Annotated in this window: 47 protein-coding genes and 3 pseudogenes (1 of these 50 running past the window's edge); 26 read left to right on the top strand and 24 right to left on the bottom strand. The window is 56.3% G+C overall.

Annotation, left to right across the window (positions count from 1 at the left end; all coding sequences use genetic code 11):
* Positions 1-967, bottom strand: the 5' portion of a protein-coding gene (locus tag HNO86_RS17535; RefSeq protein WP_175378194.1) for an L-dopachrome tautomerase-related protein. Its footprint begins 95 nt before the window's first position; only the first 967 of its 1,062 coding nucleotides appear in the window; its start codon is at positions 965-967; its stop codon lies off the left edge, out of view.
* Positions 964-1,404, bottom strand: coding sequence for a cupin domain-containing protein (locus HNO86_RS17530; RefSeq protein WP_150770816.1), 441 nt, complete (start codon positions 1,402-1,404; stop codon positions 964-966). Before HNO86_RS17530 ends, HNO86_RS17535 begins: the two co-directional genes overlap by 4 nt.
* Positions 1,405-1,707: 303 nt before the next feature.
* On the opposite strand from HNO86_RS17530, the gene HNO86_RS17525 reads away from it, so the two are divergent.
* The 4 genes from HNO86_RS17525 (at position 1,708) to HNO86_RS17510 (ending at position 9,174) form a co-directional block, all read left to right on the top strand.
* Positions 1,708-2,802, top strand: a complete 1,095-nt coding sequence (locus tag HNO86_RS17525) for a zinc-dependent alcohol dehydrogenase family protein (protein WP_256672671.1) — start codon at positions 1,708-1,710, stop codon at positions 2,800-2,802.
* A gap of 669 nt (positions 2,803-3,471) precedes the next feature.
* Positions 3,472-4,617 carry an efflux RND transporter periplasmic adaptor subunit gene (locus tag HNO86_RS17520; RefSeq protein WP_175378192.1) on the top strand — a complete coding sequence of 382 codons (1,146 nt, stop codon included), beginning with the start codon at positions 3,472-3,474 and terminating at the stop codon, positions 4,615-4,617.
* A complete protein-coding gene (locus tag HNO86_RS17515) occupies positions 4,614-7,799 on the top strand; it encodes an efflux RND transporter permease subunit (protein WP_175378191.1) in 3,186 nt (1,061 codons plus the stop codon). The genes HNO86_RS17520 and HNO86_RS17515 overlap by 4 nt, the downstream gene beginning before the upstream one ends.
* Positions 7,792-9,174, top strand: a complete 1,383-nt coding sequence (locus tag HNO86_RS17510; RefSeq protein ID WP_175378190.1) for an efflux transporter outer membrane subunit — start codon at positions 7,792-7,794, stop codon at positions 9,172-9,174. The genes HNO86_RS17515 and HNO86_RS17510 overlap by 8 nt, the downstream gene beginning before the upstream one ends.
* A gap of 147 nt (positions 9,175-9,321) precedes the next feature.
* On the opposite strand, the gene HNO86_RS17505 is transcribed toward HNO86_RS17510, so the two are convergent.
* The 6 genes from HNO86_RS17505 to HNO86_RS17480 all read right to left on the bottom strand — a co-directional run bounded on the left by HNO86_RS17505 (position 9,322) and on the right by HNO86_RS17480 (position 16,916).
* The gene (locus HNO86_RS17505; RefSeq protein WP_175378189.1) at positions 9,322-10,254 is read right to left on the bottom strand and encodes a cupin; all 933 of its coding nucleotides are present in this window, start codon (positions 10,252-10,254) and stop codon (positions 9,322-9,324) included.
* 89 nt (positions 10,255-10,343) lie between these two features.
* A complete protein-coding gene (locus HNO86_RS17500; RefSeq protein WP_175378188.1) occupies positions 10,344-11,660 on the bottom strand; it encodes an MFS transporter in 1,317 nt (438 codons plus the stop codon).
* A 120-nt stretch (positions 11,661-11,780) separates the two neighbouring features.
* Positions 11,781-12,602 carry an enoyl-CoA hydratase gene (locus tag HNO86_RS17495; RefSeq protein ID WP_175378187.1) on the bottom strand — a complete coding sequence of 274 codons (822 nt, stop codon included), beginning with the start codon at positions 12,600-12,602 and terminating at the stop codon, positions 11,781-11,783.
* The gene (locus HNO86_RS17490; RefSeq protein WP_175378186.1) at positions 12,599-14,038 is read right to left on the bottom strand and encodes an aldehyde dehydrogenase family protein; all 1,440 of its coding nucleotides are present in this window, start codon (positions 14,036-14,038) and stop codon (positions 12,599-12,601) included. Before HNO86_RS17490 ends, HNO86_RS17495 begins: the two co-directional genes overlap by 4 nt.
* Entirely contained in the window at positions 14,035-14,829 is a 795-nt protein-coding gene (locus HNO86_RS17485; RefSeq protein ID WP_175378185.1) for an enoyl-CoA hydratase/isomerase family protein, read from the bottom strand. The genes HNO86_RS17490 and HNO86_RS17485 overlap by 4 nt, the downstream gene beginning before the upstream one ends.
* Positions 14,826-16,916 (bottom strand): acetate--CoA ligase family protein, encoded by a 2,091-nt coding sequence (locus tag HNO86_RS17480; protein ID WP_175378184.1) that lies wholly within the window; start codon positions 16,914-16,916, stop codon positions 14,826-14,828. Before HNO86_RS17480 ends, HNO86_RS17485 begins: the two co-directional genes overlap by 4 nt.
* A 162-nt stretch (positions 16,917-17,078) precedes the next feature.
* On the opposite strand from HNO86_RS17480, the gene HNO86_RS17475 reads away from it, so the two are divergent.
* Entirely contained in the window at positions 17,079-17,975 is an 897-nt protein-coding gene (locus HNO86_RS17475) for a LysR family transcriptional regulator (RefSeq protein WP_175378183.1), read from the top strand.
* Between the two features lie 386 nt (positions 17,976-18,361).
* Entirely contained in the window at positions 18,362-18,733 is a 372-nt protein-coding gene (locus HNO86_RS17470; protein WP_175378182.1) for a hypothetical protein, read from the top strand.
* 249 nt (positions 18,734-18,982) lie between these two features.
* On the opposite strand, the gene HNO86_RS17465 is transcribed toward HNO86_RS17470, so the two are convergent.
* Positions 18,983-19,432, bottom strand: a complete 450-nt coding sequence (locus HNO86_RS17465; protein ID WP_175378181.1) for an antitoxin Xre/MbcA/ParS toxin-binding domain-containing protein — start codon at positions 19,430-19,432, stop codon at positions 18,983-18,985.
* Positions 19,433-19,614: 182 nt separating this feature from the next.
* Positions 19,615-19,869: a helix-turn-helix domain-containing protein gene (locus tag HNO86_RS17460; protein WP_175378237.1), complete on the bottom strand. Its 255-nt coding sequence runs from the start codon at positions 19,867-19,869 to the stop codon at positions 19,615-19,617.
* Positions 19,870-19,981: 112 nt separating this feature from the next.
* Between HNO86_RS17460 and HNO86_RS17455 the strand changes: the two genes are divergently transcribed.
* Both HNO86_RS17455 and HNO86_RS17450 read left to right on the top strand, forming a co-directional pair.
* Positions 19,982-20,563 (top strand): hypothetical protein, encoded by a 582-nt coding sequence (locus tag HNO86_RS17455; protein ID WP_175378180.1) that lies wholly within the window; start codon positions 19,982-19,984, stop codon positions 20,561-20,563.
* Positions 20,560-21,945 (top strand): DEAD/DEAH box helicase, encoded by a 1,386-nt coding sequence (locus HNO86_RS17450; protein ID WP_175378179.1) that lies wholly within the window; start codon positions 20,560-20,562, stop codon positions 21,943-21,945. Before HNO86_RS17455 ends, HNO86_RS17450 begins: the two co-directional genes overlap by 4 nt.
* A 547-nt stretch (positions 21,946-22,492) precedes the next feature.
* Here the strand turns inward: HNO86_RS17450 and HNO86_RS17445 are convergent.
* A complete protein-coding gene (locus HNO86_RS17445) occupies positions 22,493-22,924 on the bottom strand; it encodes a hypothetical protein (protein WP_256672668.1) in 432 nt (143 codons plus the stop codon).
* A 329-nt stretch (positions 22,925-23,253) separates the two neighbouring features.
* On the opposite strand from HNO86_RS17445, the pseudogene HNO86_RS17440 reads away from it, so the two are divergent.
* A pseudogene (locus tag HNO86_RS17440) lies at positions 23,254-23,379 on the top strand (plasmid replication region); the annotation flags it as partial.
* Between the two features lie 179 nt (positions 23,380-23,558).
* Positions 23,559-23,960, top strand: coding sequence for a tyrosine-type recombinase/integrase (locus HNO86_RS17435; RefSeq protein ID WP_372242540.1), 402 nt, complete (start codon positions 23,559-23,561; stop codon positions 23,958-23,960).
* Between the two features lie 32 nt (positions 23,961-23,992).
* Here HNO86_RS17435 and HNO86_RS17430 read toward each other — a convergent pair whose 3' ends face one another.
* Entirely contained in the window at positions 23,993-24,358 is a 366-nt protein-coding gene (locus tag HNO86_RS17430) for a histone-like nucleoid-structuring protein, MvaT/MvaU family (protein ID WP_175378177.1), read from the bottom strand.
* Positions 24,359-25,003: 645 nt separating this feature from the next.
* Here HNO86_RS17430 and HNO86_RS17425 point away from each other — a divergent pair.
* The 4 genes from HNO86_RS17425 (at position 25,004) to HNO86_RS17410 (ending at position 27,436) form a co-directional block, all read left to right on the top strand.
* Positions 25,004-25,612, top strand: coding sequence for a M15 family metallopeptidase (locus tag HNO86_RS17425; RefSeq protein ID WP_175378176.1), 609 nt, complete (start codon positions 25,004-25,006; stop codon positions 25,610-25,612).
* Between the two features lie 91 nt (positions 25,613-25,703).
* Complete coding sequence (locus HNO86_RS17420) at positions 25,704-26,474, top strand: N-acetylmuramidase domain-containing protein (protein WP_175378175.1); 771 nt, start codon at positions 25,704-25,706, stop codon at positions 26,472-26,474.
* 96 nt (positions 26,475-26,570) lie between these two features.
* On the top strand, positions 26,571-27,053 hold the full coding sequence (locus HNO86_RS17415; protein WP_175378174.1) for a hypothetical protein: 483 nt from the start codon (positions 26,571-26,573) through the stop codon (positions 27,051-27,053).
* A 23-nt stretch (positions 27,054-27,076) separates the two neighbouring features.
* Complete coding sequence (locus tag HNO86_RS17410; protein WP_175378173.1) at positions 27,077-27,436, top strand: hypothetical protein; 360 nt, start codon at positions 27,077-27,079, stop codon at positions 27,434-27,436.
* Positions 27,437-27,545: 109 nt separating this feature from the next.
* Here HNO86_RS17410 and HNO86_RS17405 read toward each other — a convergent pair whose 3' ends face one another.
* Entirely contained in the window at positions 27,546-30,878 is a 3,333-nt protein-coding gene (locus tag HNO86_RS17405; RefSeq protein WP_175378172.1) for a patatin-like phospholipase family protein, read from the bottom strand.
* A 630-nt stretch (positions 30,879-31,508) separates the two neighbouring features.
* Between HNO86_RS17405 and HNO86_RS17400 the strand changes: the two genes are divergently transcribed.
* From HNO86_RS17400 to HNO86_RS17375, 6 genes are all read left to right on the top strand, one after another.
* Entirely contained in the window at positions 31,509-33,320 is a 1,812-nt protein-coding gene (locus tag HNO86_RS17400; RefSeq protein ID WP_175378171.1) for a triacylglycerol lipase, read from the top strand.
* Positions 33,321-33,447: 127 nt separating this feature from the next.
* Positions 33,448-34,746, top strand: coding sequence for an alpha/beta hydrolase (locus HNO86_RS17395; protein ID WP_175378170.1), 1,299 nt, complete (start codon positions 33,448-33,450; stop codon positions 34,744-34,746).
* 265 nt (positions 34,747-35,011) lie between these two features.
* The gene (locus HNO86_RS17390; protein ID WP_175378169.1) at positions 35,012-35,215 is read left to right on the top strand and encodes a YbdD/YjiX family protein; all 204 of its coding nucleotides are present in this window, start codon (positions 35,012-35,014) and stop codon (positions 35,213-35,215) included.
* 206 nt (positions 35,216-35,421) lie between these two features.
* Positions 35,422-36,834, top strand: coding sequence for a GTP pyrophosphokinase family protein (locus tag HNO86_RS17385; protein ID WP_372242539.1), 1,413 nt, complete (start codon positions 35,422-35,424; stop codon positions 36,832-36,834).
* 234 nt (positions 36,835-37,068) lie between these two features.
* Entirely contained in the window at positions 37,069-38,157 is a 1,089-nt protein-coding gene (locus tag HNO86_RS17380) for an efflux RND transporter permease subunit (protein WP_175378168.1), read from the top strand.
* Between the two features lie 441 nt (positions 38,158-38,598).
* Complete coding sequence (locus HNO86_RS17375; RefSeq protein WP_175378167.1) at positions 38,599-41,505, top strand: P-loop NTPase fold protein; 2,907 nt, start codon at positions 38,599-38,601, stop codon at positions 41,503-41,505.
* A 361-nt stretch (positions 41,506-41,866) separates the two neighbouring features.
* Here HNO86_RS17375 and HNO86_RS17370 read toward each other — a convergent pair whose 3' ends face one another.
* The 6 genes and pseudogenes from HNO86_RS17370 to HNO86_RS17345 form a co-directional block, all read right to left on the bottom strand.
* Positions 41,867-42,355, bottom strand: coding sequence for a GNAT family N-acetyltransferase (locus HNO86_RS17370; RefSeq protein WP_175378166.1), 489 nt, complete (start codon positions 42,353-42,355; stop codon positions 41,867-41,869).
* Between the two features lie 68 nt (positions 42,356-42,423).
* A complete protein-coding gene (locus HNO86_RS17365; protein WP_175378165.1) occupies positions 42,424-43,971 on the bottom strand; it encodes an IS66 family transposase in 1,548 nt (515 codons plus the stop codon).
* A 61-nt stretch (positions 43,972-44,032) separates the two neighbouring features.
* Positions 44,033-44,368, bottom strand: coding sequence for an IS66 family insertion sequence element accessory protein TnpB (tnpB, locus tag HNO86_RS30285; RefSeq protein WP_175378164.1), 336 nt, complete (start codon positions 44,366-44,368; stop codon positions 44,033-44,035).
* Entirely contained in the window at positions 44,365-44,691 is a 327-nt protein-coding gene (locus tag HNO86_RS17355) for a transposase (RefSeq protein WP_175378163.1), read from the bottom strand. The genes tnpB and HNO86_RS17355 overlap by 4 nt, the downstream gene beginning before the upstream one ends.
* 468 nt (positions 44,692-45,159) lie before the next feature.
* Positions 45,160-45,470: pseudogene (locus HNO86_RS17350) on the bottom strand (transposase domain-containing protein); the annotation flags it as partial.
* Between the two features lie 297 nt (positions 45,471-45,767).
* Entirely contained in the window at positions 45,768-46,301 is a 534-nt protein-coding gene (locus tag HNO86_RS17345) for a GNAT family N-acetyltransferase (RefSeq protein WP_175378162.1), read from the bottom strand.
* Positions 46,302-46,722: 421 nt separating this feature from the next.
* On the opposite strand from HNO86_RS17345, the gene HNO86_RS17340 reads away from it, so the two are divergent.
* Positions 46,723-47,580, top strand: coding sequence for a DNA-binding protein (locus HNO86_RS17340; RefSeq protein WP_175378161.1), 858 nt, complete (start codon positions 46,723-46,725; stop codon positions 47,578-47,580).
* A 190-nt stretch (positions 47,581-47,770) separates the two neighbouring features.
* Here the strand turns inward: HNO86_RS17340 and HNO86_RS17335 are convergent.
* Positions 47,771-48,082 (bottom strand): annotated as a pseudogene (locus HNO86_RS17335) (LysR family transcriptional regulator); the annotation flags it as partial.
* Between the two features lie 84 nt (positions 48,083-48,166).
* Here HNO86_RS17335 and HNO86_RS17330 point away from each other — a divergent pair.
* On the top strand, positions 48,167-49,090 hold the full coding sequence (locus HNO86_RS17330; RefSeq protein WP_175378160.1) for a carbon-nitrogen hydrolase family protein: 924 nt from the start codon (positions 48,167-48,169) through the stop codon (positions 49,088-49,090).
* Between the two features lie 62 nt (positions 49,091-49,152).
* Here the strand turns inward: HNO86_RS17330 and HNO86_RS17325 are convergent, their stop codons facing one another.
* The 3 genes from HNO86_RS17325 to HNO86_RS17315 form a co-directional block, all read right to left on the bottom strand.
* The gene (locus HNO86_RS17325; protein ID WP_175378159.1) at positions 49,153-49,626 is read right to left on the bottom strand and encodes an LEA type 2 family protein; all 474 of its coding nucleotides are present in this window, start codon (positions 49,624-49,626) and stop codon (positions 49,153-49,155) included.
* A 60-nt stretch (positions 49,627-49,686) separates the two neighbouring features.
* On the bottom strand, positions 49,687-51,153 hold the full coding sequence (locus tag HNO86_RS17320; protein ID WP_175378158.1) for a nucleobase:cation symporter-2 family protein: 1,467 nt from the start codon (positions 51,151-51,153) through the stop codon (positions 49,687-49,689).
* Positions 51,154-51,316: 163 nt separating this feature from the next.
* The gene (locus HNO86_RS17315; protein ID WP_175378157.1) at positions 51,317-52,210 is read right to left on the bottom strand and encodes a LysR family transcriptional regulator; all 894 of its coding nucleotides are present in this window, start codon (positions 52,208-52,210) and stop codon (positions 51,317-51,319) included.
* A gap of 100 nt (positions 52,211-52,310) precedes the next feature.
* Here HNO86_RS17315 and HNO86_RS17310 point away from each other — a divergent pair, with 100 nt between their 5' ends.
* Both HNO86_RS17310 and speB read left to right on the top strand, forming a co-directional pair.
* The gene (locus HNO86_RS17310) at positions 52,311-53,405 is read left to right on the top strand and encodes a polyamine ABC transporter substrate-binding protein (RefSeq protein ID WP_175378156.1); all 1,095 of its coding nucleotides are present in this window, start codon (positions 52,311-52,313) and stop codon (positions 53,403-53,405) included.
* Between the two features lie 28 nt (positions 53,406-53,433).
* Positions 53,434-54,393: an agmatinase gene (gene speB, locus HNO86_RS17305; RefSeq protein WP_175378155.1), complete on the top strand. Its 960-nt coding sequence runs from the start codon at positions 53,434-53,436 to the stop codon at positions 54,391-54,393.
* A gap of 106 nt (positions 54,394-54,499) precedes the next feature.
* Here speB and HNO86_RS17300 read toward each other — a convergent pair whose 3' ends face one another.
* Positions 54,500-55,552 (bottom strand): aldo/keto reductase, encoded by a 1,053-nt coding sequence (locus tag HNO86_RS17300; RefSeq protein WP_175378154.1) that lies wholly within the window; start codon positions 55,550-55,552, stop codon positions 54,500-54,502.
* Between the two features lie 125 nt (positions 55,553-55,677).
* Here HNO86_RS17300 and zapE point away from each other — a divergent pair, with 125 nt between their 5' ends.
* Complete coding sequence (zapE, locus tag HNO86_RS17295) at positions 55,678-56,796, top strand: cell division protein ZapE (protein ID WP_175378153.1); 1,119 nt, start codon at positions 55,678-55,680, stop codon at positions 56,794-56,796.
* Between the two features lie 26 nt (positions 56,797-56,822).
* Positions 56,823-57,404: a DinB family protein gene (locus HNO86_RS17290; RefSeq protein WP_175378152.1), complete on the top strand. Its 582-nt coding sequence runs from the start codon at positions 56,823-56,825 to the stop codon at positions 57,402-57,404.
* The last annotated feature ends 267 nt before the right edge of the window (positions 57,405-57,671 follow it).

Here is a 57,671-nt window from a genome sequence, read left to right as displayed (position 1 = left end):
GGTGGCGGTGCAACTGGTTGGCCGTGATGTACAACCATTTGCCTTGTGCATCGAGTTCGACACCATCCGGCCAGCCGAGCAACCGGTCATCCTGGGCCAGGATGCGGTAGCCGGCCGGCGATGCCAGTCCGATGGCGTTGTTCGCGATGTCGGTCACGTACACGTTGCCCTCGGCATCGACATCAAAACCGTCGCAGTGCGGCTTTTCGCACCAAAATTCCACCGCTTCACTCAACGCTGTAGCGTCGCTGGGTTGGGCGAGACTTTCGGTGCTGATCCGATAGACTTTGCGCGCCGACATCGAGCCGAAATAAACCCATCGGCCCAAGGGGTCGATCGCAATGGGGTTGAGGCCGTAGCGATACGCAATGACTTCACCTTCGGGCGTACGCAACGCCAGCGGCTTACCCGCAACCAACAGCGGCACATCACCCGGCATCAGTCCTGGGTAGCATTCCAGCGAGCGCCACGAAAGACCGGTTTGCAGGTCGACCACGACAATAGCCGGGTAGTCGCTGGCGCCACTGGGATTCATCGTCATGTCAGCGATATAGATACGCTGGCGCCGCCAATCGATGACGAAATCCTGAGTGAAGGAGCTGGGGCGCAGGACGTTCTGCGGCAGCACAATCATTCGATGCAGGCTTTGCGTTCGATCATTCCAGGCGATGAGGCGAGGCTGTTGTTGCTGTGGCTTGCCCATGTCGAGTATCCAGACGATTCCCTCGGGGTCGGTGCGGATACCGATCACGGCGGACACGCCGCGCCCATCGTCGCCGGGTTTGCTGGCCCAGGCCTCATTGGGGTAAGCCGAGTGCTCGCCGTTCTGCGCCACTGCCCGTACCGAGATATCGGGCGCGATAATGGCCGATACCGACACCAGCACTCGCCCGTCAGGCATCACTGTGGGGTTGCCCGGACGCTCGACCGGGAAGGTTGCGAAAATCTCCAGTGCTTGGCTGTTCATGGCTTGGCCTGCACGAACGATTCGGCGGTGCCGCTCGAAGGATCGACAAAAATGATGTCGCTTGGATCACGTCGCGGGGTGTCGACTGACACCATGAATAGCGGGTGTTCGAGGATCTTCGGCATTCCGTGAACAGTGAACTTCTTGAAGAACAGCATTTCGCCCGGACCCACTTCGAACTCTTCGCGGTCACCCATGAAAAACGTCGCACGCCCTGACAGCACAATCAGGTATTCGTCACAGGTGGCGTGGTAATGCGCGGGGGTCGGGTGATAGACCCGGAAGACACGGGCGCTGGCTTCATCTTCATCAGTCAGGCGTGTGTCGACCAGTAGCGTTTCGGCTGTTTCGGGGAACGTCTTGACGATCTCGTCGAGATTGAACGAGGCGTGGGGGGCGGCCTCGACCAGTTTTTTCCGTGTGCTTGCTTCGGTCATCTTGAAACCCTCATTCAGGCGCCTTTCGAGGGACGCTGTGATGTTGTCTGTGGTTTCAGAGTAAGCACTGGATGAGCAGCAGAGAACGCAGTGGCCGTGCACAAGATTTGAGAATTCAAATAACAATTCGACTTGCTCGCGTGTCCGTCGGGATGGCGTGCTTCTGCGAATTCAATTCCAAACAGCTACGCCCGGCGGTGCATTTCTGGCACAAACGGCCTGCGGCATAGTGATGAGCACTCACTATCGAGTCCAGCTGTGCCGGAGACAAAGATGCAAGTCAGAGCTGCTGTTCTGAGACACATGAATGCGGCCCCGCCCTATGCGCAGAGCAAGCCGATCACGATCGAAACCATCGAGCTGGCGCCGCCAGGGCCGGGCGAAGTGCTGGTGCGAATCCGCGCCGCCGGCCTGTGCCATTCCGACTTGTCGGTGATCAATGGCGACCGGCCTCGCCCTATGCCCATGGCGCTCGGTCATGAGGCGGCAGGCGTGGTGGAAGCCCTGGGAGATGGGGTCAGCGACCTTGAGCCTGGAGACCATGTGGTCATGGTGTTCATGCCCAGTTGCGGTCATTGCCTGCCATGCGCCGAGGGCCGCCCGGCGCTCTGCGAGCCTGGGGCAAAAGCCAACGCCGCCGGGACGCTGATCAACGGCTCGGTGCGTTTGAGCTCGCCTGCCGGCCACATCCATCACCATCTGGGCGTCTCCGCGTTTGCCGAGTACGCCGTGATGTCACGCAACTCCGTGGTCAAGATCGACCGCGAGTTGCCCTTCGTTGAAGCGGCACTGTTTGGCTGTGCGGTGTTGACCGGTGTGGGTGCAGTAGTCAACACCGCGCAATTGCGCGTGGGTTCGACCGCCGTGGTGATCGGCCTTGGCGGCGTAGGTCTTGCTTCGGTGTTGGGTGCACGGGCTGCCGGGGCCAGCAAGATCATTGCTGTCGATCTGTCACCGGAAAAGCTCGCCTTGGCCAAGGAAGTCGGCGCCACCGCCGTGGTCAACGGTGGTGATCCGGACGCCGTTGAACAGGTGCTGGCGCTGACCGGTGGCGGCGCTGACTATGTGTTCGAAATGGCCGGTTCGATCCGTGCTCTGGAAAATGCGATGAAGATGACCAGGCGCGGTGGCATGACGGTAACCGCCGGTCTGCCACCACCGGGTTCGGCGCTGCCGGTCAACGTCGTTCAGTTAGTGGGCGAGGAGCGCACGCTCAAAGGCAGCTACATCGGCACTTGTGTACCGCTGCGCGACATCCCGCGGTTCATCGAGCTCTATCGTGACGGCCGCCTGCCGGTGGATCGACTGTTAAGTGGCAGGCTCAAGCTGGACGATATCAACGAAGGTTTTGACCACCTGCATGATGGCAGCGCGGTGCGTCAGGTTATTGAGTTTTGAGGAGCGACAGCAACGCTGATACAAACTTCCTTTCAACGTTTGCAATCAAATGCCTCTGCCACGGAAGTATTGATTGCTGAGTGTCCAGGAGATGGCTGCCAGGCCATCTCCTTTTTAAGACTGCAATAGTTCAGACGCTTGTAAAGACACCTTTCGCACTATTTCAATAATGAATGATTGACCGGTGAATACACTTCGCAGGTTGTTTTCGCGCGGACGATCGAATGCCTGTACTCCCCATTCCAGAGCGCTTGTTCTTGTCTTTTGGTCAATATTCTTTTTGCATTTCGGCGGTTTATCTTCACGTGGTGCTCACGGAAAATCTTTTTCATTCAAACACTACCGAGAACACCTGAAATGAACTTGTTGAAAAATACTCTTGCTCTACTCACTACCGTGGTTGCTCTCTCCGTGTCCCTGGCGGTTCATGCTGAAGAGTCAGGTGCTTTTGTTGAACGTAATAAAACGCAAAGCGAGCACACCGCTAAAAGTTAATCGAAGCGCTCTTTGATGTTTAATTTTTAATCGCTGAAATTTTAGTTCAGTCAATTCGTTGGCCATTGAATGGAGCTCATTCAATGGCCAACTGCGGAGCATGCAAAAGTGAAATCGTCTACAACGGGGAAAGCGAGGATATCGTTCCCACTACAATCGGCATTTGCAAAAGGTTTGGCGGTGTCGGCGTCAGGCCTGGCGCTGGCAGTCGCTCTGAGCGGCTGCGGTCCGAATCAAACCAGCAACGCACCGATTGCCCCCAGTGTTACCGTCAGCAAGCCCGTCAAATCCGTGGTCACCGATTGGGACAGTTTTACCGGTCGCTTTGAGGCCACCGATTCGGTCGACGTGCGTTCGCGGGTCAGCGGTTATCTGGAGAAGGTTGCGTTCCAGGACGGCGCCATCGTCAAGAAGGGTGATTTGCTGTTCGTGATCGATTCGCGGTCGTTCCAGGCTGCGGTGGTCCAGGCGCAAGGCAAACTGGCCCAAGTGCGCTCGCAACTGGCGCTGGCGGAACAGGAGTTTGCCAGGGCTAACGTCCTGATCGAATCCAAAACCATCGCCCGCAGCCTCTATGATCAACGCCTGCAAGCGCGTCAGGCCGCGCAAGCCGAGGTCTTGAGCGCTGAAGGTGCGTTGAGCAATGCCAAGCTTGACCTGGAGTTCACCCGGATCACCGCCCCCATGAGCGGGCGGATCAGTCGCAAACTGATCAGCGAGGGCAATCTGGTCAACGGCGGCAACAGCAGCGCGACGTTGCTGACCACCATCGTGTCGCTGGACCCGATCGACATCTACTTCGATATCGATGAACAGAGCTACCTCAAATACCGTCGCCAGACAAATCCCGCCGCCAACCAGAGCCAGGTACGGATTGCCTTGCCGGGTGAAACCAAACCGAGCATGACCGGGCGCATGGATTTCATCGACAACCGCCTTGACCCGTCGACCGGGACCCTGCGCCAGCGTGCCCGGGTCAGCAATCAGGACCTGCAGTTGAGTCCTGGGCAATTTGGACGCGTGCAGTTCTCCAGCCAGGCGCCTTACCCAGCACTGTTGCTCCCGGACACCGCGATCAGCGTCGACGCGACGCGCAAAGTCGTCTATGTGCTCAACCCGCAGAACAAGGTCGAAATTCGACCCGTCACCCTCGGTAAATTGCATGATGGATTGCGCGAAATCTCCAGCGGTTTGCAGGAGCAGGATCGGGTGATCGTTGATGGCCTGCAGCGTGTGCGCGCCGGTGATACCGCGACAGCACAGGACCGTGCGTTAGTTCAGACCGCGAAAGCGACGACCCTCGAGGAGGCCCGGTTATGAACTTGGGACGCACATCCATCGAGCAACCGGTGCTGGCGATTGTGCTTTCAATCGTCCTGATGATCATCGGTGGCCTGGCCTATCTCGTCTTGCCGACCTCCGAGTACCCGGACATCGCACCGCCGACCGTGGTGGTGACCGCGACATATCCCGGCGCTTCGGCGCAGACCGTCGCCGAGACGCTGGCGATTCCCATTGAGCAAGAGGTCAACGGTGTTGAAGACATGCTCTACATGTACAGCCAGGCGACGTCCGATGGCAGTTTGAACCTGACGGTGACCTTCAAGAGCGGCACCGATGTCGACAAGGCTCAGGTGTTGGTGCAAAACCGTGTGGCGCTGGCCACGCCGCGTTTGCCGGAGCCGGTGCAACGCAGCGGCGTAACGGTGCGCAAGTCCTCTCCGACACAGCTGTCGACGATCTTCATCTCCTCACCCAAGGGCACTTACGACCAGCTCTATGTCTCGAACTTTGCGATCCGTAGCGTTGCCGACGTGCTCAAACGGATCGACGGCGTCGGTGATATCAACCCATTGGGGGCGCGCGAATACTCGATGCGTATCTGGCTCGATCCTGAACGCGTGGCAGCCTTCAACCTGACTCCCGCCGACATCATTGCCGCCGTGCGTTCGCAGAACACTCAGGTAGCCGGCGGTGTGATCGCCCAGCCACCGGTGGCGTCGCAGGCATTCCAGCCCAACCTGATTTTCGAAGGCCGACTGAAGGAGCCTGCCGACTTCGACAACATCGTCATCAAGTCGGGAACGGCCGGGCGCCTGGTGCGCCTCAAGGACGTGGCGCGAACGGAGATCGCCGGGTTGGCCTACGTCAACAACACCTATTACTTGCGCAACCCGGCCATCGGCCTGCAAGTGCTGCAACGGCCGGGCGCCAATGCCCTGGCGACGATGAAAGTGGTCGAAGAAACCATGCAGAAAATCGGCAAGGACTTCCCTGAAGGCATCGAATACAGCATCGGCTACAACCCGACAGCGTTTATTGCCGACAGCATCGGTGAGCTGGGCAAGACCATCTATGAGGCGGTGATTCTCGTGGTGTTGGTGATCATGGTTTTCCTGCAGGGCTGGCGGCCGTCGATCATTCCGATCCTGGCGATCCCCGTGTCGTTGGTGGGTACTTTCGCGGTCATGGCGCTGCTCGGCTACTCGATCAACAACCTGACTCTGTTCGGTTTAGTGTTGGCGGTGGGAATCGTGGTCGACAACGCTATTGTGGTGGTGGAAAACGTCGAGCGCCATTTGGCCGATGGCAAGAGTGCGCTGCAAGCGACCATCGTGACCATGCAGGAAATCGGCGGCGCCTTGATCGCGATTACGCTGGTGCTGTGTGCGGTGTTCGTTCCAACGGCATTCATTCCAGGGATTTCCGGTGAGTTTTTCCGCCAGTTCGGGATCACCATTGCGGTGGCCACGGCGATCTCGCTATTCAACTCGTTGACGTTGTCGCCAGCGCTGGCGGCGATGATTCTGCGTCGACATGAGCCCCACCAGGCTACTCTCGCCCCGAAAGTCGGCCTGTTCGGCCTGCTCAAGCGTGCGGCGGATGGTTTCAACGGCGGTTTCCTGAAACTCTCTTCACGCTATGCCGGCAGTGTGCGCGGACTGGTGGCCAAAACACCGTTGATGCTGGCGGTCTACGCGGTGCTGATTGCGGCCACCGCTTATTTGCTGGTGTCGACCCCCAAGGGCTTCATTCCTATTCAGGATCGCGGTTACCTGGTGGTCATCGTCCAGCTGCCCGACGGTGCGTCGCTAGAGCGGACCAACGAGATCTCGCGACAGATCGAAGCGATTGCCCTCGAGGTGCCGGGCGTGGACCGCGTGCCGACGTTTTCCGGATTCTCGATGGTGACCGGTACCAGTTCATCAAACTCGGCCGGTCTGGCGCCGGTGTTCCAGCCGTGGTCCAAGCGCAAGCTGCACGGGCTGACGTCGGACAAGATTGCCGAAGACTTGCGTGAACGATTGAAAGTGGTCAGCGGTGCAACGGTGATTGTCGCTACGCCACCGCCTGTTCAAGGGTTGGGCAGCACCGGCGGCTTTTCCATGCGTTTGCAGGACACCGCAGGGCTGGGCACCGAAGCCTTGGCCAAAGCCACTGACGACCTGATCGCGGCCGCGAATTCGACCCAAGGTATGACGGGTGTCTATTCACCGTTTTCGGCCAGGACACCGCAGGTGTTCGTCGAACTGGATCGTGAGCGCGCCGAAATGCTGGGCGTGCCCAGCAGCCAGATCAATCAGGCGATCGAGACCTACTTTGGCTCTTCCTACATCAACGACTTCAATCTCGTCGGTCGTACGTATCGAGTGACTGCGCAAGCGGATCTGCCTTACCGCGTCACGCCGCAAGACCTCGCCCGGGTCAAGGTGCGCAACGATGCCGGGCAAATGGTGCCGATTGCCAGCGTCACCCGCCTGCATGAGGCGCTGGGTGTGGAGCGATTCCCGCGTTACAACCTGTTCCCGACCGCCGAAATTAACGGCGACACCTTGCCGGGGCTGGGTTCTGAGTTCGGGATCAGGACCATGGAACGTTTGGCGAAGGAAACGCTGCCGGCCGGCATCACCTATCAGTGGACCGACCTCAGTTACCAGCAGACCACGGCTGGCAACATGGGGCTGTTGGTGTTCCCGTTGTGTGTGATCTTTGTCTACCTGGTGCTGGCTGCGCAGTACGGCAGCTGGAGCCTGCCGCTGGCGATCCTGCTGATTGTGCCGATGTGCCTGCTGGCGGCTGCCGGTGGTGTGCGGCTGATGGGGCTGGATATCAATATTCTCACCCAGATCGGCTTTATCGTCCTGGTGGGGCTGGCGGCGAAGAACGCGATCTTGATCGTCGAAGTCGCGCGCCAGCAAGAGAAGGAGGGGCAGGGCATTGTCGAAGCGGTGGTTGAGGCCTGTCGTCTGCGCTTGCGGCCGATCCTGATGACTTCGCTGGCCTTCGTCCTTGGTGTGTTGCCGTTGGTGATGTCCGAGGGGGCCGGTTCGGAGATGCGTCAGGCCGTGGGGGCAGCGGTGTTCTTCGGGATGATCGGCGTCACGTTGTTCGGCCTTTTGTTCACGCCGGTGTTCTATGTACTGATCCGTCGTCTGGCCGGTGGCGAGCGTCAGGTACTTGCTCAATCCATTCATTCTGAACAGGGTGCGGCTCATGAATAACTCTCTTCGCGTTTCAGGCCTCGTGCTGGGCGCCGCGCTACTGAGTGCGTGTGTGTCTCCGGTCATGCCGCCCCGGTCCGAAGTGCCGGTCGAACGTTTCGTCAATGCTCCAGCGGCCCAGTCCGCAAGCGTGACCGATCATTGGTGGACGCTGTATCAGGACCCGTTGCTCAACCGTTTGGTGGAGCGCGCCGTGGCGGAAAACCTTGATTTGCAGATTGCCCTTGCGCGTATCGATGCCGGGCGTGCGTTACGCAACATTGCAGGGGCCTCGGGCAGTCCGCAGGTCGACCTGGGGGCCAGTGCGGCGCGTCAGCGGATATCCGCTGACCAGGCCGGTTTCACCGATGCGCTGATCACCGAGCCGACCTCGATCGGTTTGAGTGCGGCTTGGGAAATTGATCTGTTCGGTCGCATCCGCGAAGGCGTGCGTGCCGCGAATGCCGACCTCGACGCTACCGAAGAAGAGGCGCGGGGTGTGCGGGTAGCGCTGATTTCGGAAGTGGTCCAGGCCTATGCAGAGGCCCGCGGCCTGGAGGAGCGTTTGACGATCGTCAGGCAAAGTGCAGCCAGCCAGGCCGAGACCTTGCAATTGACCGAGCAGTTGTACACGGCCGGCGACAGCCCGGAAGCGGACGTGCTGCGCGCCCGCGCTCAATCGGACTCCACCGCCGCCCAGGTGCCTGCGTTGCAACTGAACTGGCAGCGCTCACTGCATCGCTTGTCGGTGCTGCTGGCCCAGCCGGCCGAGACGTTGTATCAACAGTTCAAGGACAGCCCGGCGAACGTCTCGACTGTGTCGTTACCGGGCGCCGGTACGCCGGCGGATCTGTTGCGTCGTCGCCCTGATGTTCGTGCCGCTGAAGCTCGATTGATTGCGGCTTATGCGCGGGTCGGCGTGGCCAAGGCGGATCTGATGCCGCGCTTGAGTCTGTCGACCGCCTTGGGGTCGCTAATTGACGGTGTAGGCGCTGCTGATTTGGCCGGTTCAACGTTCTGGCTGGCCGGTGTGAACGCCAGCGTGCCGGTGCTCGATGGTGGTCGACGACGCAATGTGGTTGATTTTCGCGATGCCGAGGCGCGGCAGGCGATGTTGAGTTATCGACGCACCGTGTTGACGGCCGTTTCCGAGGTGGAATCAGCCTTGGCGGCTGCTCAACGCAATGCTCAACGGCAGGCCCTTCTGGCGAGTGCAGCCAGTCAGGCCAGCTCTGCTGCCGAGCAGATTCAACGCGCCTGGCAAGCAGGCGAGACGCCTTTTCTGGATGTGCTGCAGGCGCAAAGGGTTCAACTGGCGGCGCAGAATGCGCTGTCCCAGGTCAAGACTGCGCAATGGCAGAATCAGGCGGCCTTGGTGAATGCATTGGGTGGTTAACCCAGCCGGAGGGGCCTTCAGAGAGTCTGTGGTCTTGCTCGCGGAAAGAGCGGTCAGCCAGAAATGGTTGAGTGATCTATCAGTTTCGCGAGCAAGCCCGCTTTCACATGTCATGCACCGCAGATATCGCAGCGAAGACAGCCTGTTTCAGCTGAAGCGAATATCCAGTGAACGCAGATGCGTCTGCAAACCCGCATCTTGAATCGGGATCAGAAACGCTTCCTGATCCGACTCGTTGAAATGGGCGTGCCAGTATCCCGGTGGCGTCACAAATGCCAGCCCCGGAGCCCAATCCACCCGAACCGGGTTGCGAATTTGCCCATCGACATCCAGTTCCGTCCCTACCAGGGTGTAGCAGCCTGTCGGGCAATCGATAATGAAATCCAGGGCAATGGACTGGTGCCGGTGAGGTTTCTGGATCGAGCCGGCAGGCAGAATTCCATACATGGCCCAGAGCACGTGGGTCACGGTTCTGGTTTGCGGGAAATTGCTATTGCCCAGCAAGATGCTGATGCGGCTGCGGTCTTGCGCGCGCGGATCATTGGCGGCTTCACGCAGCTTCGCGTTGGCTGTCTGCGCGGGATAAAGCGTGGGAGCGAAGCGATCGGTTCTGCGGGTCACGCCGAGATAGCGCAACAGGGGTTCGTCATGAACGTAGTAGAGCCGGGCGTCTTCGGTCGCGCTGAAGCGGGCCTCCAGAAGACCCGGCAGCGCAATGAAGCAGCCCTTGGACCACTCAATGCTGTGCTCGCCCTGGATGACGTCTCCTGCGCCGGCAATCACGTAAAACACCTGTGAGGTGGCGTTGGGCTCAAGCGTCAGGCTATCGCCCGCATTGAGGCGGATGAAGTTCGCGCACAACCCCGGCCCGGTCGCGTGACCTTCACAGCCTAGGGCGTCGCTCAAGTCCAGCGGTATGACCCGAGAGGGCCCGCTGTCACAGAGTGACGCTGGAAAATTGTGGTAGGGAATTCGGGAAATGAGGTTGGCGCTGATCGGATTGGCCGCCTTGCTGTACTCGAAGTATTCGGCTTGCAGTTGATTGGCCGGTACTGCATCGATATTCATTGGGTTGTTCATGGTGCTCACTTCAGTCTCTGGTCCTTTGACGCAGCTTCTGCCGGGTTGTCGCCAGAAGCTGTGATGGGGTCTACAACAGGAAAGTCTGACTAGCGATTGACCATCCTGGCGGGCACGAACACCAGGATGATCATGGCCGACACGAACACGCAGCCGGCGACGATGACCAGGCCGGTGGTCATTGATTGCGTCAGGTCCTTCAGGACACCGAGCAGTGCCGGGCCGGCAAAGCTGGCCAGATTGCCCGTGGAGTTGATCAGGGCAATACCGGCGGCTGCCCCGGCGCCACCCAGGAACGAGGTCGGCAGTGCCCAGAACATCGGCAGGGACGTGATGATCCCCGCCGTCGCAATGATCAGGCCGGTAATTGCCAGCCAGGGTGTCAACGGGAAAAAGGCGCAAATCAGGAACCCTGGCACTGCCACCAACAGTGGAATGACCGCATGCCAACGACGCTCACGGTGGCGATCGGAGCTTTTGCCCGCCAGGTACATGCCCAGCAGTGCCGCCAGGTAAGGCACCGCCGAAATCACCCCGATCATTCTTGGATCGGTAATGCCGGAATTGCTGATGATGCTGGGCTGCCAGAAGCCGATGGTGCTGGTGCCCATGACCAGCAGGAACAAAATGGAGCACATCAGCCATACCCGCCCGCCGAGCAGTCCCTGACGAACCGAACTGTGGGTTTTGGCGCGGTTGTCCTGGCTGATTTCTTCGGCAACGATGGCTCGCTGCTCGTTGCTCAGCCAGTGAGCGTCGTCAACTTTGTCGGTGAGAAAGAACATCACCACCAGCCCGAGAATCAGTGCCGGTGCCGCTTCAATGATGAACAGCCATTGCCAGCCCGCCAGGCCGTGGACCATGTTCATCGTGTGCAGGATATAGCCCGACACCAGCCCGCTGAGGATGCCGGACACCGGGTTGCCGGCCATCAGCAGCGCGACCATCTTGCCCCGGCGGTGGGCGGGAAACCAGAGGGTGAGGTAGAGCACGATGCCAGGGAAGAAACCTGCTTCGGCGATGCCCAGGAAAAAGCGCGCGATATAGAACTGCATGGGCGTCTGCACTAGCGCGGTGGCCGCGGAGATCAGCGACCAGGTGATCATGATCCGCGCGATCCAGCGTCGCGCGCCAACGCGATGCAGGATCAGATTGCTCGGTACTTCGGCAAAGAAATAGCCAATGAAAAACACGCCGGCACCTAGGCCGTAGACCGCGTTGCTGAAAGACAAATCGTTGAGCATGGTCAGCTTGGCGAAGCCGACGTTGATCCTGTCGAGGTAGCTGACGACGTAGCAGAGGAACAACAGCGGCATGAACCGCCACATGATTTTCTTGAACGTCGATTCGGCGAGGGCAGGGGCCTGCACGCCGATGTGCTGTTCTGCGGTATTGAGAATAGTCATCGCTGACTCCTTGTTATTTTTATGGAGTGCTCGTGATTTCAATGCCCTGTGATCCCCAGCGAAACGTCGAAGCGACTGTACGCCGGGGATTGTGGCAGTTCTGAAGGTGGTCTGGCGCAATCAGTGGCCGTTGAAACGTGCCGGTCGCCGCTCCATGAAATGCGCCACACCTTCCTTGAAGTCATCGCTCTGGATACTCAGGAACATCTCCCGATTGGCCTGGGTGATGGACTCGGTGAGTGTCTGGAAGGGTGATTCGCCCAACTGTTGCTTGATGATCCTTATCGAACGCGGCGAGACATTCAGGGCCAGGTCTTCGGCGTATTTCAGGGTCTGGTCCAACAGGGAATCCGGTGCGAACAGGCGTTCGACCAGTCCCATGCTCAACGCTTCCTGCGCTGAAACCTTGCGTGATGAGAGCAGCAGGTCAGCGGCGTGCCCAGGCCCGACAACACGCGGCAGCAGCCAGGCAATGCCGTGCTCGGCAATCAATCCACGTTTGGCGAAGGCCGTGGAAAACACCGCGGTTTCACTGGCGAAACGCATGTCGCTGTACAGCGCCAATACCAAACCCAAGCCTGCGGCAGCGCCATTGATCGCGCTGATAACGGGTTTGCGCATACCCGGGAAATACGAATAGCGGCTTTGATAGTCGCTGCGACGATTCATGTCGTAGGCGCGCATCCAGCTCATTTCGCTGATGTCGTCCGGTGGCAGCACCTCAAGTTCATCGATGTCCATGCCGGCGCAGAACGCACGGCCGTTGCCGGTCAGCACGATGACGCGCACGCTGTCATCGCGATCCAGCTGGGCAAAGGCTTCGCGCAGTTCGGCCTCCATGACTTTGGTCAATGCATTCATCTTTTCCGGGCGCATCAGCGTCACGACGGCAACGTGCTCTTGAGCACCAAATCGGCTGAGTTCGATCTGCGTGAAGTTCATGATTTCTCCTGGGTTCTGGCAACTGGCATTTGAATGGAGCGGACCTCGACGAATTCCTCGATGCCAAAGGTCCCGCCTTCACGACCGAGGCCGGAATCACCGAAGCCACCAAACGGCGCCGCCGGGTTATAGGGCGCGCCATTGACGTCGACCTGACCGGCACGCAATTGAACAGCGAGGCTCAGGGCGTGATCGAGGTCACCGGCCCACACTGCACCGGCCAGGCCATACGCTGTGCCGTTGGCAATTTCGATGGCCTGTTGTTCGGTTTCATAGGTGATGACACTGAGCACCGGGCCGAACACTTCCTGTTGCGCCAGCGTCGATTGAGGCGGAACTCGTCCGAAAATGGTCGGCGCGATGTAGTAACCCGTCACCGGCACCGGTGCCTGGCTGCCGCCGGCAATCAAGTCAAAACCCTGGGATTGGCTATCGGCAATCACGGCATGCACACGGTCGCGATGCACCGCAGACACCAATGGCCCCATGCGCGTGGCCGAATCCATGGGGTCGCCCAGTGTCAGGCGCGTCACGGCGTCAGCCAGCAAGGCGCGGTAGGTGTCATACAGCTCGACAGGGACCAGCAGGCGAGTCAGCGAATTGCATGATTGACCCGAGTTGAGGAAACACGAGCCGATCACCTGGCGGACGACGTTCTCGGCCGGGGCATCGGCTGTCGCGATGCAGGCTGATTTGCCGCCCAGCTCCAGGGCAACGCGTTTAAGGGCCTGGCCTGCCGAGGCGGCGATGCGCCGGCCCACGGCGGTGGAACCGGTAAACGACAACAAGGCGACATCGGGATGATCAACCAACGCCTGTCCGGTCGCCGCATCGCCCACGACAATGTTCAGCACACCGTTAGGCAGGCCGGCGGCCAGCGCGGCTTCGCCCAGCGCCCGCGCTGTGCAAGGAGCCAGCTCCGAGGGCTTGAGCACCACGGTGCAACCAGCGATCAAAGCGGCGGCCACTTTGCCGGTGATCTGGTGCAATGGGTAGTTCCACGGCGTGATTGCGCCGACCACGCCCACCGGGACATGGGTGATGGTGGAGTTGCCGATCCGGGCTTCCGCCAGGCAATCGACCGCCAGATCAGCCGTCGCCCGCCAGGCCAGAATGGGGGCCTGCACCTGTATGCGCTGTGACAGTTTGAGCGGCATGCCGACCTCGGCGGCGATGCCCCGCGCAAGGGTATCAACGTGTTCTTCCAGTTGATTGGCGATCTCGCGTACGAAGTCGGCTCGTGTGCTCACCGGCAGAGCTGACCATGATGCCAAAGCGTTTTTTGCGGCCTCAACGGCCAGGTCGATTTCTGCGCGGGTGCCGTGGGCGACGTGCCCCAGTTCGGCTTCACTCGCGGAGTCGAAGACGCGGGTGCGGTCGGCGGATTGTGCCGGCGTCCAGCGTCCGTCGATTAGGTGATGTTGATAGGCAGTCATGGCGTATTTCCTTTGCGTGCACGGGCGTCGAGAAACGCGCTCATCAAGGTCTGTGGTTCATCGCTGGCATAACATTCGAGCTGGGCTCGGATGCCGGCGGTGCAAGCGTCGTCGAAGCCGGATTGCGTCAGCGCCCGGAAACGTTGTTTGGACAGGCGAATGGCGGTCGTGGGCAACTGCGCCATTGAATGGGCTCGGGCGAGGGCGGCACCCAGTACGTCTGAAGCATGCAGTTCGGTCACCAGCCCGATTTCATAGGCGCGCTGCCCGTTGATGAGTTCGCCGGACAACGACAGTTGTGTGTTATGGGTCAGGCCTACATGCAACGAGAGCAAATAGGAACCGACGATGCTCGCCAAGCCTGCTTTCACTTCAGGTTGACCAATGCGGGCGTCTGGTGAGGCTATCCGCCAGTCGCCACACAGCGCCAATTGCATGCCAGCGCCGGCGGCGACGCCGTTGATGGCGACCACACAGGGCTTGTCCAGATCGCGGACGGCCTGGTACATGGCGCGTTGCGCGCTCAGCCAGGGAGCAATCTGCTTCCAGTCGACGGTGCTGGCTTCTTCCAGGTCCTGGCCGGCGCAAAAGGCCCGGTCGCCGGCACCGGTCAGAACCACCGCTTTGACAGCCGGGTCTTCATTGAGCTGGGCCAGCGCGGCGATCAGCGCGCTGCGCAGGTGTTGATTCACCGCATTCAAGTTGGCCGGGCGATTGAGCGTCACCAGTGCCACCTGATCCTTGACGTCAATCAGGACGCTGCGCTGGTGATCGAGATGACGGATGCTCATGGTGCCTCCTTGTATTGGATAACCGCGTCGACAGCGACCACGCCTTCGGCCATGACCATGACCGGGTTGATGTCGACGCTCAGCAAGTTCGTCTGGTGTTGCAGGGCAAAATCACCCAACGCCACCGCTGCCCGGGCGAGGCCATGGGCGTCGAGTGGTGGTTGGCCGCGTGCGCCCTTGAGCACCGGGGCAATACGTAGCCGTTCGATCGCTTGCATTGCTTGCGCTGTAGTGAAAGGGGCGAGTAACGACACGGTGTCCTTGCGAATCTCGACCAGGGTTCCGCCTTCACCGATGACCACCAACGGGCCGAACAACGGATCGACGACGACACCGAGCATGAATTCATGCAGGCCTTTGACCGAGCGCGCGACGATCAGCCGACCGTGAGGCACACCCAGTGAGTCCAGGGCGCCCAGGCAGCGCTGCGCCGCGTCATGCACCGCTTGCGGATCGCCGAGGTTGAGGTGGACCAGGCCGTGCTCGCTCTTGTGTGGCACCTGCGCCGCACAACCCTTGACGACGATGCGTCCGCCGAACTCAGTGGCGATCCGCGCCGCACTGTCGGCTTCATGGCAAACACGGTGCTCGACGACCGGGACCCCGGCGTCTGCCAACAGGGCCAGGCTGTCTGCCTCATCTAGCAAGCCGGCGTATGCACTAACGGTGGATGCCTTGGCAGCAGGTAATTCTGAACCTTGCCATTGGCAATGCCGGGCGTACTGACGAAGCGCCGATACCGCTTCGCTTTCGTTGCGAAAGGCTGGAATGCCGGCCTGCTGGAAGTGCGCCCGGACATCCGCTTGCGGCGCCGTCATCACCACCGGTTTGCCGGTGTGATGCATGAATCGCGCGGTGGTTTGAGCCAACCCCGGCACGTCGTAGCCTGGGCCGGCCACGGGGATGCCGATGAGAAACATGTCGGCTTCAGGGTCCTGTCCCAACACATCGAGAACGGCAGGAAACATGCCGCCGTTGCCGAGCAGGGCGGCGGTGAGGTCCAGCGGATTGGCGGCGCTGGCAAAGTCGGGGATCAAACCTTTCAAGCGCTCCAGGGTTGTGGGTGCCAGCTCGGTCAATGGCAGCCCGACACGTTCGGCGGCATCGGCGCACAGCACACCCACGGCGCCGCTGTGGCTCATGACCACGGTGCGGCCAGTGCCCGGAGCGAAACCACTGAGGTACAGCGGCGCTGCGTTGACCAGTTGGTGAATATCGTGGGCACGCCAGATGCCATGTTTGTCGAGAAACGCATCGAGGGCGCCATCCGCGCCGACCATGGCCCCGGTGTGCGACGCGGCAGCGGCAGCGCCCTTGTGACTCACGCCACCTTTGAGCAGCACGATGCGGCAGCCGTTTTGCCGGGCAATGGCTGCCGCCTCGGCAAGCAGCTGAGGATTCGAAACGGATTCCACGTAGACCAGAATCAGTCGAACCTGCGGGTCGTCCATCAGTATTCGCGTCAGCTCCGACACGCCCAGATCCGCGTCGTTGCCGGTCGCTGCCAGGTAGCGAACGCCATAACCCTGTTCACGCAACATCGCATAGGGCATGACGCTTGCCGCACCGCTCTGGCTGACAATGGCAATAGGGCCATCCGCAGGTGTCACTTCCATGAACATGGTGCTGAAGTTCAACACCGCGCCGTTGGCAAAGTTGGCAAACCCTTGGGCATTGGGACCAATGAGCCGCATGCCGTGGCGACGGGCGAAGTCCATCAGTTCATTCTGCAACTGACGGCCGCTATCGCCGGTCTCGGCAAAGCCCGAGGCCATGACCACGGCGGTTTTTACACCCGACAGGGCGCATGCCTTGATCGCTTCCACCGCCGCCTGTCCCGAGACCGCAATGATGGCGGCGTCGGGAACGATGTCCAACGCATCCAGGTTCGGATAGCAACGCAAGCCCTGAACCGATTCGCGCTTGGGATTGATCGGCAGGATCGAGCCGGAATAACCAAACTTGAGCATGTAGTGAATGGGGCGTCCGCCGACTTTGTTCGGATCTTCGGATGCGCCAATGACGGCAACGCTGGACGGGTCGAAAAGCGATAACGCTGTCGGACTAATTTTATTGTTATGGGCCATGATGGCTCTCGGTGGCTTCAGGTCTGATGCGAGTCTAGGGAGCGACCAGGCCATCCGGAAGTGTCATGAAGGCGATATCAGATACATCAAAAAGTGATGGCTTGAAGCCTGGCTGTCGTTTATGTTCCGACCATTGGAAGAGAGCGACGCGGACAAGCCGAGATGAATTTGAAACAGCTACAAAGCGTGCTGCTGATGGACGAACTCGGGTCTATTTCCCGAACGGCGGTCGCCCTGGGCACGGCTCAATCACTGGTTAGTCGGCAACTGGCGCAACTGGAGGCGGAGTGGGGGGATCAGATATTCGAGCGTACCGGGCGTGGCCTGGTTGTCTCTGATTTTGGACGGCTCGTACTGCCGGAGATTCGCTTGCTGCTTTCCCAGGCCGAGCGCCTGGAAACCCTGGTTAGGGAATCCTCCGGGGTACCGGCTGGGACAGTCCACATCGGTATCTTGCCGTCGATGTCGCGAAGGTTGCTGCCGATGCTGTTCACTAAGCTGCAAACCCATGCCCCTGGGGTACGCCTGCATGTGGTCGAAGGCTTCAGTGGTGACCTCGATGAACAACTGGCAGCCGGTACCCTGGACCTGATTGTTGTGAACCGGTACGGCATCTCCAACGCTCGGGACGAAGAAACATTGGGGGTCGTTGATACGTACCTGGTGGGTAAGGCCGCAACCCTGGGCGGGCTTGGGCAGTCAATCGAGTTCGCTGTGTTGCCGGAGTATCCGTTGATCCTGCCCTCGCGCCCCAACGGGTTGCGAACCACCCTGGATCAGTTGGCTCGCAAACAGCAACTGTCGCTGAACGTGGCGATCGAAGTCGATACGCTCAATGCAATGAAAGACGTGGCGGCAGCTGGCGGGGCCTTCACTATCCTGCCTTTTCTGGCGGTACAGGATGATGTCGAGCGCGGGCTGCTGGATGCAGTGCGAATCGATAAGCCGCAGATCAAACGCACGATTGCCCTGGCGTTCACCCACCAGCATCCACTGTCCAGGGCCGCCAGGGTCGTCGGCGGATATGTGCGTGAATTGTCGAAAGTGCTTCTCGAGTAGACCAGAGGTCACCAAGCCTGTCTCAAAGCCGCCATTAAGTAGTTCATATGGTTGCTGGACCCTGGCCGGTCTTTGCAAAGGGAAGTTGAAATCCGCATGGGCAGTTGCGACCAGGCGCATCCCTGTTCATCGCGCAAATCCTTAACTGCTTGTGCTTGCCACAATTTTTTCTTCAGCTTCCTCAGAAAATCTTGATTCCAGGCATTTTTCCTAATTTTTTCTTGAGTGGCTGGCTTCCCATTGGCTCGATCGGTTTCGGCTGATCATTTCAACTTTGCGTGCTGGTCGAGTACCAAGGCTCAGCCAGAACTCGACAGCTGACATTCCTTGTGGCTAGCCAGCTTTCGCTGGGCATTGTCTTTCGTTTGACTCAACGCCTCTCCCACATGGCAGAAGAAAATGCATTTACGCAGGGCCTGTCCGTTACTCGCATGGGCTTTTCGGAAAATGACTTGGACGCGGTCATGGCCAAGTGTAAACAATGGACACTGAAGCCAAAAAAAGGGGAAACGCCGCTGGGAGTCGCGATGTTCAAAGCTGCTTCCGCTCGTTCTGTTCAACACGAAGGCCAGAGGGCGTTTTTTGTCTTTGATACTGCCATCAAGCAGAACAGAGCACACGGCGACGTTGTTGCGACAAAGTTCTTTGGTGACTTTGCCCGGCTATCTCAGATCGATCGCCTCTCGAGAACTGTGATGCAGGTTTTACTGACCCGGGAAAAGAAGCTCCTGCGCGAAGATGCTGTCCAAGCTCGATAAGTTGTCTGGAACTGAAATCGAGCGTCATCCAAGTTTGCCAATAGGTGTGAAGTTTTATGCGTTAGACAAAACGCTCGATTTCTATTAGGTCACTTTCCAACCAAGCGCTATGTTCTGCAGGCTGGCCGGATGGAAGTACAGGTATGTAAGCAGGATATAGGTGCACTTGGCTCTATTTTTTGCTCTTCAACTGAAGATTGGTGAGGATGCTGAGTACAGCCGTTTCCTAGCGCCGTTTAAACGTCTGGATCAAAAGGCAATGCCTTCAGAGATCTGAATTAGCAGTTCCTCGACCTGACGGAAACCTGAAGTGGATGAGAGCATTGCGACCGGGGTTTTACCTGAAAAACGACTCTTGGGTTTAGAGAGCCAAGAGCGCGCTTTGTCATTACTCCCGAATAGAGTTTCCGTCATCGCCACGATATAGGCATGTCTGAATAGGCGATCACTCTCATCCACGGTCAGTTTCTGATCAAGCGCCAACCTGGAATTGAGTGTTTTTAGCGCTATAATTTGGTCGCGTTGTCCATGAGAAATTCTGCCAAGCTCGCAGAATAGCGTGATCCGATTTGCTGTAAAGCCTGCATCGATCAGCTCATGGATATCCGAATCTGACGCATCGATGGGAATTTCCAGAAGCACTGACAAACGGTCCCGGAAAGAACGATAAACATCTTCGTGCAGTGCTTCGGCAAACATGGCGTACCTTCATGGTTGGATCTTTGCCATTTAGTATCAAGCACATCTATATCGCGAGAAAGCGCATAGATTGTTCGATCGATTCCTCATGGATCATTTCGAACTGTAGGGGCAGGGAACAGTTCTGTCACTAGGGACAATCCATCGGATACGAAAGCCGATTGGGTCGCCTGCTGGTTGGCTCAGTCGCGTGCCTCCAAATCAGAAGCCAAGTCGTGAAGAGACAATGCTGCAGGCAAGAGAAATTGCGGCTCGCATTCCATTACGGTGGCTATGCGATATAGCTTTTCCACTGTGATGTTCACCTCACCGCGCTCAATCCGTCCCATGTAGCTGCGATCGACACCGCAAGAAAGCGCCAAGGCATCTTGGGAAAATCCTTTGGCCTTCCTTTGTGTCCGTATTCTCTCGCCCAATACCTTCGCAAGCTGATGCATAACCGCCTCGGTTCCCACTGAGGCGGCACTATCGTGCGTTTGCGGATGAATCAACCACGGATTATAATCCGCATTTTTGTTCGTTCCGCGAATTTTCCTCCCAGGTGCCTGCATGAAACCCGATTCATTCATCCTCGACAGGCGGATTTACGACCTGTTTCAGCAGGGACATCTACGCCAGTTTACGACCCAGGATCTACGTGACGCCTACGCTACTCACCTGACGGGTATGAGCTTTAACAGCAGCGACTTGCGGCGGTATGTCTATGAACAAATCCGACGCATGCTGCGTACTGGGTGGGTCATTCAGGATGAAAAACGACAAAAGCGGGGTCAGATCTATCATTGGCAGAGTATTCCGGCGAACCTGCACGTGGAACTCATCGAAAATGGGTACGAGAGCAGTGCTAAACAAGTGAGTAAGCCGCCCCATCTGCCTTTACAAGCCATTGATCCAGAGCGGCCAGCACTTGGTGTGATCGAACACTTGGAGTCGATACACAAAGAGATTCGGCTCGACTTTCTTTCTTCCATGGGAGAGGCGGAGCGCTATAAGCAATTGCTCGACGAAATGCCGCATCTGAAAGATCAAGTTGAAGCTGAGTATTTGGAGGCACGCGATCGCAGCTCTCGTCTTCTGGGACATCTACGCGCGGTCGAAAAGACGCTTAAATCAGTCATGTCAACACGATGAAAGCATCGCCGAGAAAATGGCAGAGCCAATGCATAAAAATTGCGCTTGAGCACTACAGAACCACACCGCACTTCTTCTGCCAGGCCACGCCCGGAGCGGGGAAAACTCGAATGGCCGCAGAGTTGGCTCGACAACTGTTGGAGCAGGGAAAAATTGATCTCGTACTCTGCTTTGCACCCTCATGCCAAGTCGTCGACGGCTTTCGCTCGACCTTCACAGCGGTATTGGGTAGGCGCCTAGATGGACTTATCGGTGCCGTTGGAGCCGCAAGTACCTATCAAGCTATGGAACACCAGGATGACTCCTTCTGGAAGCTTTTCGATGACTACCGCGTGTTCGCGGTGTTCGACGAGATCCATCACTGCTCCGGATACGATCCGCTTTTGAGCAACGCTTGGGGACAACAGATTCTATTGAAAATGCAGGACCGTGCCGCCTTTACATTGGCTCTATCGGGTACACCGTGGCGTTCCGATGACAGAGGCATTGCTCTGGCTCGTTACTCCAACCCGGAAGGTCGGTTGATTTGCGACTATTGCTACGGCCTTAAAGAAGCCATTTCCGATGGGGTTTGTAGGTCACCTCGCATCGTTCTGCTTGATAACCAGATGCTGAGGCTCAAAGAAGATTCTGCGAACGACAGTACCGTCAAGCATTTTCCCAGTATCGCTAGGTTACTGCGTGAGTCTCCTGTCTCGTACGAGGATCTGATTTGTCATGAGGACGCGCTCAACCAGTTGCTCAATTTGGGGAGCAAAAAACTCGATGAAATGCGACTGCTTAAACCGAATGCCGCGGGATTGGTTGTTGCCACGAATATTGAGCATGCTCACCAAGTCGCCATGGCACTCAAGGACAAGGGCGAAAGCTTCCAGGTCGTAACCACCAGAACTCCGGATGCGCAACAGGTTATTAACGGGTTCAAAAACAGCGACTGCCGTTGGATTGTTGCGGTGGGCATGATCAGCGAGGGGACTGATATTCCTCGGCTTCAGGTTTGCTGCTATCTCAGTCGAATTCGTACTGAATTGCATTACCGTCAGGTGCTGGGAAGAGTTCTTCGACGTATGGGCGAGATTGACGATCAGGCTTGGTTGTTCGTATTGGCGGAGCCGACACTGAAGCGGTTCTCTCAGCGTATCGCCGATGACCTGCCGGAAGATTTGGCTGTTGTGATCAACGTAAGTGCACCCGCACCTGAGCATTGTTTAATCGAAGGCGAGAGGGAGTGCTCTTCGAACACCCTCACTGGCAACGCGGTAAGTTCACCACCTACCGCTAAAGAGCATAAATTGATTCCGCAGGTCGATTTTTCCTCTGCATCGAATTTTCAAATAAGCTTTTCGAAAAATTATCGCCAGCAACTGCTGGCCGTTTTTTGATGTAAGTCTTATCCATTACGAGGCCATGTTAACTCGCTCCAGTTGAGCGAACGGTCTGCCTCCGTTGAAAGCTATGGTCCATCTTTCCGCTGAATCAGCTATCTGCTGCTCTTCTTTTACACGGATGGAGGAGGGAAGTAGGTGCTTGTGACCAGTGCGACAGAAAGGCGTTTCTCGTCAAGCGCGTGAGGGGATGGTAATGAAAGGTAGGCGGAAGGCTAAAACATCGAAATGGGCCATGAAGGTTCAATTTGAAACAGAGGCCCAGCGGAGACTGTCTGCTAGATCCGAAAAAGCGTCGAAGCGTTTTCTTGATCTCGCTCTGCAGTTGGGTTCAGCGCACGAGCCGATAGGCAGACTCGCCGGGCCGCCAAGCCCCCCAAGTCCTTAGTGATCACCAAGCATGGGAAAGCGGCTTGCACCTAATTGCGCCTAAAGGAAGAAAGAGAAGGGTAGGAGGGAATGCTAAATGAGAAAAACTCCTCGCCCCAGAAATGTCACGTTCCGGGACGGATGGCAATCGGCTATGGCGACAATCCCATATAGTCTATCCATGAGTAATTCCTGACACCTCATCCAAGGCTGCGAGCACTAGCTTGCTGGCATCGAATAAAAGAATGTCCTGCGGTCGACACCCTCCAATGTATGGATTGCTAGAAGCGAACCAAAATGCGATTCCCCACCCATGTTTCTTCGTTCTTAGCACATCGAGTATTGCCTTCAGGTGAAGTACCGGCCCGTGCCCAATGCCGACCTCGAATACATAGGTTGGAAATAAGGAGTAGCCTGCGTGCTCAATTGAAAAAATGTGTCCTCCAGCTTCCAACTCAGCTAAAACCGTTGTCAGCGCCATATCAGATACGCCAAGCCGATTACAGATTTGGTCCTGAGGAAGAAAATCACCACTGTCGAGGATGGTTTTCTTTGCCTGTTCGAGCATTTGCAGCTCACGAAGTGAGGTATCGCGATGCTCAGACATTGTAAGATCCCGGGAGCAAAAAAATACGATCCACCTTTTGATATATTCGGTCAACACCGGGTCCAGATTTGCACTGATGTTTGCCCGTCATAAAAAGTGGGAAAGGGTCCCAGGTATCAGTCGGATTGGGATACAGACGATCAACTGCAAATCTTTTGCGGTGCGCCCGACGGAAATTGCATGAATTCTGTCCTGAGGCGACCAAAAATCCACGTGTTCTGTTTTTTGGATTTTAGACCGCTGAAAAAATGGGCAAATAGCCCAAAATTTCTGTCAGTGCGGGGGGCGTTCTCATTTCTAATGACACCGCTCTCATTTCTAATGATCACCTAGGGCGGGGCAGCCCGGCGCGGGTTGGCGGCCTCCTCGATCTATGGTGGGCGCGCTTGGCGCAGCGCCTCGGCGGTGAGAGTCGTTTGCCGGAACTGCCCAGTGACGTCTCGCAAGCCTTTCTTCGCTGTGGAGAGTGGTTCATCCGAGCAGGTTTGAATGAACCTGTCGTGTGTGAGCGCTTCTGTATTTTCAGTGAAAATGGTCATAAAACGACCGATGTTATCGAGCCGCTACACCCGTTGACCCAATGTGTCGACTGCGGATCGAGCACAATACGCTACGCAGTGGAAATCAGTTGGATGTGTTTCTGAGCAGCAGCAAAACTGATCGAGAAAATCGAGGGCAAGTGGTCGTGTTGCCGGCATTGAAGCGTTTGTGTCCGGTGCAAGCCTACGAGGACTGGCTGTCGATCAGCGAACTGCTGGAGGGGCCGGTATTTCGTCCCATCAACCAGTGGGGGGAAATCAGTCCCCAAGGCCTCAAGCCCGATGGCGTGACCTATGTGCTGCGCGAGGCGTTTGCTTGCAGCAGTCTGGATGGCGCTCCCTATACCGGACATTCATTGCGCCGTGGATTTGCGACCTGGGCGAACAATGACCACTGGAGCACCAAGCAACTGATGGACTATGTAGGCTGGCGGAACGTGAAGTCGGCCATGCGATACATTGACACCACCGCTCCGTTTGGAAAATTGCGCCGGTAGCCGCTCAGAGGTCTTTTGCACTCAACCCAAAGTCACTTGGTCAGCCAAGACTCAACGGTTTCGGAGCTGTGTTGTGATTTCCATTTTTTCAACGTTTTGTGATTGCCACCTTTGGTTTCGACGACTTCGCCGGTGTGAGGATTCTTGTAAACCTTCACTTGGCGAGGCTTACGGGTGCGAGCTTTGGAATTGACTGAAGGGGTGTGGCTGCTCGCTTGCGGATCTAACAGGTCGATCACCCTAGGTAGGCTGTAGCCGTACTCGGCCAGCAGTGCACGCAGCTTGGTCTCGAACTCGATTTCTTTTTTGAGGCCAACATCACCTTTCAGGACCTCGAGAGCTTGGAGCTGTTCGGCTAAATGCTTTTCGAGCTGACGAAATTCTGCGAGTTTTGACATGTTAATTCTTTATGCAGTTAGTCGCCTAACAATACACCAAAAAACACAATTTGAATTTAGGGGCGGGAGCTCAGTGCATGCGAGTACGGGTTCGCGGCTCTGATTGACACCGCCCACATCGATCGATCGTCTAGTGAAATTATCCGAGCGATACAGAAAGCATTCGCTCTAGAAAACACTCAAGTCTGCTACTAGCTACTAATAGTTCGAGAGTTCGGAATGCGGAGAAATGAGCTTTCATCGTTTCACTCCTTGTTGACCGACCGTCTGTATTCGGCTTGCTGGACTAGATTAGGGCTCTCGTTTTGAAGGCCAAGCAATCCATCAGGCAAACCAGCCAACACCTGTACGACAAGATCGAGTAATCCGAGAGGTTCAAAACAGGCAAAGCTTGGTCCAAGAAATAAAGGGAATAGCGAAATCTTCTAGCCGAGACTTTGAAATTGCTCACAACTCGCTCTTGACTACTTCGTGTGTTGTCTTGGAACTGTAGCGGGAGGTCGAGATTTATATTCTTCAAAATTCCCCCAACACGCTACCCCATTCTCTCACGAGTAACGCGATACAAAAAAGTCACAACGCCCTCTTCGGAAGTGCCGGCTTTAGTGGCCTTACCCTAGCCATCCTGATGGAGGAGTCAAGTAGATGGATATTGAGAAGATGATCTCGGCCGTGCAAAAAGCACTGTCGATTGACGCTGACGGTCGCGCCGGGCCTCAAACCTGGGGCGCGATTTACCAACGTATTGTGGGTCCACTGAAGGATAATGAAGATGACGATGGTCCGACAGTAGTGGATCTACGCAGCGAGGCGATAATCGCCACCTTGTTGCCGGAAGTGCGCCCATACGCCCGCGAGTTGCTATTGAGAGCTGCGGCTGCGGAGATTCGCATCAAGATCATCAGCGGTCTTCGCACCTACGAGGAGCAGAATCGTTTATTTGCCCAAGGAAGAACAATACCCGACAAGCCGATCGTCACCAATGCTCAAGGCGGCCAGTCCAACCACAATTTCGGCATTGCGTTTGACATCGGTGTGTTTGAGGGCAGCAAGTACCTAGGCGATTCACCGAAATACAAGGCAGTAGGCGTGCTCGGTATGGAGCTCGGCCTAGAATGGGGCGGAAATTGGAAAAGCATCGTCGACCAGCCTCATTTCCAGTTACGCCCGATCTGGGCCCACGGCATGAACGAAAGGAGCATGTTAGCGGAGCTTCGCAGGCGTAAGGCAGCAGGCCAGGATGTCTATGTCTGAGTCGCAGTTAATGCACGCGCACGAATTACTTGCCCTGTGCCAAGTTCGATTACATGGCGCACCTCGACAGATGGTGCAATAGGAGGCTGGCATGAACTTTCAAGGCAAAGGCAGTCCATTGAGCGACGAAGGCATGGACGAGGTATGCGACACGCTAAGCGTATCCGAGTCAGAAGTGTGGGCGGTGCTGACGGTCGAGACGCGTGGCTTTGGTTTTCTTTCGGACCGGCGTCCGCAGATTCTCTTCGAACGGCACGTCTTCCATCGGCTGACCAAAGGTATATATGACAGCGGCAATGCCGATATCAGCAGATCCAAGGCGGGAGGTTACATTGGCGGTGCCGGCGAGTATGGAAGACTGGAAAAGGCCATGCAGTTGGACAAGACCGCAGCACTGCAGAGTGCGTCCTGGGGTATAGGTCAGGTCATGGGTTTCAACTTCAAAGTGGCTGGCTTCGCCTCGACCGACAAGCTGGTCGCGGGCATGGTCAAGGACGAGAATTCGCAGTTGCAGGCCATGGCGAATTTCATCAAGGGTAACAACTTGGCCGGTGCGCTACAGCGCAACAATTGGGTTTCCTTTGCTCGGGGCTACAATGGTGCGGAATTCAAACGTAATGAATACGACACCCGCCTTGCGGCTGCTCATGCGAAGTTCAAGGTGACATTGCCCGACCTCAGCCTGCGTACTGCCCAGGCAGCACTGCAATACTTGGGTATGGAGCCCGGCCCGATCGACGGCATTCGCGGTCGTCGCACTTTCTCGGCGCTGCTTCATTTCCAAGAAGCGGAGGGTCTTGCCGAAACCGGCCTATTAGACCAGGACACTTTGGAGCGGTTGGTGGCGAAGGTGTTTTCTTAAGCAGAGTGAAGTTTGCGTAGCGAAACGAGTTTGTCAGCAGCAAACAACTGAGTGGCCTCTTGGGCGGCAGTTATTCCTTGCATGGGGAGAAAGTCAATGCGGACATATTTGCAAGCGAAATCTCTTCGCGGTATGGCGATCGTGCTTGTGCTTGCGGTAGAGGCGTGCACTACGCAGCTTGCTCCGCTGTACGATCAAGCCCTGGTGGAGGGGCTGACGTCAGTCAATGCAAAGACTATGGAATTGATGGCTTCGGCAGTCGGCGGAACGACTAAAGAAACATTCGCCAACAGAGAAAATCAATACAACCACGTCATTGGCTGTCTCGATGCACTTGCGCTACAAGCCGCTGCACGTCCTGCGCCGACAAACAGTTTGGCTACTACGAGTAGTACGTCGGGCGAAAGTCAGATCACTACAAGCTCCACCGCACTTAAGGAGATTTCGAAGACGGTTTCACGGATGCGTGAGGTAGACAAAAAGCAGGGAGTTACCGGCGTTGAGGTTCAGGCATTCAAAGGACAGGTGCTGACCTACATGGACCAGGCATTGACCTACGAATCTGCACTTGAGCGCTAGCGTGATTGCATCAGGAGAAGAAAATGGCAGCTATAGACGTAGAGCAGTTGGTCACGGACATCAAGGCCGCAGCCAATCTAATCATCAATCAGGACATCGCCACAGTTAAAGGCTTTTCGGAGCGCCAGTTGAAAGCGATCGGAGTGCAGGCCAAGCTGGTGGCAGACGGAATAGTAACGGGTGAGATAACTGAAGAGACGAGGGAGTTCTTCCTCGAAGGCATCGAGAATATGACAACCAATTTTCTCGAGACGCTCAAGGGCTTGTTCCAAATAACCATTGAGAAACTCTGGAATGCAGTCGTAAGCGTGGTATGGAGCGCGATCAATGGCGCAGTTGGTGTCACGGCAGGTTTAGTACTCCCAGTACCGACGAAGGTTTAGCCACGGCGAGACTATTCAGAGTTTTCATTGAGCGCGATTCGTGAGCCTTGGCAATGAGCACCAGAGCGGGTGCTGCGTTGGCGCTAGCGGATCGTATTGCGATTCCCTCTCATTGTGAAAACCCCTCGGCCGCGGCCGTTGGTGGTACCCAAACTTCGACGGTGCCAGGAAACTTCTCGAATCGCTCGTTCAGTTGCACCACGTTCCAGCTCGACTCTGACTGCAAGGCCAGCACGGGAAGCGCATAGGCGCAGGCTTCAGCATCGTCTCGGTGATAGATGACCGTGGGCTTGCCATACGGCGTCGGTGCGCTGCGGCCTTGTCTGCGGGCTGTGTCCGATACGTCTTCGATGGGCGGCACCGAAGCGCCCGCCGCTCGCCAAAGTGATCGCAGGGCACGAACATTGTCACGACCGTCCGGGCTATAGATTTGGATGAAGACCGTAATACCCTTGCAGACTAGGATATTCTCAGTGGCTGGGTACACGGCTACAGGTTGGTCGAATGAGAGAAAATAAGTCCAAGGCCACACGCCCGCTGCGATGGCGGAAGATACGGGGGCGGACATCACCATAAATGGTCGGTCCGGGGTTTTCTGCTTGAGGGTTGTAGCTGCGACCTGCTGGTTTTCGTTATCGAGTTCATCAGTATCGCAGTAGGTTTCTGTCTTGCGTTCATTTTTGCGCTCATTCATGCGCGTCATGGCCGCAGGTTCTTCGCGCGCCCAATATCCGTCGTTCTGAGTGACGCGCGAGGCGGTAGGCTTGGGCGGGCACTGGAATGACTTGATCAGCGTGTTGCATACCGCCAATTTGTCGCTCATGCGCGCGCACAGGCCGTAGGTCATGCGCAACATGTCCAGAGCCTCCGGGTTATTCAGAAACAGATCCTGCTGGTCATGGGCGCGCAACGTCTGCCAGGTGGTCAACAACTGCGCAGCCATGCGCCCCACCGAATCGTTAAGTTGCCCGTCATTCATGCTCACCGGAAGTGTGCCGTAAGTGTCGTACAGGGGTTTGAGCACCTGATCGCTGCCGGCGCTGCTGTCCCCCTGAGCGTTCTCGAACGCGACCCAAAGTCCCGAAGCCGAGCTGACGATCACGCCCAAGCCCAGCCCCGCTGCCGTCGCTGATTTCACTGGAATGCGCAGTGGTCTTCGCGATTTTTCGTCAGTGGTTTCGCTGTCCGCAGGCATGGCGGGCGCGCCAGTGACATTCGCTGCCGAGGTATCGCCGGAGGACGTTTTCGCCCGGGCATCAACCCAGCCGTTACTTTGAACGGCCGCGATCAGTGAACGCAGCCTGTTTTCATCCAGCCCCCGGCCCAGATGACAGCCCAGCGAGAAATAGCTCTCCCATTGGGCCTCGTCAAAAAACTGATCTGCTGTGGATTCCTGAGGAAAGTCCTCGTAATCGCGACTGTAGTTATAAATATCTTCAGGCAGGCCGGGTGTCAGGTTCGGTTTTACCAGTACCAACACTCCCGGCAGGTTTTTGTCTGGGTAGTTGATCCGGGCTAATGCTAGGCAGGCTGTTTTAGACGGCGAAGCCAGATCGTCGAGAGACCCGAACAGTGCGTCACTGCCTTGCGGCGGCTTGATGAATCGGATGTCCACATTCATGTCTATGCGGGCACGGCGAATCAGGTTTTCCAAGTCCTGGAACTTATAGCTCGGATCAGCGCCGCAATCGGCCATTACTATTAGTTCGCAGCGCGCTTCAAGCAGCGGATAGGCCGCCGTGTTTTCCGAGTGGCCTCCATCGCTCAGGTACTGAGTGTTGCTGGCGGTTCCCGCAAATTTCGCCAGCAGTTCGGAATAAAGACCCTTGTACTTCGGAACCAGGATAGAGGACCACTGCGGGTCCTTGTTGCCAGTACGCCACCAATAGCCCAGGCGCACACCCAAGGTAGTCAATACAGACGCAATGCCAGGCCGCGTGAGGCTGCCCATGCCGGGCGCTGCGGCAGCACCGGAGACCGCCATCCAGGTACCCAGCGTGCTAAGGGTACCTGCCTTGAATTGCCGCCATTGCTGACCCTGAACCTTGTAGTACCCGGGACCGACCAGTGACATCAAGTCTCCCTGCCGATCAATGTTGTAAAGTCCTTCGCGCTGGTACGTCTGGTTGATACAGACATTTATGATATGAACAGGCCCACCGTTCACATGCGGTTTGTAGTCCTTCAGTGGCACATCATCATTGTCGTGGACTTGGGTGACCTTCGAGCCCTGCTTGCGCTGCAGGTTCGCTGCGCCCAGATAGGCACGAGACAGGCGTGAGCGATAAAAATTATGCAGCGACGAGCGATTGAGAAACTCAAGATTACGTCCGGAGAGTGAAATCCATCCCAATGAAATGATTGCAGGAACGGTGAGTGCCCAGGCGGCTCCGACAAAGTCCACACGATTCCAGTCAGAATCCCAGACTCGTAAGGTCGCAAAGGCGTGGACCAGGCTGGTCCAGAAAATAGCTAGCACCAGCAGCCCGAACCTTCCTGCCAGGTCCAGCAGACCAGGTAACCGCTGCCGCAAGAACTCTGAAGAACTGCCATTTTGCTGGAGCATGGGAAGCGCCAGACGGAGCACCGACAAGATGGAAGTGAAAAGTGCTCCGAGCGCAAACAGGTGTGCCGGTTGCTTGGCCAGGCGCCAGGCAACCCAATCGACACTCCCTAGAAGGACCAACGCTATACTTGTTTGCACGGCAAGCGCCAGCTGACGGGTGACCTTGTGGGAGGCGTTATCTACCTCGACATGATCGCGCCCGCGTGTTGGCATGTACCAATAGCAGGTCGCCGCCCCGATCGCCCAGAGTATGGGAGCTGGCAATGCCAGCCACAGCGTGGGCCACTTTGAGACCCAATCCCAAAGTTGCATGGGTGTGAACCCAAAGGGTAGGGACGGGTTTGTCTTGATCAACTGATCCATCCCGTACCAGACCAGGATATCGATGAAACCCAAGGCACACGCCAGCAATACCGCAAGGAAGCCCAGTTCCAAGTGAACACCTGCCAGGTTGCGCAGGAAGGTGACGACCCCGAACAGGCGGTCCTGACTGCCGCGCGGCGTCAGGTAGCGGCTGTTTGCGCGTAGCCAGCTTCTATGATGTGAGGTGGCGCCATGGGCGCCGAGTTCATCCTGCAACGCTTCTGCAGACGGCTTGCTCTGAGCCAACCTGCCTACCATTGAGCCGATATACCCGCCTCCGGAAACAGTGGACATCAAGTCAAAGCGCGAGAAGGCTTCGGCCTTGGCCAACGCCGAAATGAGTCCATAACAGAAAATTGAACTCCTGATCCCACCCCCCGATAACGCCAGGCCCCAGCGTTGTTCTTGGTCCAGCGGACGATCGTCTTCCGGAAGTGCTTTCCGGCGGTCTTCGATCAGACGATCGAGAACATCAGGCTGCGACTTGGTGGTACTGGTCTCAGTATTAGTCATGAGCCACCTCAAGCAGGTGTTTAGTTGCTGATTAACTCCAGCTACTACTTGGAGGCGCCTCTATGTATCTGTTTATAGCGCAACATCGCCACTTCGCCATCAAGCCACTGCCTGTTCTAGATTCGGAAGTTGTGGAGAATCCATTTACGTTGACGATGCAAGCTCGACCTAGCCAGCATTCAAGCACTACGCGCTGGCCAAGCAAAGGCCATAGCATATAACACAAGGTAATCAACCTTATGACTAAAAATAACAACCGGCTGATCATTATTCTCCGTTGTTAACTCTGCGATAGGCTCTGTCATAGAGTAAATTTTTGATCTTGAGGTAACGGTGGTTGCCGACCGTGGATTCAACTGGTGGCTACCCATGGCAGGAAGCGCGAAATACGATTAGTCATAGGGTCTAGTGCAATTTGACATTCCTCGACCCTCAGCCATGCTATTAGCACAGTGCCATTGCGGAGAGAGGCCGCCATGCAGTCGCTGACCCCTCTGATCAGTCAATCGACCCATCTCTCCGAGTGTCCCACAGACACGGTCTTAGACAGTCCAGTTAAATCGATATGCCATCCTTTATTGGCGCCCCAACACAGAAATCGTTCGATTCAATGATCTAGAGGCATCTGAAATGGTTTTGATAACTGGCCTCGCTACTTGGATCAAAATTACTTCGCTTCTGGGTGTACTCTTAATGGCTCTTTTGGCGACGCTGCATATTCTGGCTAGTTCGCAAAAGACACAGGTGAACCTAGAACACAGTGAGGGGCACAAGAGATTGGTCGTGCTCGTTCATGGCCTGACCGGACTGGAGGACTTTCAACCCGCCGTTCATCTGGCACGTGAGGCGCTACTTAAATCCGATCTTTTAGTTTTCGACTTCGATAGCGGCGTTTTATCCAACGCTAGTCCCTACGCTATTGCGAACAACATTGAGAAGGAAATCCACAAGGCTCATGTCAGGTACGACTATGAGGAAATAATTTTGGTTGGACACAGCATGGGAGGCATGCTGCTGCGCAAAGCAATCGTCTGGGGTAACGGCCTGGAGGATGATCGCCATGATTTCGGCCTGCGCGGGGAGCGGGCATGGGTGCAGAAAGTATCCCGTTTCGTATCCTTGGCCACTATCAACAGAGGCTGGTCGATCGATCCACGCCCGAAGAACATGACAACTGGAACCTATCTGTCCATCTGGATAGGCGAGCGGCTTGCCAGGTTAAGTCAAAGTGGGCAGCTGTTATTAGCCCTTCAACGTGGCGCCCCCTTCGTAGCGGATGCACGAATTCAGTGGCTTGAGCTGTGCAGGGGAAAATTCCCGACAACGAAGCGTGTGCCGCAGACAATACATCTCTTGGGCGATAAAGATGACATCGTCAGCAAAGAAGATAGCATGGATCTGAAAGCTGCCAAGGACACTATATTCGTCACACTGGAAGGCACTGGCCACCGAGACATTGGTACCGCGCTCAATGGTGGCAATACTCGGGCGGATCAAGAGCGACGCGAGGCGGTAACGCTTGCACTGCAAGGGAAAATCAATCTACTCGATACCGATAAATTGGACGGCCAAGGTGAGGACCACAGCATCGAGCGCATAGTTTATGTCATGCACGGAATCAGGGATTATGGAGAGTGGACTGACCAACTTCGAGCCGTAATTGAACAGAAAGCTGCAGCAACTCAAGCAGGGCTAGCCGTAGTAAATCAGAAATATGGACACTTCCCGATGTTGCCATTCCTGCTCTTTTGGGACAGGCAGAAGAATGTTCGCTTATTCATGGACGAATATACAGAGAACCGTGCTAAGTATCCGCAAGCTGTGAAATTTGATTACGTGGGGCACTCAAACGGTACTTACATATTAGCCAGCGCATTGTATAAGTATAAAACGCTCAAGGTCGAACGCGTTTACCTTGCCGGAAGCGTTGTTCCCAAACACTTCAAATGGCAGGAGCTGGCCGATAGTGGGAGGATAAAATATGTAGCTAACGTGGTTGCGGCCGGGGATTGGGTCGTAGCCATCTTTCCGCGTTTTTTTGAACAGATTGCCGATTGGATCGAGGTGCAGCCGATTGATGGCCCTCTGGATATTGGCTCAGGAGGCTTCCGAGGATTCCAAGATGCTTCCGATGCCAAGAAAAGAATCGAGAACTTCCAATTTGCCTCCGGTGCCCACAGTACTGGCGTGGATGCCTCAGATGAAGGAAAGCTTGAAGCAATCGCAAATTTTGTCATATCTGGCGATACAAGCGGTTTCGCTCTGTTTCGAAGTCAGCCCGCGCCCGAAGGATGGTTAGCCTTCTTGTCAAATATTTCATGGTTAGTATGGCTAGCTCTGGGAGTACTTCTATTTGGTATTGGAATGCTTGCCTTTTCCGCGAGCCCGTGGATAGGTGGAGTATATGTACTGATATTATTAGGCTTATTGAATTCGGTTTGAATTTGAATTTCTAGCACGGCTAATCACCCGTGCTTTAGTTTTGGATGAATTATGCAGGGTTAGGTGGTTGTTGGTTTTTTTGGTGCGGTCAATAATAGCGAATCTACATCGATGTAGGAGATATAGCGTGCAAAAGAAATCGGACGCCTCATTGGTCGCGCCGGTGCCTCAAATCATTAGTGAGGCTCCAGTTGTAACGAAAGCGCCCCTTCATTGTGTACTGGTTCACGGAACTTGGGCCGCAAATGCGGAATGGATTAAGGCAGACTCAAAGCTGACTAAAGAACTTCTTAAGCTTGACCCAAATGGTGTTACGGTATCAAATTTTATTTGGTCGGGACATAATAATCATTTCGCGCGGGTAGATGCCGCACAAACTTTAGCCGAGTCACTGAAATTAGAAGCCGCTAAGTTTCCTGAGACAAGATTTCTCTTGATAGGACACAGTCACGGCGGAAGCGTCGTTATGAACGCTGTATCAGGAATTCCTGAAAGCCAGCGTGCTGGTGTAGTTTGCCTAGGAACACCTTTTTTTCATGTTCGTCCTCGCTCTACAGCAATGCTCACATGGATTCGCGGCGGAATAACGGCGATGGAGGGCGGTGCTTTCTTTTGGATTTCCGGAATTTTAGTTTCTAAAATACAAGATTGGGAGGTATCGAGAAGGTTCGCAGAGTTTAGCCATTGGTTTTATTCATTAATGCCAGGATCTGAAGGAGTTTGGGGTGGTCTTGGCGCGGTCTCAGGAGGCTTAACGGCACTGTGGTTGCTATTGTATTGTTCCGTGTCGGCGCTGATTTTCTCTAGTGGTGGACCACCAAAGGCGCAGGTACGAGCAATAGAGCGATGGAAAAGTATAAGCCCAGTTGATGTGAAAACATTATGTATCTGGTTCGGTCTGGATGAAGCCTATTGGTGGCTTAGGATTGTACGGATAGTTGCCGAGTGGATGCATTGTATTATTTCATATCTCTCCGCTTTCGTAATGCCTGTCATTACTGCTGCGTCTACTATAGCTGCTTTTTGGCTTGGAATAAAAAGTGGAATAGCCACAGCAGCTCATCTAGGTGAGCTAGCTTCGGCAGCAGCGGTTGGGCAAGTTTTCTTTTATGTGGGATGTGCAGTCGCTATAGTGCCGATGCTAATTTGGGGGGCGGCTCTCTTTGTTTCAATCGTAGTGTCACCAGTGGGTGTCGGTTCCATTAGTGCAATGGATCATCTCTGGCTTGATGTGCACACCCAAAGGGTGCCTCAAATATCGGAAGTAAATATTGATCATGAGGAGTTACCACTCCATAGTGGAAATTTTTTTAGAAAATTCATGGCTGCGCTACCGTTTGTATCTGGACCAATAATTCACAGTAGAGTCTATCTTGATACAAAAACTCCGGAGATAATCAAAAAGTGGTATTTGAAAAATTTGTAATAATGCAAACAGAAGGATATAAGTGGGGTTAAATTAGGCCGGAGTAAAGGGGGGCAAGCCTTTTTTATTCTTTTACATATTTTTGAAAGTTATCTGAGTTAGCTTTAGTTTCGTAATATCTCAAAATCTATAGTGTTGGTTTATTCATTCAAAATCTCCCGTCAGGCTTGGAAGCTACCTCATCGTAGCGACAAGACGCCATACGAGGCAGTTTTTCAATACAACCCCGCGGTAACCCCTTCACCAACCTCGCGGAGCCCTGCTCATGTTTAAAACAAAACTGCATCGAGGGTTCAATTGGTTTCGGCAGCTATTGCGCATGATGATTGGTGTGCCAGATTATGAAAACTACGTAGCGTTCAGGGGTGTAAGTCACCCCTGCGAGCCGGAGATGACGTACGAAGAGTTTTTCCGAGAGCGCCAGGAGGCGCGGTACAGCAAACGCCAGTGCACCACTCGTTGTTGCTGAACTGAGAGAAAAACTGAAAAAGAACGCTATCGCAACTGATGGCGTTTTTTTCGTTTCCGCGTCGGCACGAAATGCGGGGCCTGAATCCTGATAGTTGGAGATGAGCAGATCAATTGGAGCGATCCGGTCTTCCGAGGCTATCGCTATGATCGGCCACATGACTTCGCCGGGCACTTACCGAGAGCGGGCCGTGCATAGACACCGTGGTGGCTATCCGCTACCTTGCCGGCCATCCAGTCAAGCGCTCGCCAGGAAAAACGTCGCCAGCGCGCTGCAGCTCCATCCAATGGAAAAATATCTTGGATCTCGTCTCAGAGTTTATCGCCCGCTACCGCAAGGAATACGATTACTACGAACAAGCATGTCGCATGGTCGCACAAAGTCTAGAGACTAATTTGCGGTCAGCAGGCGTGCGAGCGATTGTAACCTCAAGAGCGAAAAACCCAACCCGTCTGGAGGCAAAGGTAAGACAGCGCGCGCTGAAGCGCCAGTATGAGACAGTCTCAGCAATTTTCGACGACATTGTTGACTTGGCAGGAGTTCGAGTTGCCCTTTATTTCCCAGGCGAGCGGCAAGAAGTGGGGCGCATCATTGAAGCGTTATTCGATCTAACCGAGGCACGAAAAGAATTTCCCACAGCTGCAGCGCCATCATATAAAAAGCGTTTTTCTGGGTACTGGGCCACGCACTACCGTGTGGTTTTGAGAGAAGGGTCTTTGCAAGACTCCTATCAGCGGTATGCCGAGGCGAAAGTAGAGATTCAAGTCGCTTCTGTGCTTATGCACGCATGGTCAGAGGTGGAGCATGATTTGGTATACAAGCCACTTCAGGGTGAGTTGTCGGTTGAGGAATATGCAATTTTAGACGAGCTCAACGGTCTGGTCCTGTCCGGCGAAATTGCGCTTGAACGGCTGCAAAGAGCGGGTGAGCTAAGAGCGTCTACCCAAGGTCGGGAGTTTTGCAATCACTATGACCTTGCAGCGTCATTGATTGATCTAGCTAGATCTGTACTGGGGGAGACAACCGTGACAGCAGCAGCAATGGGTAGGGTTGATACATTATTTGACTTGCTGAAGTCGCTGGGCTTGAACAGACCAGAAAACTTGGTCCAGTACGTACAACCTCTGCATAACGACTTTGAAAAACGTCCTTTGTCTGATCAAGTGATTGACCAAATTCTGGCTCAGGATCCGAGCCGGTACGCCATATTTGAGCATATACAAGGGGCTGAGCATTCTCCTTCGGTATCTTTGGTAACGGGAGAGACACGTCAACAGCAAGAGGCCACGGGTGAGTTCATTCTGTTGTGGGTTGAGTTCGAGCGGCTCGTTACCGCGCTTCTAAGAGATCTGAGTCCCGGTGATTCCGGCTTGACAGCGCCTTCGCGCATGTTCTCGATGGTCCATCGATATTATTCCAAAGTTGGGCTCTCGTTTGACCAGGCAGCCGCAATTAAGAGGATTCAAGAATTTCGAAATCGGCTTGTCCATCGTATGGATACACCAAAACAGGAAAGTATTAAGGCGGTATCAGAGGAACTACGTGAATTGACAAGACAATTGAAATTGCTGTTTGACTCTCATCGCTCTGAAAATGACCCTGGACAACAGGAGGGGTGAACCTGCTTTAGGCGATTTCCAAGCTTTCTGATCCAATAATGATGAGGAAAAAAGGATTCTCAACATGAAGCCAAGCCGCTTCGCTTGCGACCGTTTTCTGATGGTCGCTACTTAAGCGCATGCTGATCAAGTCGAATGCAAACGGCTGGTCAGCACGGATGTAATTCACTGGTCAGTGGAAATGCAAGTGGATAGTAAATTTTATATAAGCTGTATGCTTGTAAGGAATGAAAAATGACTCATGCGGCAAAAGAAGCACTTCATCTTCTGTATATGATTCTTGCGATTTCCCCTTTCGCCTGTATCGTTGTTTGTTTTGCCTGCGTCAGCGGGATTTCAATGGACAAACGTGCCACATTCTATAATTTTTCTTATCACCTTGATCCGCGCCGCGGGCTCGCGTCTCAATGGCCGTTGCGCTTTTGGTTAATAACGATACTCGTCTATTTCCTGATAGCAGGCTACATATGCTGGGCGCCGTATACGCTGTCGTTTACACCGGAAGGATTCGATACATTCATCGAGATCAGTAAGTTCCCTCTCGCTTTGCTATCTTTAACTCTACCCGTCGGTGTGTTCATCAGTAGATTGCACAGTACGCAACAGACAGCGGCGCAGATAGAGGCGACCGACATGAAAAATCGGTTGGATGCCTTCCATGCACAGCGCAAAGGCATAGTTGATTACATCGCATCACTTGGGACGATTGAGCTTGCACATAACGTGTCGCTAAAGATCCAGATCAATCAAGCATTCCATTCAGTGGTTTTTTGTAACTCGACTCACGAGACAGGCGCTCTCGAAGCTGATGAGCGGGTACTGAGGCAAGTTATGAGGCAGGTAAGGTCGATATTGGATGAATTATCTTTGCTCATGCCGAACTTTAAACCTTTGAAAGGTCGCGTCTCAACAGACCCTGAATCAAATGAAAGCGGAATCTATCTTGAGCTTGTGAAGCTGATAAACGATCTTTGTTCAAAACTGAGCGTTTCAGACTATGTAATTGATCAGCAGAGTAAAAAAACTCCATTCACTGCGATACTGCCGGGAGGTGAGCGGGAACAGCATCTTCGCCTAGCCGGTAGTTACTACGAGCTCATTGCGATTCTGAATTATTGCATCACGATAAGTTACTATGCCATGGTTTCGGAAAATCGAAGTGAGAGTAGTCTACAGAGCCGACTGTGGATGGAATCGCTCAAGAAGGAACTCCACACGCTGGGGCGCGATACATCGCTTACGTTCGATCCGATCAAGTCTTATTCGACTCGTGAGCACATTTATCCTGCGCCGCTACCCAAAGTAGTCTCTGAACCTGCGTAAGTTTTGCTCTGCACCTTCATGCTAACAGTGCGCCGCATCTGCCACCGTGTTATCAAAGGACTATTTAATGCGATACCCTGATCCATAGCGATTGACTACTTTTGGCCGAAATCAATTATTTGCGGCGGGAACTCACCACATTGAGTGATTTCTCGGCTCCTCGTTGTGGCACGTAGAGCGTCTCGAAGTGCAATTCCACGGCAGAGCTGGAAACGACCGCAGAAATTACTGGTTGAGCACCACGTTAAGCTGCCGAAAAACAAGCTCTCTGAGCGTCCTTTGGTCGCAGCTACTGCGACGCGCCAAGGGCTGCAGGCCAACTTGTCCGGGAGCCTTGCCAAGAGCTTTTGCACTGCCGTCACCCGCCGTGGGCCAACTCCAGAAACTTGCCTAGACTGTAGCGTGCGAAAAGGTTGGGCGATGTGGCTAAGGGGAAAGCTGATGCAAGTAAACGAGTGGAAAAACTTCGTTATCGACGCCTCTATTTCGGTGCACATCGACGCTCCTCCTGAAGCGGATGTCGTTTTTCTTCCTATCAGCAGCGATGGTCATCAAGGTCACTTAAACCAGGTCACCTTGGATAGGCTGGGTCTGAAAATCAAGTTACCGCGACCCCATGAGCTGAGAGCGGGGTACCATTTCCAAACGGAAGAACGATGCCTGCTCTGTTTTATCGTGACGGCTACGGACATTCATCCGGCGGCGGCACTCAATGCTCATTTGAACAAAGCTCTGGCCGATCCGGCCCTGTCAGGTATGCAGTCGCTTTGGCTACCTCTGCTGAGGACGGATGAAGCAGGACTCGAGTTTGCCATGTGCCTGCGTATCACTGTGGATGCCTTGAGGTCGAGTCGCATTGTCATGTCAGGCGCGTTGAAGGTTGTTATCGCCATCCCATCAGACATCCCGCAACCTCAACAGGACGCTATGGCTGTTGCGATAGGCGAGCTCAGCAACACTACAAAGCCAGAGTCGATATATGTTCGAGTGAATGAGCCAGCAGCGGTATCACCCCCAATTATCGCCCGCGCGGTAACTGAGCTTATGACCTATGCAGCGGCGTTGGCTCGTGTCCCCATCAAACCTAGAGAGCGCCTCTCGACTACTTTGATTTTCTTTGCTCTCGTCGAAAGCCAGTCCGACGAAGCGCCGGCCATGCTCCGTGAGGACATGGATGCTGAAATCTTTAGCGCTGCGGTGCGGCTGTTGGCAAACGATCAATATGCGAGCCAAAAGTTTGCCTATTTCGGATCGCAGAAGAGCGCTTCTACCTACAGTCAAGCTTCAGGAGAACTCGAAGCCTCGACCAACGTAAAGGCTGTTTTGGATGGAGCGTACCTTCTGGCTGGAGGCATGGCGCAGAGCATCATCCAGATCAGCCACCTTGTCCACGCACTCCTCGCCAGCCAAAAAGGTGGTTTGCTGAAAGTACTTGAACATATGTCGATTAAGCCGCTGGATTTGCTCAGGGAGTTCGATGACGCCCGACTTGGAAAAGTGGCTACCAGGTTCAACAATGATGTTGCGGCTGATACCGATCGGCTTGGGTACGAGACTTACGCTACCGCAATCTCAGATTTTTTAACTAATGCCCAAACCCCACCACCATTGAGCATCAGCATTCAGGCACCGTGGGGAGGGGGTAAGTCATCGCTTATGCAACTTATGCGTGATCAACTTGATCCGCGGCTCAACAGAGAGCGACACAAGCCTTCGGTCGCCGGCCTTGTAGACGCTCCCAGGTTGATCATTCGTAACGTCCTACAATTTCTTGAGCAGGAAGATGATTTTACGATCACTCCTGATTCGCAGGTGAAGGGTCACAAACCTACACGCTTATGGACTATCTGGTTTAACGCCTGGAAATACGATACGACCGAGCAGGTTTGGGCTGGGTTGGTCGATGCAATTGTCTCTCAGGTCGCCGAGCGCTTGCCTTTGATCGAACGCGAAAAATTTCTCTTCAAGCTGCAAATGGCGCGCATTGACGATGGCATCGTGCGCAAACGTCTGTATGACAGAGTTATCAATGCGTGGTGGTTCAAGGTTCGTGGCTGGGCGGTGGCGGGTGTTGCAGCGATTTGTTCCTTTTATGGTCTCGAGGCTGCGGCTCCTTTATTACCCGCCGAACTCCAGAGCCGCATGGATCAGTTTGGTAGCGCTGGTGGTGTGGTCACGCAAATCCTTCTCGCCGTGTACCTGATTCGCAGCTATTTCACCAGTCGGGAAAAATCCATGATAGAGCCTGCGACGTTCAGTCTCGCTGAATACATACGGATACCTGACTATGCCAAATCCGTTGGCGAGATACATCAGATTCACTCCGATCTAAGGCGCGTGCTGAGTATAGTGCCCAAGCTGGAAAGCCAAACGGATCATTCGCCACTCGTGATCTTCATTGACGATTTGGATCGCTGTTCTCCAAATAAGGTGGCCAGCGTCGTTGAAGGCGTAAGTATGTTGCTTGCCAGCGATACCTATCGCTGCATGTTCGTCATTGGTATGGACCCTCAAATGGTTGCTGCGGCCCTGGAGAAAGCCCACGAAGACGTGCGACTGAAGTTGCCTAGCTATGAGCGCACGGTTCCACTCGGCTGGCGATTCATGGATAAATTCATCCAGTTACCTTTTACCATTCCTCCCTGTGAAGTCCGGCACGTTGATAGCTACATTGGTCATCTCGTGGGCACAGCGCTGACCAGCCCAGAACCTGAAGCAAAACCTGCTATGCCCGTCGGATCTGCTCTAACCGGGCAAGCCATGCGTGAAAGTGACGAAGGCCATGCGCGTCAAATAGCTGATCCTTCAGAGATTGAACCCAAGGAGGCACTGCCACTGCCTCCAGAGGTCGTTGCGACGTTCATTGAAAGCCGTGATGTCGGCGAAATAGTACGCTTGGCTGCTGCATACTCTGTGGGAAATCCGCGGGAAATGAAGCGAATGGTTAACCTCGTTCGCTTCTATTTGTCGCTGCGGACGGCTCGACGCAACAGCGATCCTGCCTGGCGATCACCGGATCAAAAACAATATGCCCGCTGGATCGCGTTGACGTTGCGATGGCCCGATATGCTTCGCTGGCTGCAGTGGGGGGCGGATGAAGCGCACTGGCCTCCACCGCAGCGTGGAACTGCGCTAATCGTTCGCAGGTTGCGATCACTGGAAAACAACGCGGCCAAATTCATGAGCGTGACAGAATGGCGAGAGTCGTTAAATCTGGATCTTGGTATTGCTGTTGAGTCGGACAGCAGTTGGGAATTTGATCCCAAGCTGTTCGAGTTTTTCAAGGCCGAAGCCGAGTTGGATGCAGGTAAACGGCTCTCAGATGCCGCATATCGCGGCTTCTGGTAGATGCTATTAGCTGGCGCCGCCAGTCTGTCATAGCTCTCAAGATGGGCGCCACGCTGTGCTCCTAAACTCGACGCCGCCCGATCCGCGACCTCACATCCACCCACATCTCACTAAGATGCTGCTCTTGACTATCATCTTAGAGCTGCGTTGACGCTTGGAATCCTCTCGATCAGGTCGATTGCCACCCCTTAAAAAATACGCGGACACCATCGTTTGAGCGGCCGAAGGTAAGCGTCCGGTAATCTCACCCCTTGCTACCTAGGCTGTACAGAGCAGCCCATTTATCACTGGTACACCAGAAACAAAGCAGCCGACTGACTGCCCGAGGGCAGCTGCATTAACCGGGCTCTCAAGGTGAGTATTATGGTCGGCCCACTCTGCTGCGGGTCATATGGATGAGTGCTGATCTACGACTATCCAGAGAAATTCTCTCTTCGACAGCGAAGGGCAAGAAACCTAGTTTTGGGTAAAGCAGCAAGCCTGCTGTGTTTTCATTGAAGCAAGAGATCCGCACCTCTGTGGCGTCATAGCGGTCGAACGCCAGAGCGGTCATCGTCTCCACGATGAAGGTCGCCACACCTTTACCTCGTGCCTCTTGGGCAACGATGACATTGCCGATACAGCAAACTCCACCCGTTTCAGCCCGATAAAAGTTAGCAAAGCCGATGACGCTATTCCCCGTCTCGACAACCGTCGAGTCGAATCGTTGAGCGATAGCGTTGGACAGCTGAGTTTCAGTCAGAGGGTATAGAGCTTTCGGGAACATATAGAACAGTTCCTGAGCGTTCAGGGGAAAGCTACAGATAGTTTTGATGTCATCAGCCTTCACTGGCCTGTGTTGCAATATCATCGCGCGTCCTTGAGGTCTATGCATCCGGCATTCTAGCTCACCAAGGCTTGCTCAAACACCTTGCCTAGTTATCTGGGCACCCATTGATGCGGAAGCAGGTTTGAAATCTCGTACGCCCGCTGCGTCGGCAGCCGCGTGAGAACGTCCTTCAGATAAGCATACGGATCATGTCCGTTGAGCCGCGCCGACTGGATCAAACTCATGATCGCCGCTGCCCGTTTTCCGCTGCGTAGCGACCCTGCGAAGAGCCAGTTTTTGCGCCCAAGAGCCCACGGCCGGATTTGGTTCTCCGCCCAATTGTTGTCTATGGGTACGGCCCCGTCATCGAGGTAGCGCGACAGCGCTGCCCAGCGTTTCAGGCTGTAATCCAGGGCTCTGCTAATAGCCGAACCTTCCGGCACGAGATCACGCTGGGCGATCATCCAGGCATGCAGCGTAGCCATCACTGGTACGGCTTTTTCTTGCCGTATTCGATGCCGTAACCCTGGTTCCAGGTCGCGGACTTCGCTCTCGATTTCGTACAGCAACTGGATATAGCGAAGGGCCTGTTCGGCTAGCATGCTCTTGTTGGTGGCGTGCAGCTCGAAGAACTTGCGCCTTGCATGGGCCATGCAGCCGATCTCGGTCACGCCGAGTTCGAAACTGGCCTTGTAGCCACCAAAATCATCACAGACTAGCTTACCCTTCCAGCCTTGCAGGAATTTGCGCGCATGCTCGCCGGCGCGGCTGGGGCTGAAATCGTAGACGACCGCCGCTGTTTCGCAGAACTGGCTGGTGGCATATGCCCAGACATAAGATCGGTGGGTTTTCTTTGTCCTTGGCGCGAGCATCTGCACTGGTGTTTCATCGGCATGGATAACCTGCTGACCGAGCACTACGTCACGCAGTCCATCGACCAGGGGCTGCAACTGCACGCCCGTCATGCCCACCCATTGGGCCAACGTGGAACGGGGAATCGCCAAGCCGGCCCGATCGAAAATTGATTCCTGTCGGAACAGCGGCAGATGATCGGCAAACTTGGCGATCATGACGTGGGCCAGCAACCCGGCGGTCGGGATGCCCTTATCAATGACCTGCGCCGGAACTGGTGCCTGGATCAATGTTTCGCAGTCATTGCAGACCCACTTGCCACGGACATGGCGTTCAACGGTAAATACGCCGGGCGTGTAGTCCAGCTTCTCGCTGACATCGTCACCAATGCGCTTGAGTGCGCAGCCACATGGGCAGTGAGTGTTCTCCGGCTCGTGATGAATCAGTGTGCGTGGAAACTCTGCCGGTAACGCCGTACGCTTGGGCTTCTGCTTTTTTTCAGTCGCTGCGGGAGCTGTTTGCAAGGCTTGAAGCTCGGCTTCAATCGCCGCGATATCGGTATCGATCAGGTCATCGAGCAAGCTGGCCTGCTCAGGATTCATCTGCTCGCTGCGCTTGGCAAACTTCAAGCGCTTGAGTTGGGTGATCTCGTGGGTCAGCTTCTCGATAACCGTTTGATCGCGGTTGATCTTCTTACCCATTGTCTCGACCGTCTTGCCCATGGTTTCGACTTGCGAGAGCAGCTGCGCGGCCAAGGCCCGCAGTTGGTCAGGGGACATTTGGTCGAGATTGGGCGAAGAAGTCATGCCGCGGATTTTGCCAGAGCGTGCCGTTCACGGCGATAGACCGATAGGCTAATGGCTGCGGTTAAAGCAGTATGATCGCGCCACCGGAGGCCGCACGTTGCCATGGCAGCCCCAACACCAACGCCTGAAGTTGTTCGGTATCCAGCTCCATTTCAGCGCCGTGGCGAATGCCTGGCCAGTGAAATCTGCCCTGGTTTAACCGGCGCGCCGCCAGCCAGATCCCGAAGCCGTCATGCACCAACACTTTCATCCGAGTGGCGCGGCGGTTGGCGAACAGATAAGCACAGTGTGGCTGCGCCGCACCGAACACCGCGATCACCCTGGCTAGTGCGGTCTCGGTGCCCGCTCGCATGTCCATCGGTTCGGTGGCCAGCCAGATGGAGTCGATGCGGATCACAGGGCAAGCCCCCGGATAAAGCGGGCGCAACCTTCAGGGTCGGAAGCTGGCCACTTCACGCAAATCGATTGCTCGCCAAGCAGAAGCTCGATGATCGCCGACGCTTGAGCCTTTAGTTTGGGGGCGACCGGCGCGACTTTCACAGGAACAAAAGCTGGCAGTGCGACTGCCTGTTGATCGCGGAACAGCGGTATCCACCGACGAACGACATTGGCGTTGATCCCGTGCCTCATCGCAATCGCGGCCACGGAAACTCCGGGCTGCTCACACTCTTGGACGACTTGGGTTTTGAAGGATTTCGGGTATGACTTACGTTGGCGCATGGTGATCCTGGCGTTAAGGGCAATTGCGTCCGCTTAAAAATACGCGGACACAATCGTCCTTATGGGCCGGGCTCGGAAGGTGTGTTCACCGGCCCCTTACGGCCGAAGGCTTACGATTGGAAAATGTTCGCCTCAAATGCCGCTGGCTCAAGAGGGTCGCAGCAGTGTAACCGGACGGCGAACAGACCTACCGATATCCAGAATTAAGGGCGATGGTGTCCGCGTAATTCTAAGCGACGCGATCGTCCCTATCGTCAGGATTTTCGTGCGCCAACGATGCTCTTATCCCAAGCCGTTCATAGCCAAGTCGTCAAGTATTGGCCAGGCGGTTACCAAATAGTGGCTGTGCTGCCATTTAGGTTAATATTTTCTGAGTAGTCGGCCCAAATTTTAAGAAAATCTTGGCTCGGTTAAGAATATCTAGCCAACGGCAGGGAGGGACATGGAAAATCTAGGGGTTTTGCCCATCTATCGTACGCGTAGAGGGAATATGCCTTGCTCTGATAAGCCAGCCATCCACTGATGCGGTAGTAGATGCTCAATCTCACCGGCTTTCTGCGTCGGCAATCGAGTCAGCACATTTTGAGATACGTGTACGGATCATACCCGTTCCTGCGTGCCCACTGGATTAAACTCATAATCGCTGGCGTTCGTTTGTCATTGCGCAGAGACCCGGCGAACAACCAGTTGAAGCGCCCAAGCGCCCATGGCCTGATCGTATTCTCCACCGGGTTGTTGTGGATGGGCACGGCACCATCATTCAGGTAGGCTGTTGGCGCTTATGCGGCTTTGACCCAGTCGCCGAAAATCGTTGACCCACCCGAATACTCAACAAGCGATGTCCTGGCGCGGTTTTTTAGAGGCTAAATCTGGATCAGTCAAAATGATCTCTGGAACTTCTCAGTCAATCGGAGCATTCCGATCCGTAGCCCAAGATACAAGCGACCATTCGCACCTCCCAACGTCTTCGCAGATCAGCATCTTTTAGCTTTTTTCAGTAGATCGCTCACCTACTGCGTGGCAGGAGGAGTCAGGGTCCCGATCGGCATGGACTATTTAAAGGCTAATAGCAGCTATTATTCTATTCCGGCAAACTTGTTTCGTTTTGTTAAATTAAGTTCGTAAAATCTAGTATCTACAATCATGCGCGGGAAGCTTGTCGGGAGATCGGTCTCTTCAATTTTTTCAAATCCCTCTCTCTCGTAAAAACGATGTGCAGCAACGAATTTTTCAGTAGTTCCCAAGTAAAGCCGCTTTGCCCCACGAGGAATGCTGTCATCTAACAACCTGCGCAACAGAAATGCTGCGATGCCATGAGCTGTTCCTCGGACAGAAGCGTCCACAAACATCTTTCGCAAGGCTCCTCGGCCATTGCCAATATCCTTTAAGGCGATAGTTCCTACAACATTATCGTCGATTGTGGCGACCCAAAACCCCCCTATACCGTTTTGATAAAAACTGGGTATCGATTTGAGGTCTGGTTGGTCATCAACTGTTATATCTATATCAAATTCTTCGCGCTGGATCTTCAAAATAAGATTGATTACGTTCTGTTCGTCTTGATTTTGGTAGCTTCGTACGTTGAGCTGGGTGGACTTGAAACTAATCATAATATCCGATACTCATATGGGGCGGCAGGTGCCGTACAATCTATCATCCAAAATGCGTGCATCTTATATGAGACGATTTAGCCCGTGGTGTAATTTTTTCCGTTGTATTATCTCAGAGGGCGGCGCCTCTTGAGAAAGTGCAACAAGCTAGAAAGAACATCTTGGCGATCGAAATTCCATAATTTCTGTCTGAAACTACTGAAAGTACGTGATTCTTGTTGTTAAGCGACGAAAAGTCTAGGGTTTGTGTCCGCAATGGGTTTTTACATGCTCAAAACCGGGCCAATAGTCCAGAATTTATGTCGGTGCGGGTAAACTGATTATCGAATTTTGATACGTCCACCGTATTATTTCCGTATATTCCAAAAAATGATCTCGGATAACTAACCGTTATCAGACACAATATAGCAGGAGTCGACCCATGACTGTAGGAGTCCCAGAGCATGAGGTATTCGCAGCGGCAGATGCTGTGCTGGCCCGCGGCGAACGCCCAACCGTGGAACGGGTGCGGCAGGAACTGGGGCGCGGCAGCCCGGCTCGGGTTGGCAGCCTGCTCGATGATTGGTGGAAGCACTTGGCCGCCCGAATGAAAGGCGAGACGCGCTTGCCAGAACTGCCAGGGCAGGTGGCTCAGGCGTTTGTCACGATCTGGCAGCAGGCGATTAATCTGGCGCTAGGCGTCGCCGAGCAAACTCTGGATGAGCAGCGTCGAGTGCTGGACACTGAGCGGGACCGCATTGCCAGTGTCGAAGACCAGGCCCAAAAAGATTCTGCAAAGTTCAGGCAGCATGCAGCCGAAGCCGTCGCGGGGCGGCAGCTAGTAGAAACACGGTTAGCAGACCTGGAATTGCTCCTAGAACAGCGTCAGACCCAGATAGATGACTTGCATCAGCAACGCGACAGCTTGCAGCGTCAGCGGGACGAAGCTCAAAAGCAGAGTCATCAGCTCCAGCAGGACCTCCAAGCGTTACAGCAGAAAGCTGAGCAGGAACGAGCTACCCAAGAAACCTACGTACGCGGCGTGGAGGATCGTGCGCACCGGGAGGTCGATCGCGCCCGGGAAGAGACCAAAGACGGTGCACGCAAGAACAAAGAACTGGTGCAGCAGTTAGACCAACTGCAACTGCGCCTGAATACCAAACTGGAGGAGCTGACTCAGGCTCAGCAGCAGGCCGCAGTGCAGCAGGCCCGCGCGGACACGCTTGATAGTCAGTTGCAACGATTCAACAAACCCGCAGCCCCGACTAAATCAAGAACCAAAAAAACCAGTGGCCGATAAGTACGCCTTCTATCGATAGCGGGAAGGTGACGCCAGCATCCGCCACGACAAATAGTCCATCTTTTGCGACCTTGCCGACGCATATTCCATGAATTCTGTCATGGGGCGACCCAAAGTTCGCGGTTTCTGTCTTTTTCTGGATTTAAACGCAGAAAAATGGGCAAAAAGTCCAATATTTTTGTCGGTGCGGGAGTGTCACGGAGCGGCCCTCGTAATGGCTGGCATCCGGGTCGACCATGGCCAGGCTTTGTCGGCATTTGTTCAGCGCATCACTGACCACGGGCTTGAGTTGATTGGCCTTGAGGGTGGGCGCCAGTCCGCGGCCGGTGCGCACGAACAACTGGTCGCCATACACCTCGCGCAACCGGCGCAACGCCGCGCTGACCGCCGACTGCGTCACGCCCAGGCGCAGGGCGGCGCGGCTGGCGCTGGACTCCTCGTGCAGGGCTTCGAAGACTTTGAGCAGGTTGAGGTCGATGTCGGTGATATTCATTTGGTTCATATCATTCAGCAGTGAACAGGGCTTTATTCATGATCAGCTGGCGCCGGAGAATGAGCAACACCTGATGCCAATGGAGTTACCGAGATGGCCAAGTCAATCGTTGCCGCACTGCAAATCGGCGCCTTGCCCGGCGGCAAGGCCGAGACCCTTGAACAGATCCTGTCTTATGAAAACGCAATCATCGAATCCCGCGCTGCCTTGGTGGTAATGCCCGAGGCGCTGCTGGGTGGTTATCCGAAAGGCGAGGGGTTTGGCACGCAACTGGGTTATCGCCTGCCGGAAGGGCGCGAGGCGTTTGCCCGTTATTTCGCCAATGCCATCGACGTGCCCGGCGTGGAAACCGAGGCGTTGGCGGGGCTGTCGGCGCGCACCGGGGCCAATCTGGTGATCGGTGTCATTGAGCGGGCGGGCAGCACCTTGCACTGCACCGCGCTGTATTTCGATCCTGTTGCGGGACTGGTGGGCAAGCACCGCAAACTGATGCCCACCGGTACGGAGCGGCTGATCTGGGGCAAGGGCGATGGCTCGACGCTGCCGGTGATCGACAGCCCGGTCGGGCGCATCGGCGCGGTGATCTGCTGGGAGAACATGATGCCGCTGCTGCGCACCGCGATGTACGCCAAGGGCGTGGAAGTCTGGTGCGCGCCGACGGTGGACGAGCGGGAAATGTGGCAGGTCAGCATGCGTCACATTGCCCATGAGGGGCGCTGTTTTGTGGTCAGCGCCTGTCAGGTCCAGGATTCGCCGCGGGACCTGGGGCTGGAAGTGGCCAACTGGCCGGCGGATCGGCCGTTGATTGCCGGGGGCAGTGTGATCGTGGGGCCTATGGGCGATGTCCTGGCCGGGCCATTGCGGGGAGAGCGCGGATTAATCAGTGCCGAGATCGACACGGATGAACTGGTGCGTGCGCGCTATGACTACGACGTAGTCGGGCACTATGCGCGGCCGGATGTGTTCGAGCTGACGGTGGATGAGCGGGCCAAGCCGGGTGTGAAATTCAACGCATAACCACTGTGGGAGCGAGCAAGCCCGCTCCCACATTTGATCGCATTCCATAGAAGGAGCAGGGTTCAGCGGCTCCCGGTCATCGGGCCGGGAATGCTGACCTGGCCACTGTCGACGAAGCGCCGCGTGCCGAACAGGCCGCCGGCCAGTTTTCCGCGCAGCACGTAAGGCATGTTGTGAAAGGTCTGCATCTGGCTCAGGCCATAGGTCTGGCGCAGTACCGAAAACGCCGAGACGCTTACCGGCACGGTCAGCACCGCTTCGGAGTAGCGACCGACGAAACCGGATTCGTTGCTGACACCAGAGGCGAACGGTTGGCCGTTGATGTCCAGGTCCAGCGCCACGCCGTTGTAATTGATGTTGGTGCCGTTGGGGTTTTGCACGCGGATTTTCACGGCAAACCGTACTTCCATGTCCTGGCTTTGCATCGGCTGGATACCGACCACGTTGATGTTCAGCGGGTCGTTGTTGGGATAGGTGGCGCAGGCGCCCAAGGCTAGCAACAGCGTGGAAAGGAAAATCGCGTGAAGGCTGCGCATGAACAGGCTCTCGTCAGTAAAAAGGGCTGAACCGCCAGCGGCTCAGCCCTTGAGCGCTGTCTAGCGGTTCACGGTTGCGACACCGGGCGGTGTCGCGGGTTCACCCTTGGCCGGGACATCCGGATTTTCCATGACCTGCAGAATCGAGGCTTCCGGATCGAAATCGTCTTCTTCCAGCTCGATGAATTCTTCGGGCAGGAAGATATTAAGAACGATAGCGCACAGCGCGCCGACGGTGATCGGCGATTCGAAAATGTTATGCAGCGCCTTGGGCAGTTCGCGCAGCACTTCCGGCACCGCCGCCACGCCCAGGCCCATGCCGATGGAAATTGCCACGATGAGCATGTTGCGCCGATGCAGGCCGGCTTCGGCGAGGATCTTGATGCCGGCCACGGCCACGGTGCCGAACATCACCAGCTCCGCGCCGCCCAGTACCGGCTTGGGCATCAGTTGCAGTACCGCGCCGATCATCGGGAACAGGCCCAGCAGCACCAGCAGCCCTGCGATGAAAAACGCCACGTAACGGCTGGCCACACCGGTCAGCTGGATCACCCCGTTGTTCTGGGCGAAGGTCACCATCGGCATGCTGTTGAACACCGCCGCCATGGCCGAGTTGAGGCCGTCGGCCAGCAAGCCGGACTTGATCCGGCGGATGTACAGCGGGCCTTTGACCGGCTGGCGGGAAATCATCGAGTTGGCGGTGAGGTCACCGGCCGCTTCCAGAGGCGACACCAGGAAAATCACCGCCACCGGCACGAACGCCACCCAATCGAAGGAGAAGCCGTATTTGAACGGAACCGGCACGCTCATCAGCGGCACCTCGGGCATGTTGGCGAAATCGACGACGCCCAGCAGCCAGGCGACGAAGTAGCCCAGGGTCAGGCCGATGACGATCGCACCCAGGCGCAGGAAGGGCACGTCGACCCGGTTCAGCACCACGATGGCCCCGAGTACCAGCGCGGCCAGGCCCAGGTGGCTGGCGGCGCCAAGGTCGGTGGCGCCGAAGCCGCCGGCGATGTCGGTCATGGCCACCTTGATCAGCGACAGGCCCATGAGGGTGATGATGGTGCCGGTCACCACCGGGGTGATGAGCATCCGCAGTTTGCCGATGAACTGGCTCAGCACCACTTCAATGAACGCGGCGAAGAAGCACACGCCGAAGATGGTCGAGAGGATTTCATCGGTACCGCCGCCCCGGGCCTTGACCATGAAGCCGGCGCTGAGGATCACGCTGATGAACGAAAAACTGGTGCCTTGCAGGCACAACAGCCCCGAGCCCACCGGCCCGAAACGCCGCGCCTGGACGAAGGTGCCCAGGCCGGACACGAACAGCGCCATGCTGATCAGGTACGGAATTTCGCTTTGCAGGCCCAGGGCACTGCCCATGATCAGGGTGGGGGTGATGATCCCGACGAAGCTGGCGAGCACGTGCTGCAGGGCAGCGAACACGGTGGCGGTCAGGTGCGGGCGGTCTTCGAGACCGTAGATCAGGTCGTTGTGGCGCAGGTTTTTTTCAGGGGAGGTCATGTGATTGCGTGCCGGGTGGCGGGGCCGGGGTCGGAAAAAGGAGGCGCAGGATGCCAGAACAGTCCGGTAACGGCAAAACAACAGATCAAAAGATCGCAGCCTTCGGCAGCTCCTACAGGAGATCGGTGTAGGGGCTGCCGAAGGCTGCGATCTCTTGATCTTCTCAGGCAAACGCCGCCAACAAATCCTCCTCGAACGCCTTCTGCGCATCCCCCGGCACTTGCGCCCGATGCCGGGCCAGATGAAACGCCACGTCAAAACTCATACCCTCACGCCGCACCACCCGCAGCAGACCCTTGTCCGCCCAGCCCCGGGCAAAGTGTTCGGGCAGGTAGCCGATGTGCTTGCCGGACAGGATGAAGGCGAGGGTGCCTTCGACCTGTTCCGCCCGCGCCGAGGATAATTTGCCCTGGAACGGCTCGTCGCTGCGCAGGAAGCGGTAGGGGTGGTCGACCCGGTCGCAGGCTTGCAGGGCCTGGTCATCCGGCGCCGGGTTATCGAACAGCGGATGGCCGACCGCGCAATACAGGTGCTGGGTTTCAGTGAACAGTTCCCGGTAGTCGAACGCACTTTGCGCCTGGGAGAAGTAACCGATGGCCAGGTCCAGGCGCTGTTGCAGCAGCAGGCGCTCCATTTCGCCGGGCATGGTGCTCATCAGCTCGATGCGCACCGATTCGTCGCGCTGGCGAAAGCGTCCGATCGCCTCGGCCACCCGTTGCAGCACCGTCTGATCCAGCGCTTCGGACAACCCCAGTCGCACCTCGCCGATCAAACGCCCGGCCACGCCGTTGGACTGATGCCGGAACGCCTCGATGGATTGGAACAGCCCACGGGTGGCGCTGAGCAACTGCTCGCCCTTGGGGGTGATCTTGAAGCCGCCCTTGCCACGGCTGCACAGCCGATAGCCGAGGCGGGTTTCCAGTTTGGCCATCTGCTGGCTGATGCTCGACTGGCTCAAGCCAAGTTCACCTTGCGCCGCACTGAAACCGCCGCACTCCACCACGCTGACGAACAGGCGCAGCAGTTGCAGGTCCAGATCGTGGAATTGGCCGAGCATTCACATTACTCCGGGATAATGTCAGGTTAATTAACTTGATATTTCAACAATGTATCGGACATTGCATGCTGCAACCACTTTCTCTGGTCAGGTGGTTGTCATGGCTCCCGTATTCAAGCTCTGTGCTCCTGCGTTACTCCTCACCCTGTCCGCCATGGCTGTCGCCGAAGAGCAGGTGGTCAATCTCTACAGTTGGGCCGATTACGTCGCCCCCGAAACCCTGCAGCGCTTCGAGCAGGAAACCGGCATTCACGTGCGCTACGACACCTTCGACGCGCCGGAAGTGCTGGAAACCAAGCTGCTGACCGGCGGCAGCGGCTACGACGTGGTGGTGCCGTCCTCCAGCGTGCTGGCCCGTGGATTGGCGGCCGGCGCCCTGAAAGCCATTCCCCATGAAGGCCTCAAGGGGTACGCCAACCTCGACCCGGACCTGCTGGAGAAGCTCGCAGCGGTCGATCCGGGCAATCAATATGGCGTGCCTTACACATGGGGCACCCTGGGCCTGGGGATGAATGTCGAAGCGGTGCGCAAACGCCTGCCGGATGCGCCGCTCAACAGCCTGGATCTGCTGTTCAAACCCGAATACGCCAGCATGCTCAAGGATTGCGGCATCGCAATCATCGACTCGCCCCAGGAAGTGATCGGCCTGGCCCTGCATTACCTGGGCAAGGATCCCTACAGCACCGACAAGAACGACCTCGAGGCGGCCCAGGCCTTGTTGCATCAACTGCAACCCTCGGTGCTGTACGTGGCCAGCGGCCGGCAGATCAATGACCTGGCCAATGGCAGCGTCTGCCTGGCGCTGGCCTACAACGGCGATGCCAGCATGGCCGCCGACCAGGCGCGCAAGGCCAATAAGCCGTTCGAGGTCGCCTATCGGATTCCCAGGGAAGGCACCCTGGTGTGGCAGGACAACCTGGCGATCCCCAAGGACGCGCCGCACCCGGAAGCTGCGCGCAAGTTCATCGAATTCATGCTGCGTCCCGAATCCGTGGCCGCGCTGACCAACACCCTGTTTTTCGCCACCGCCAACCAGGCCGCTACGCCGCTGGTGGACGAGGCGGTGCGCAACGATCCGGACATTTATCCGCCCGCCGACGTGCGTGACCGGTTGTATGCGGACCGCACCATGAACCTCAAGGACATGCGCCAGCGCACCCGCGTCTGGACCACGTTCCGCAGCCGCCAACCGTAACTGCCCACTAACAAGAAGGAGAACCGTGATGGAAGTCCCGATGCAAAACGATCAGGCCATGACCCGCGACAGCCTGTACGGCACGGCCGCCGAAAGTACCTATGCCGGCATCACCAGCTTCATGCGTCGTCGTTACAGCCGCGACCTGCGCGGCGTCGATGTGGCGGTCAGCGGCGTGCCGTTCGACACTGCCACCAGCAACCGTCCCGGCGCGCGTTTCGGACCGCGGGGCATTCGTGCCGCGTCCACCGGGATCGCCTGGGAACGCCATTGGCCCTGGACCTTCGATCCGTTCGATCATCTGGCGGTGGTGGACTTCGGTGATTGCGACTTCGACTACGGCTCGCCGCAGGCGACCCCGGAATGCATCGAAGCCCACGCCGAGCACATCCTCAATGCAGGCAGCGCGATGCTGACCTTCGGCGGCGACCACTTCATCACCTATCCGCTGCTCAAGGCTCACGCCCGCAAGCATGGCCCGCTGTCGCTGATCCATTTCGACGCCCACAGCGACACCTGGCCGGACGAAGAGGGCAAGCGCATCGACCACGGCACCATGTTCTGGCATGCGGCGAAAGAAGGGCTGGTCGATCCGGCGCGCTCGGTGCAGATCGGTTTGCGCACCACCAATGACGATCATCAGGGTTTCGAGGTGCTCGATGCGCGCCAGGTGCATCGGCGTGGGGTGGACGCGATCGTCGAGGCGATCCGCGCGCGGGTCGGCGACAACCCGGTGTACCTGACCTTCGACATCGACTGCCTCGACCCGGCGTTCGCCCCGGGCACCGGAACACCGGTGTGTGGTGGCTTGAGCACGGTGCAGGCGCTGGAGATCCTCGGCGGCTTGCGCGGGATCAATCTGGTGGGGATGGACGTGGTGGAGGTTGCGCCGGCCTATGACAACGCGGACATCACCTCATTGGCGGCGGCGACGCTGGCGATGGAGATGCTGTGTTTGTATGCCGCGAAACATAAGGTCGACCGCTGAAATGGGGAAATGAACCCCCTGTAGGAGCTGTCGAGTGCAACGAGGCTGCGATCTTTTGATTTTCCAGAGCAAGATCAAAAGATCGCAGCCTTCGGCAGCTCCTACATCAGGCTACCGGGATGACCGGCAGATCCAGGGTGACACCACCACTGAACCGCACCGCCGACCCGGCCAGGGTTTCATGGGGAACGCCCTTGGCCACCTGGCTGACGCTGTCCAGGCGCGCCAACTGATCGCTGCTCAGTTGCACATCCAACGCCCCCAACGTCGCATCCAGCTGCTCCCGCGTGCGCGAGCCGAGAATCGGGATCAGCGCGGTCGGCGAGCGCCTGGCCTGTTCGCGCAGCCAGGCGATGGCCACGTGGGTCGGGCTGGCCGCCAGTTCCGCGGCAATCAGCAGCAGGGTGTCGAGCAGGGCGGTTTCCCGGGCGCTTTTTTCCGCATGGACCAGCATCCCCAGTTTGCTCGCGCGGTTGTCGCCCTCGGCGTTGCGATACTTGCCGGTGAGGAAGCCGCCTCCCAGCGGCGACCACAGGGTCGCGGCCAGGCCCAGGGCTTCGGCCATCGGCAGTTGCTCACGTTCGGCCGTGCGTTCGGCCAGGCTGTACTCGACCTGGATCGCCGCAATCGGCGCAAACCCGCGCACTTGCGCCAGCAGATCGGCGCGGGCAATGCGCCACGCGGGGAAATTCGACAGCCCCGCGTAATGGATCTTGCCGGCCCGGACCAGATCGTCGAATCCACGGAGGATCTCCTCCATCGGCGTCACGCCATCGCTCATGTGCGCATAGAACAGATCGATGTGATCGGTGTTCAGGCGCTTCAGGCTCTCCTCGACGGCGCGCACCATGTTCTTGCGGTTGTTGCCCGTGTGGGCAATGCCCGCGGCCGGCGTCGTGCCCACGGTGTACTTGGTGGCGATGACCAGGCGATCCCGTTCGGCGGCGATGAATTCGCTGAGCATGGCTTCGGACTGGCCGCCCTGATAACCGTTGGCGGTGTCGATGAAGTTGCCGCCGGCTTCCAGGTAGCCATCGAAAATGCGCTTGGCTTCGTCACGCTCGGCGCCATGGCCCCAGCCGGTGCCGAAATTGCCGGCGCCCAGAGCCAGTTCGGAAACCCGCAGGCCGGTTTTACGGCCGAAAACTTTGTAGTGCATGGGATGACTCCTGAGAGAACGGCTTATAAATGTTTATCGACATATAAAAATATGATTCTAATCATTTATAAGGTCAAGGCTCTCGGGTGTCATTCGGCGGATTCTTCAGGGCTATACTGCCGCCCATGAATGTCGACTCCCCCCTGAGTGCGTGGCAGCACGCCATCGAACAGAAGGGCTTCGTCCAGGACGAAGCCCAGGAACACGCCGTCTGGGCGTTGCAGAAATGCCACGAAGCGCTGCATGAAGGTCGCAGGCCGATCACCGGCGTTTATCTCTGGGGTCCGGTGGGGCGTGGCAAGACCTGGCTCATGGACCAGTTCTATCAAACCCTGCGCGTCCCGGCCCGGCGTCAGCACTTTCACCACTTCATGGGCTGGGTGCATCAGCGCTCGTTCCAGCTCACCGGCACCGCCGACCCGCTCAAGGCCCTGGCCCGTGAACTGAGCGCGGAGGTGCGGGTGCTGTGCTTCGACGAGCTGTTCGTCAACGACATCGGCGACGCAATCATTCTCGGCCGACTGTTCCAGGTGATGTTCGAGGAAGGCGTGGTGGTGGTCTGCACCTCCAACCTGCCACCGGAGCAGTTGTACGCCGATGGCTTCAATCGTGATCGCTTCCTGCCGGCTATCGCGGCGATCAAGCAACACATGCAGGTGATTGCGGTGGATGGCGGTGAAGACCATCGGCTGCATCCGGGGCAGGGCCTGCAGCGTTACTGGGTGGTCGAGCCGGGGCAGGCGAGCGCCCTGGATGACGTGTTCAGGCTGTTGACGGTGGGGCAAACGGTTTCCCGCGAGCCGGTGCAGGTCGGCTATCGCTCGCTGGAGGTGGTGCAGGCGAGCCAGTCCGTGCTCTGGTGTCGATACGCCGATCTGTGTGAGCAGCCGTTTGCCGCGATGGATTTCATGTCGTTGTGTGACACCTACGGGGCGATTCTGCTGGGTGACGTGCCCAATCTGAGTGCGCAAAAGCGCGAAGGGCGTATTGCCCGAGGCACTGAAGATGGCGCGGAGCGCATCGAGGCCGGGGATCGCGAATTGCCGCAGTTGTCGGTGCATGATGACGGTGTGCGGCGCTTCATTGCCCTGGTGGACGAGTGTTACGACCGCAAGGTGCCGCTGTATCTCGAGGCCCGCGTGCCAATGGAGTCGCTCTACACCGAAGGCTATCTGGAATTTCCGTTTCGCCGCACCCTCAGTCGCTTGCAGGAGATGCAGCTGGAGCGTTTTGCGCAGGCATGAGGCTCAGCCGTTCAGGAGGCATCAGCATGAGTCAACCGCTGTCCCACCATTTGCTGACCATGGCGTATCAGAATGCCTGGGCCAATCATCGACTGGCCAAGGCCTGGAGTCAGTTGAGTGCGGCTGATCTGACAGCGCCGCGTGTGAGTTTCTTTCCCGGTATTCGGGCGACGCTCAATCACATTCTGACTTGCGACCGGTTCTATGTGGATGCGCTGGAGCGGGAGTTGCGGGGGGATAGTCCGCATCCTGACTGCTATGTGTTTTTCAAGGAGGACGAGCCGGTGGTTGATGCCTTGGCGCTCAGGCACGAGCAGGCTCAGGTCGATCGGCGGCTGATTGCCTATTGTGAGCAGATGCGTGATGTGGATCTGGTCAAGGTGGTGACTATCGCTCGGGATATGCCGCAAAACGACAGTCGGCTGCGTTTGCTGTCGCATCTGTTCGAGCATCAGATTCATCATCGGGGGCAGGTGCATGCGATGCTCAGCGGTACGTCGGTGAAGCCGCCGCAGCTGGATGAGTTTTTCTGTGAGGGGGAGGCCGGGTTGCGGGCGGAGGATTTTGCGGAGTTGGGGTGGACTGAGGCGTTGATCTGGGGGCATTGATAGGGCGGGTTTCACCTCATGACCTGTGGGAGCTCTGGTGGCCGACCTGATTTCCCGAATGTACCCAGACCCACTGTGGGAGCGGGCTTGCTCGCGAGCTTTTTAGGTTGTGTGCATATCCATTGCTGCGGGCGCCGCGACTTTCGGTTCCGCCCTGACGGTCGGGTCACTTTTGGCAAACGCCCCAAAAGTAACCAAAAAGTCTTGCCCCAACGTTCGGTCCCTCGCCAAGGCTCGGGATCCCTTCGCTCCGGCATTCATCCGGGG

This window comes from Pseudomonas sp. C1C7 (assembly GCF_013359595.1).
In the GTDB taxonomy this organism is placed as follows: domain Bacteria; phylum Pseudomonadota; class Gammaproteobacteria; order Pseudomonadales; family Pseudomonadaceae; genus Aquipseudomonas.
This window is presented reverse-complemented; position numbering and strand designations above follow the sequence as displayed.

Coding starts and splice junctions, on each gene's coding strand:
- HNO86_RS17530 (WP_150770816.1), bottom strand. CDS start 1,404: ATGACCGAAGCAAGCACACGGAAAAAACTGGTCGAGGCCGCCCCCCAC.
- HNO86_RS17525 (WP_256672671.1), top strand. CDS start 1,708: ATGAATGCGGCCCCGCCCTATGCGCAGAGCAAGCCGATCACGATCGAA.
- HNO86_RS17515 (WP_175378191.1), top strand. CDS start 4,614: ATGAACTTGGGACGCACATCCATCGAGCAACCGGTGCTGGCGATTGTG.
- HNO86_RS17510 (WP_175378190.1), top strand. CDS start 7,792: ATGAATAACTCTCTTCGCGTTTCAGGCCTCGTGCTGGGCGCCGCGCTA.
- HNO86_RS17505 (WP_175378189.1), bottom strand. CDS start 10,254: ATGAACAACCCAATGAATATCGATGCAGTACCGGCCAATCAACTGCAA.
- HNO86_RS17500 (WP_175378188.1), bottom strand. CDS start 11,660: ATGACTATTCTCAATACCGCAGAACAGCACATCGGCGTGCAGGCCCCT.
- HNO86_RS17495 (WP_175378187.1), bottom strand. CDS start 12,602: ATGAACTTCACGCAGATCGAACTCAGCCGATTTGGTGCTCAAGAGCAC.
- HNO86_RS17490 (WP_175378186.1), bottom strand. CDS start 14,038: ATGACTGCCTATCAACATCACCTAATCGACGGACGCTGGACGCCGGCA.
- HNO86_RS17485 (WP_175378185.1), bottom strand. CDS start 14,829: ATGAGCATCCGTCATCTCGATCACCAGCGCAGCGTCCTGATTGACGTC.
- HNO86_RS17480 (WP_175378184.1), bottom strand. CDS start 16,916: ATGGCCCATAACAATAAAATTAGTCCGACAGCGTTATCGCTTTTCGAC.
- HNO86_RS17475 (WP_175378183.1), top strand. CDS start 17,079: ATGAATTTGAAACAGCTACAAAGCGTGCTGCTGATGGACGAACTCGGG.
- HNO86_RS17470 (WP_175378182.1), top strand. CDS start 18,362: ATGGCAGAAGAAAATGCATTTACGCAGGGCCTGTCCGTTACTCGCATG.
- HNO86_RS17465 (WP_175378181.1), bottom strand. CDS start 19,432: ATGTTTGCCGAAGCACTGCACGAAGATGTTTATCGTTCTTTCCGGGAC.
- HNO86_RS17460 (WP_175378237.1), bottom strand. CDS start 19,869: ATGCATCAGCTTGCGAAGGTATTGGGCGAGAGAATACGGACACAAAGG.
- HNO86_RS17455 (WP_175378180.1), top strand. CDS start 19,982: ATGAAACCCGATTCATTCATCCTCGACAGGCGGATTTACGACCTGTTT.
- HNO86_RS17450 (WP_175378179.1), top strand. CDS start 20,560: ATGAAAGCATCGCCGAGAAAATGGCAGAGCCAATGCATAAAAATTGCG.
- HNO86_RS17445 (WP_256672668.1), bottom strand. CDS start 22,924: ATGTCTGAGCATCGCGATACCTCACTTCGTGAGCTGCAAATGCTCGAA.
- HNO86_RS17430 (WP_175378177.1), bottom strand. CDS start 24,358: ATGTCAAAACTCGCAGAATTTCGTCAGCTCGAAAAGCATTTAGCCGAA.
- HNO86_RS17425 (WP_175378176.1), top strand. CDS start 25,004: ATGGATATTGAGAAGATGATCTCGGCCGTGCAAAAAGCACTGTCGATT.
- HNO86_RS17420 (WP_175378175.1), top strand. CDS start 25,704: ATGAACTTTCAAGGCAAAGGCAGTCCATTGAGCGACGAAGGCATGGAC.
- HNO86_RS17415 (WP_175378174.1), top strand. CDS start 26,571: ATGCGGACATATTTGCAAGCGAAATCTCTTCGCGGTATGGCGATCGTG.
- HNO86_RS17410 (WP_175378173.1), top strand. CDS start 27,077: ATGGCAGCTATAGACGTAGAGCAGTTGGTCACGGACATCAAGGCCGCA.
- HNO86_RS17405 (WP_175378172.1), bottom strand. CDS start 30,878: ATGACTAATACTGAGACCAGTACCACCAAGTCGCAGCCTGATGTTCTC.
- HNO86_RS17400 (WP_175378171.1), top strand. CDS start 31,509: ATGGTTTTGATAACTGGCCTCGCTACTTGGATCAAAATTACTTCGCTT.
- HNO86_RS17390 (WP_175378169.1), top strand. CDS start 35,012: ATGTTTAAAACAAAACTGCATCGAGGGTTCAATTGGTTTCGGCAGCTA.
- HNO86_RS17380 (WP_175378168.1), top strand. CDS start 37,069: ATGACTCATGCGGCAAAAGAAGCACTTCATCTTCTGTATATGATTCTT.
- HNO86_RS17375 (WP_175378167.1), top strand. CDS start 38,599: ATGCAAGTAAACGAGTGGAAAAACTTCGTTATCGACGCCTCTATTTCG.
- HNO86_RS17370 (WP_175378166.1), bottom strand. CDS start 42,355: ATGATATTGCAACACAGGCCAGTGAAGGCTGATGACATCAAAACTATC.
- HNO86_RS17365 (WP_175378165.1), bottom strand. CDS start 43,971: ATGACTTCTTCGCCCAATCTCGACCAAATGTCCCCTGACCAACTGCGG.
- HNO86_RS17355 (WP_175378163.1), bottom strand. CDS start 44,691: ATGCGCCAACGTAAGTCATACCCGAAATCCTTCAAAACCCAAGTCGTC.
- HNO86_RS17345 (WP_175378162.1), bottom strand. CDS start 46,301: ATGATTAGTTTCAAGTCCACCCAGCTCAACGTACGAAGCTACCAAAAT.
- HNO86_RS17340 (WP_175378161.1), top strand. CDS start 46,723: ATGACTGTAGGAGTCCCAGAGCATGAGGTATTCGCAGCGGCAGATGCT.
- HNO86_RS17330 (WP_175378160.1), top strand. CDS start 48,167: ATGGCCAAGTCAATCGTTGCCGCACTGCAAATCGGCGCCTTGCCCGGC.
- HNO86_RS17325 (WP_175378159.1), bottom strand. CDS start 49,626: ATGCGCAGCCTTCACGCGATTTTCCTTTCCACGCTGTTGCTAGCCTTG.
- HNO86_RS17320 (WP_175378158.1), bottom strand. CDS start 51,153: ATGACCTCCCCTGAAAAAAACCTGCGCCACAACGACCTGATCTACGGT.
- HNO86_RS17315 (WP_175378157.1), bottom strand. CDS start 52,210: ATGCTCGGCCAATTCCACGATCTGGACCTGCAACTGCTGCGCCTGTTC.
- HNO86_RS17310 (WP_175378156.1), top strand. CDS start 52,311: ATGGCTCCCGTATTCAAGCTCTGTGCTCCTGCGTTACTCCTCACCCTG.
- speB (WP_175378155.1), top strand. CDS start 53,434: ATGGAAGTCCCGATGCAAAACGATCAGGCCATGACCCGCGACAGCCTG.
- HNO86_RS17300 (WP_175378154.1), bottom strand. CDS start 55,552: ATGCACTACAAAGTTTTCGGCCGTAAAACCGGCCTGCGGGTTTCCGAA.
- zapE (WP_175378153.1), top strand. CDS start 55,678: ATGAATGTCGACTCCCCCCTGAGTGCGTGGCAGCACGCCATCGAACAG.
- HNO86_RS17290 (WP_175378152.1), top strand. CDS start 56,823: ATGAGTCAACCGCTGTCCCACCATTTGCTGACCATGGCGTATCAGAAT.